This window comes from Salibacterium halotolerans (assembly GCF_900115625.1).
GTDB classification, from domain to species: Bacteria; Bacillota; Bacilli; order Bacillales; family Marinococcaceae; genus Salibacterium; species Salibacterium halotolerans.
In genome coordinates, this window is record NZ_FOXD01000024.1 from 1 (window position 1) to 47,046 (window position 47,046).

The window sequence follows — 47,046 nt, forward strand, 5'->3', positions numbered from 1 at the left end:
CTTCTGTGCCTATAGAACAAACACCAATAGTGCCGAGGCGGCGTTCATTTTTTCCATTCGGGCCCAGACCCAGCTAGGGAGCTTAGCCGCCCCCCCCCACCACATGGATACGCCGGACGAAGGAATGTATGGACCTTCAGCCAGTGATATATGGGAGGGTTAGCGACCATGTGCGATGTGGGTGATTTCCAAGAGCACGGTCATACACTAATTTACCAACAAATTCCTGTCTGGACAGATGGAAGGATTCTGTACTGGATCAAATTGTTATAGATAACAATTTGTGTTTCCGTGAGGTGGGAACGCACCTATCTGGTGATCATTGATAGGATAGAAATACGGAGAAAACAAGAGCATGTGGGAGAATAATTAATTACAAAGAGGGAGGAATAAATATGAACTGGAATACCAAAGACCGGCTTGTGTTGATAGGAGACAGTATTACGGAGAATGGAAGATTGGAGGATGCAGAGGGAATCGGTCAGGGATATGTCCGACTGATTCACGATTATCTGTTGACCCGGCATCCTTCGCTTGCGCTTAATATTCATAATAAAGGAATTGGGGGCGACCGCATTACAGATCTGGATAACAGATGGGAGGAGGATGTGCTGAAACAGCAGCCGGACTGGTTGAGTATTTCCATCGGCATCAATGACGTGTGGAGACAGTTGGACCGTCCCTGGATCGACCAGGTTTATCCGGACACTTTCCTGGAAGTCTATGAAAAACTGCTGATACGGACAAAAGAACATACCAAGGCGCGTCTGATTCTGATGGAGCCCACCCTGATTCATGAAGATGCTTCTTCTGAGGGCAATATCCTGCTGCAGCCTTATGTGGAAGCTGTACAGCGGCTGGCGGAAAAATACGAAACCGTGCTTATCCCAACCCATCAGGCATTTCAGAACTACCTGAAGGCAGACACCAAAACCCCGCTCACCACAGACGGCGTCCACATGAATACAAAAGGCGACATGCTGATGGCATCCACCTGGCTGGAACATGCATATCAGTAACAAGAAAATAAAAAGGGAGCTGTACCTTTTGATACAGCCCCCCCCCCCCTTTTTTCTTTTATCCAATAACCCCCAGGGCTCTCGGAAGCCACAGGCTGATTTGTGGGATGAAAGTGACAAGAAGCAGGGCGATGACAAGTGGAATATAGAAAATGAGAAGCGGTTTGACAATTTTTTCGATACTCACTCCGCTGACACTGCTTCCTATAAACAATACGGTACCAATCGGCGGTGTAGTCACCCCGATGGCAAGACCCATCGTCATAATCATACCGAAATGAACAGGGTCGACGCCAAGTTCCGTCGCGACAGGGAACAGAATCGGAGTAAACACGAGAAGCGCCGGTGCCACGTCCATAAAGATTCCCACAAACAACAGCAGCAGTGCAATAATCAGCATGATAATGTAGTAGTTTTCCGAGAGCCCGAGCAGCGCACTGGTCAGTGTCTGCGGAATCCGGGCATATGTCATGACCCAGGACATCGCAGTGGATGCGCCGACAAGAAGAAGAATCATACCGGAAAATGCGACCGTTTCTTTCATAATCTTCGGTATATCCTTCAGCGAAATTTCACGATAAATCATACTAAGTACCAACGCATACAATACGGCAACCGCGGAACCTTCTGTTGCGGTAAATACTCCTCCTGCAATTCCGCCGATGACGACTACAATCAAAAGAAGGCTTGGAATGGCCTGCAGGATCACTCTTACCGCTTCGCTCATGGTTGCCCCACCGCTTACCGGATAATTATTGCGTTTGGCGAGAATATAGGCCACCACCATCACGAGCAGCGCCATCAAAATCCCCGGCACGTAACCCGCTATAAACAACGCCCCAATAGACGTTCCGCCGCTCAAGAGAGAGTAGATGATAGGGATACCACTTGGAGGTATAATCTGTCCCGTTGGTGCAGACGCAATGTTCACCGCTGCGGAATAAGCAGGATCATATCCTTCTTTTTTCTGCTGCGGGCCCATCACTTTGCCCATCGTCGCAGCGGATGCGATGGCAGAACCGGAGATGGACCCAAACAGCACGTTACCAATAACGTTCGTATGGGCAAGGGATCCGGACATTCTGCCGCCGATCAGCTTGGCCAGATTAATAAGACGCTGAGCGATGCCTCCATTGTTCATAATACTTCCTGCCAGCATGAAAAATACAAGAGCCACTAAGACGAAACTGTCAATTCCCGATATAATCTGCTGGGATGCGACAAGCAGGGAGGAATCCATCGGCAGAACTATGAGACCGGCCAGAATAGTGGCGACGGTGATGCTGACCGATATCGGAACCCCTACAAACAGTAGAATAAAAAATACTCCAAATAACACAATTGTTGTCAAAATGGTTACACTCATGTCTGTTCCTCCCCTTTAACGCTGTTTCTCATCAGAACATTCATCACTTGATAAATGATGATAAATACTCCGCAAATCGGCACGATGCTGTATACGGCTCCCATGGAGAGACCCATGATCGGCGATACTTCACTCCATGTGACACTGACAAGAATGCCTCCCCCGATCACCAGCACAAACAGCGCAAACAGGAGTACTACGGCGTCTATAGCGGCGCGAATCCTCAAGTACGCTTTCCCCTGAAATTTTTCCCTGATAAAATCGAGCGATAAATGCTCATCACTGCCGAATCCATAGGCTGCGCCGAGAAGCGCTATCCATATGAGAGTAAAGCGTGCTATTTCTTCTGTCACCACACTCGGATTCCCTATAACAAAACGGGTAAATACCTGCCACAATGTTGCAAGCGTCAAAAGTACAAGCAGGATACTGGCTGTCGTCAATAAAAAGGTGTCGATGGATTTTTTCGTTTTCTGCATGGATGCATGCCCTCCTTTCAGCTTCTATGAACTGCTTTCTTCTCTAAGGCTTTCGAATTCATCAAGAATATCCGCAATTTTTTCATTTTCACGACGCTTATCAATCAGTGGCTGCACTTTTTCGCGGAACGGCTCTTTATTGATATCTTCATAAAAGGTTACATTCATCTCCTGTTTGGCTGTTTTTTTACTTACAGCCATCAGCTGTTCCCATCTTTTACTATGGGCGTCCGAGGACTGATCCGCAGCGTCCTGGATCAACTGTTTCTCCTGATCTGTGAGACTATTCCAGGTCTGTGCACTCATCGTGAGAAAGTCGGGGATCCGCGTATGCTCGTCATAAGAGAAAGCTTTGGCCACCTCGCCGTGGTTTGCATCGGTCAAAGCAATGTGACTGCTTTCCGCGCCGTCAATGACACCCTGCTGCAGGGCGGAGTATACGTTTGAAGCCGCCATCGGAGTCGGAGACGCTCCAAGCAGTTCCATCGTCCGAATCGAAGTAGAATTATTCATTACCCTGATTTTAAGGCCTTCCAGATCACTGGGTTTCTTAATCGGAGTATCTACGGTGTAAAAACTGCGCTTTCCTGCTCTGTAATGGGTGATTCCCCGCAGACCTACCGATTCCAGATCAGCATACATTTGATCTACGGTTTCTGAATGCATGACATTCTGAAAATGCTCTGTGTTCTGAAAAATGTAAGGAAGACTGAATACCGAAAACTGCTTCGAAAAACTTTCCAGCTTACCAGCATTTACTTTCGCCATATCGAGAACCCCTGTCTTTAGAAGTTCCAGCATCTCTGTCTCCCCGCCTAGTGTTGCCTGGCCGTAAATATTAATCTGTATGTTTCCGTTTGACTTGTTTTCGACAATCTTTTCAAACTGCTCGAGACTCTCGTATACAGGACTTGCCGATCCGTGAATATGCGCAAGGGTGAGTGTTCTCTGCTGAATACCATTGTTACCGCTTCCATTTTCACCCGAACCGGATGTATCCGACGTGGAACAGGCTGTGCCTATCAGCATCAGCACCATAAAAATGCTTAAAAGAGATATTTTTTTCACGTTGATTCCTCCATAAATAAATTAACCACCGTCATCGTTGAAACCCCTTACAAAATAATCGTATATTTGTTTGTTTTTAATTATATCCGTTTTTATTGGTGTAATCTTATTACTATCAGAAGTGTTTTATCATTTTCAGAAATATTTCTGTGTTTAATTGGAATAAATCTTCATATCGCGTTCATTTCAAAAGAAAGAAAAAATACCGGAGACGAAAAAATCCCTTTTCACCTATTATAGATGAAAAGGGATGCTGTTTCCTGTGATACGCTTAGACGTAATCTGTGTATCGTTCTTTCATCTGCTTCAGTGTGTCATCACCGGGTTGGTTCCAGATCGCATCGTTTATAATTTCGACTTCGATCGGACCATGATAACCGGCTGCTTCGACAGCTTGGCGCATCCGTCTCAGTTCAATGACACCATCTCCCATCATGCCGCGTGCCTTAAAAATATCAGGCAGCGGAACAACCCAGTCGGAGACGTGAAATCCGAGGATGCTGCCCTGCGCCCGCTCGATTTCCCGGTACAGATTGGGATCCCACCAGACGTGAAAAACGTCAACGACGACACCGACATGATCCGACTGCATTCTTTCATTGATGCTGTTTGCCTGGCCGAGTGTGGAAATGACAGAACGGTCCGCGGCATACATCGGATGAAGTGGTTCGATACCGAGTTTGATACCATACTCCCGCGCAAATGGAATCAATTCTTCGATTCCTTCTTCCACCCACTTCCGGGCGCTGTCGATATCTTTGTCCGGCGCCGGACCGCAGACGAGGACAAGGACATCCGTCCCGAGTTCCGCCGCCTCTTCGATGGCGCGTTTGTTGTCTTCAATCCGCTCTCTTCTCTCTTCCGGCGTAGGTGCCGGAAACATGCCGCCCCGGCAGACACTGGACACTTTCAGTCCCGCGTCGTTTATTAATTTTCTGCTTTGGGAGAGACCGATCTCGTGAATCTTGTGACGCCAGACGGAAATCCAGGGTACATCATGACGGAGACATCCCTGCACCGCTTCTTCAAGCGACCATTGTTCGGTCGTAATCTGGTTCAGGCTGAGCCGGGAAAGCGATGGTGCATTACTCATGAGTCTGACACCTCCTGTTTCACACCCGCCTGCTCAAGTACCGGGCGCATCCGCGCAACGGCCATGTCAGGATCTTCGAGAAGACCGGCTTCATCGGCCATCACAAACAGGTCGCTGAGATGGATAATGGAGCGGGAACCTTCCGCGCCCCCGATCATGCGGAAGTGGGACTGATGTCCGTTCAGATATGCCATGAAGACGACACCGGTTTTGTAGGCAAACGTCGGATGCTGGAAAATATGGCGGGCAAGCGGCACTGTTTTATCAAGAATCTCATGATAACGTTTTAAATCGTTTTCATCGAGCGCCTGCAATCCGGCCGCCGCAGCTGGTGCGATAGCATCAAAAATACCGAGAAGCGCATCGCTGTAGCCGTTATCGTCGCCTTTGATCAGCTCCGGATAATTAAAGTCGTCTCCGGTATATACCTTCACGCCTTCAGGCAGTCTGTTTCTGATATCAATCTCGCGGTCTTTGTCGAGCAGGGATATTTTCACACCGTCGATTTTTTCCGCATTGTCCTGAATGACTTTCAGGCATACGTCAGTCGCTTTGTCTAGATCTTCGTAGCCCCAGTATCCTTTCAGGTTCGGATCGAACATGTCTCCGAGCCAGTGCAGAATAACAGGCTGGGATACATTGCCGAGAATCGTGCCGTAGACCCTTTCATAATCTTCGGGGCCTTTGGCGCAGGCGGCGAGTGCACGGCTCGACATCATAATGACCTGACCGCCTTCGCCTTCTACGAATTCACACTGCTCCTGGTACGCCTGTTCCACCTGTTCCAGGGTTAGATTCGGAGACGGAGTGAGCTGGTCCGTTCCGGTTCCGCATGCGATTCTGCCGCCTACAGAGCGTGCTTCCGGAATGGAGCGGCGAATCAATTCTTTCGCGCTTTCCCAGCTCAACCCCATACCGCGCTGGGAGGTGTCCATCGCTTCCGCTACACCGAAGCCGAGAGACCACAGATAATGGCGGTACTCCATCGTCGCCTGCCAGTCAATCTGTGCATTCTTCAGTGGATCGGCATCCGCCATCGGATCGCAGACAACGTGGGCAGCCGAGAAAGCCGTCCGTTTTTCGAACGGTTTCCCTTTTTCCACTTTAAAAGCCGGCTTCTCTGACGGGGTATACGTATATAACTCTCCACCTGCTTTTGGCAGTATCAATGATTGAACCATATGATTTTCAACCTCCTACAGTTTGATTTCAGGTACGTCCACCCATTTGCGTTCTTCCCAGGACTGCAGGCCGAGATCGGAAAGCTGGGTTCCTTTCGCGCCTTCAAGTAGATCCCACGGAAACGGCTCGCCGGCATGTACGTGCTTTAGAAACATTTCCCACTGTACTTTAAAGCCGTTGTCAAAAATCTGATTGTCGGGTACTTCCTGCCACTGGTCTTCAAAGTCAAATGGATTTTCGATATCCGGATTCCATACCGGCTTCGGCGTGTTGACCCGGTGCTGCGTTTTGCATTCGCGCAGTCCTGCCACCGCACTTCCTTCGGTGCCGTCGACCTGTATGGTTAAGAGGTCATCGCGGTTGACGCGGACCGCCCAGGACGAGTTCGCCTGTACAATAACCCCGTTATCAAGTTCAAAGGTGCCGTACGCCGCATCGTCAGCGGTCGCTTTATACCGCTTGCCGTTCTCATCGACCCGTTCCGAAATATGGGTCGCGCCGATGCAGGTCAGCGATTGGACATTGCCAAACAGGTTATCAATGACATATCTCCAGTGGGCGAACATGTCGACGATGATGCCGCCGCCCTCTTCTTTTTTGTAGTTCCAGGATGGACGCTGTCCTTCCTGCCAGTCTCCTTCAAACACCCAGTAGCCAAATTCCATCCGGACGGAGAGCATTTCGCCGAAAAACCCGGAATCAATGAGACGTTTGAGTTTCATGAGACCCGGCAGAAACAGTTTGTCCTGCACGACACCGTTTTTCACACCGGCTTCTTTTGCGAGCCGCGCCAGTTCGATGGATTCTTCGACAGAAGTCGCTGTCGGTTTTTCACAGTAAATGTGTTTGCCGGCTGCAATGGCTCTTTTGATGCCTTCTGCACGGCGGACCGTCGTTTGGGAATCAAAATAGATCTGGTTGTAGGAGTCTTCGAGTACCGCATCGAGATCCGTCGTCCAGCGGTCGATGTTGTGGTCTTCGGCGAGCACCTGCAGTTTTTTCTCATTACGTCCAACAAGAATCGGGTCCGGCATGAGATATTCTCCATCACCTAGCGCCACGCCGCCTTGTTCCCGTATTGCCTTGATGGAACGGATCAAATGCTGATTCGTACCCATCCGGCCTGTTACACCATTCATGATAATGCCGATTTTCTGTACAGCCATCGAGAATCCCCTCTTTTCTATTCAATGTACCTTCATCATATAAAAACGCATACATTATGTCTTATTAGTTAGCGAACCGCCGTCTCAAAATCGGAACAAAAAAAGAAGACACAAAGAAGCGCTCAGTCTTCTCCGTATCCTGGTTCGTGGTGGGAGGTGCGGTATTGGTTGGGAGGGATACCGACATATTTTTTAAACACCCGGTAAAATGTCGACACCGATTCAAAACCGACTTCAAAACAGATCGACGCAATGTCGTTGTCGGTTTCAAGGAGCATGTCCTTGACGAGTTCAAGCCGGACTTCCGTCAGGTACTGCATAGGGGTTTTACCGTAGTGTTCTTTGAATATACTGTGTACGTACCGCGTGCTCATTCCCATTTTTTTCGAAAGATCTTCCGACGCGGTGATTTCATAATAATGGGTGTTGATGTAATTCCGGAGCCATTCGACCCTAAGTTTGTTCGTATCAGCAATCTGGTTCGACTGGTAGGATCGTTTCATGACAAAAAGCAGTTCCGCCAGAAAAATCTTCATCGCCAGCATCCGCAGGTTATCGCCATGGGACTGCTCATACAGCATTTTCCGGAGCAGCTGCCGCAGTTCACTGCTGTCAAAGAGACTCATCTTCATTACACTGGAGTCCTTAAATACGAACGGCAGCAGCTCGGTCCGGACCTCATCACTTAAAAAGGATTCATTGAATTCCAGTACGAGCACGGTCAATTTCGAAGAGGAAAGGATAGAATGCTTTGTATACGGGGCTATCAGCACCACGTTATCTGACTCCAGCGCGTAATCCGTTTGATTCAGCGTGCATTTTCCGGTACCTTCCAAAACGTAAAGAATTTGATGCGTCGTATGATGATGGGTCTGAACCAGATCTTTTTCCTTATGCTTGCTTTCGTAAAGTTTGATTTCCTGTATCTGCTGTTCTCCTGACTGCTTCGACATAGCACGACCTCCACATACCTTCCTACGTACAATCTGAGGTTTCTTCTATTATACTACAGTTCGCGAAGGTTTGAATACATAGTGCCGGCTCTCACACCCCTGAAGCTGAAAAAGGCTGCCGGCGGTTATTCACCTGCAGGCAGCCTGAGATATGCTCTATTCTCCCTTCATCGATTCTACTTTATCCTGATGATTATCTATCCATTCCTGAGCGACATCTTTTGGATCTTCGTTATTTTCTTCAATATCTACAATCATCTGTTCTACCTCTCCAATGTCAATACTCCAGTTGCTCAGAAATTCATAGGCTTCAGGTGCTTTGTCCTTAAAATCAGCATTTGTAATGACTTTCACTTTTGACGTTTCGAAGAAATTATCCGGATCCTTAAGCACTTTCAGGTCATAGTTGTTAAACATCGGATGTGGTCTCCAGCCGTAAAAGACAACCGGTTCTTCCTGCTGTATTTTGCGGGACGCCTGTGCCATCATTCCGCCTTCACTGGAAGCGACGACCTCCATGTCCAGGTTATAGTTTTCCACCATGTTACGGGATGTTTCGGTAGCTTCCGCTCCTTCTTCGATGGCATACATTTCGTTTTCAAATTGTCCTTCATTGCCTTTTAAATCTTCCAGGGAGTTAATGTCTTCCATATACGTCGGCACAACCCAGCCGACTTCCGCTTCCGGATAACTTACTGCCGTTTCATCCAGGCTGTCTCCATACTCCTCCATATACGTGTTATGCATCGGGAACCAGCCATCCATAAATACATCGAGCTCACCGGTGGACAATCCGGTAAATACGCCGCCGACATCTGCCTGCGTCTGTTCTACTTCATACCCCATGTCTTCCAGGATAATCGTTGCAATTTCAGTAGGAGGGACCGTGCTTGTCCATGGAGTGACTCCTATTTCAATAACCTCGTCTTTTGATGTCTCATTATCTGCAGCCTCCTCACTCTGGGAAGCCTCTCCTGAAGCCTCTGATGTATTTCCTTCATTGTTCCCTTCTTCCGATTCGCCGCAGGCGGCAAACACCATCATACCTGCTGCTGCCATGAAACTAAGTCCAAACTTTTTCATATTTGTTCGTCTCCTTTTCATAGGTTTAGAGTTTATCCCCAATGCCCTGGGTGATTCGGTCGATAATAATGGCCAATACAACGATGCCGAGACCGCCGGTTAATCCAAGGCCTACGTTCACATTGGAAATACCGGACAGAACCGTCGAGCCCAAGCCGGGAGCACCGATCATCGACGCAATAACCGCCATGGATAGCGCCAGCATAATCGTTTGGTTTACCCCTGCCATAATGGTCTGCAGGGACATAGGTAGCTCTACTTTCAACAACATCTGCCAGGACGTTGAACCAAAAGCTTTCGATGCTTCAGTAATATCTGTAGGCACCTGACGGATGCCTAGATTTGTCATACGGACAGATGGGGGGGTTGCAAAAATAAAAGTCGAAATAACGGCAGGTACACCACCAAGCCCAAACAACAGAATGGCTGGAATCAGGTAAACAAAGCTGGGTAATGTCTGCATAAAGTCTAAAACCGGCCTGATTATACGGTTTATTACCTCACTCTTGGATGCAAGTATGCCAAGTGGCACACCAAACACCACAGATAATAAGGTCGCAACGATGATGATAGCAACTGTCATCATTGCCTCCGGCCATAATTCAACAGATCCCAGATATATACAGCCTATTAAAGTAAACACTGCTATACCTTTACCGGCCAGCCATAAGGTTAATGCTATTAAAATGACAGTAATGAGTAATGGTGGAAGCCAAATTAAGAAATCGGTCAACCCTTCTACAACCGTTTCAATACCGTCGCTCAATCTCCCGAAAAAGCCTCCCACGGTTGGCAGCAGCCAATCATTTACAAATGTATTGGTCCATTCTTCTAATGGAAGATAGAAATTCATGCTGTGGTCTCCTCCTCTTTACCAAGTACCAGCCCGGAGAGAATAGACACTCTGGATACAATTCCTTCAAGTTTTCCTTCATTTAATACGGTAATCGGATACTTTGTGTCCACTGCACTTGCTATCAAGTCTTGTATCGGTGTGTCCGGGGTGGTTGTATGAAAATTGGAAACAAGTACCGTTTTCATTTCAACACCTTTTTTGTAGGCATCAATGGCATCATCAATGGTCAGCAGCCCCTGCAGATGTCTTTCCCGGTCCACCACAAAGATACTGGAAACCCCTTCGTCTTCCATTTTTCTGACTGCCACACGGGGACCGTCTTTTTCAGACGCGAGAACCGTTGGATGTTTCATAATGTGAGAGGCTGTAAGTACTTTGGACCGGTCTACATCTTCAACGAATCTGGATACATAATCGTTCGCAGGCGATTCCAGAATCTGTTCTGCTGTTCCAATCTGTACAATGGTTCCGTCTTTCATGATGGCAATCCGATCTCCAAGTTTTAACGCTTCGTCTAAATCATGTGTAATAAATACAACGGTTTTGTTCCATTTGCTTTGCAGCTGCAGCAGTTCATCCTGCATTTCCTGACGGATAAGCGGATCCAGTGCGCTGAATGCTTCATCCATCAACAAAATGTCCGTTTCATTGGCAAGCGCCCTTGCCAGTCCTACTCTTTGCTGCATACCGCCGCTCAGCTGGTCCGGGTAACTCTTTTCGTATCCTTTGAGTCCCACATCTTCAATCGCCTGTAATGCTTTTTCTTCCCGCTCTGACTTGTCCATTCCCTGAATCTCAAGACCATAGGCCACATTAGCGAGAACTGTACGGAAAGGAAACAAGCCAAACCGCTGAAAAACCATACCTAGTTTTTTTCGTCTGGTTTCTATCAACTGTTCGTTCGTTGCCTGTGTAATATCCTCATCATCAATCCAGACCTGACCGAACGTTGGATCAATCAATCGATTAAGAAGCCGGATCAGGGTGGATTTTCCACTTCCGGAAAGACCCATGATGACAAATATCTCTCCTTCCTCTACCGAAAAGGAGGCCTGATTCACACCTACCGTCATCCCGGTTTCTGTCAGTATTTCATCTTTTGATTTACTTTGGTTTAAGAGCTCCAGCCCTTTCTTGGGAGAAGGACCGAAAATCTTGGTTAGTTTATGAACATCGATTTTACTCATGAACAATCTCCTTTGAATGCCTGGATATTATTTCTGCTTGATCCCAATACGGCGCCCGGCTTTTTCCGGAACAGACAGTTGTAGGTGGGAAGCGGCGGTATCCTTGACCGCTTCATCTACAAGCTGTGGAAATGCATCCGGCCTGCCGGTTTTTGTATTCATGCCCATTAACATCTGCTCACTTACGGCAACCTGTTCTTCTCTGCTGTTTATCATGAAAAAGAAAACATGGAGACGTTTGGCGTCATGATCAAGGAGCTGAAAGGTCACGGTCAGGTTTTCTCCTTCCACCGCTTCCTTCAGGTAACAAAGATGAGTTTCCAGCGTAAAGATCGTGTAGAAAGATGCCTGGCGCTGCGCTTCACCAAGCCCGAGAGCTTCCATCAACGCTTCGACAGCCCGGCTGAATACAACAGCGTACGCTGCATCATTCATGTGGCCGTTATAGTCCACCCACTCTGAACGGACTTTCTCGTTTAATAAAGGATTGTAGTTATCCATCATGAGTCGGCTCCTTTTTCCGGTTGTTCATAATCGTCTGTGGTTCGGGCCAGTATTCTTCTACCAGATCTAGAAGCTTCACCAGAAATTCGTTACGCTGCTGTTCAAGTTCTGCCACCGTTTGGGGGCCGGCTCCCTTTTCACTTCCTTCAATGACCTGTTCTTTTAATTCTTCAGTCAGTTCCGGGGCTTCCAATTTGGTCCACGGCAATTTCAGAGCCGGGCCGAATTGATGCAGCATGTGGCGCATTCCCTGCTCTCCGCCGGCCAGATGAAATGTCATGAATGGTCCCATTTGGGCCCAGCGCAGTCCGGCACCGTAAATGATGGCAGCATCTACTTCTTCCGTCGTGGCAATACCGTCATTTACGATGTGCAGTGCTTCCCGCCAGAGTGCTTCCATTAAGCGGTCCGCCACATGACCTTCCACCTCTTTTTCAATGACGAGAGGTTTCATCCCGGCCTGTTTATAAATATCTTCTGCTTTATCAATGGTCTGCTGCAGGGTGGACGTACCCCCTACCAGCTCCACTAACGGCAGAAGGTAAACCGGGTGAAAAGGGTGCGCTACCAAGAATCGTTCCGGATGGCGGCAGTCCTGCTGCAGCGTGGAAGGGGTGATGCCGGACGTACTGGATGCAATCACCGCGTCCGCGCGGGCGTGCTCATCTATGTCAGCAAGTACTTTCCGCTTTATGTCTTCTCTTTCCGGTACATTTTCCTGGATCAATTCTGCCTTTGAGACAGCTTCTTTCACCGTATCTGTAAATGTGAGCCTGTCCAGGGAAGCACCTTCAGCCAAGCCCCGCTGCTGCATGTAAGGCCAGGCCTGCTCCACTCCTCTGCGCATCCGTGCTTCGGCACCTTCTGCCATATCTGTAGCAGTTACATCGTATCCTGCTGCCAGAAACCGCGCGATCCATCCCACCCCGATCACGCCGGTTCCGACAATGGCTGCAGACGGCTGTTGATTGGTTGCTCTCATCGTGTCACTCCTTCTATACATAGAACGTTCTGCTATCTCTTTTTCAACTTCAGGGTTTCTCTGGCTTCCTGCGGGGACATTACTTCGCCGCCAAGGCTTTGAATAATATCCACCGCTTTATCCGTCAATTGTTCATTGGTTGCCAAAACGCCTTTTTTCAAATACAGATTATCTTCCAGGCCGACGCGGGCACTGCCGCCCTGAAGGACAGATTCTGCTACAATCGGCATCTGGTTGGCTCCAATGCCGAATGCCGCCCAGTGGCTGTTTTCCGGGATCCGGCTTTTCATGTAACTAATCGTTTCTGCATCGGCCGCAGCTCCCCAGGGTATCCCAAGACAAAACTGAAACAGCATCTCATCTTCAACAAGACCTTCCTGATGAAGTTGGTTGGCCATCCGGATCTGTCCAGTATCGAAACATTCCAGCTCAGGCTTTACACCGCTCTCCTTAATCAGGCCGGCATGTTCGCGGAGCCAACTCCCCGGATTAAGGTATACCTGATCGCCGAAATTAATGCTGCCGCAATCGAGCGTACAGATTTCAGGAAGCAGGTCGGCAACCGGTTCATGACGTTCTGCAGGAGTCTGAATATCGGTTCCTTCTCCGCCTTTTGAAGGATCTGCCTCACTCGGCACCCAGTCGCCGCCGCCTCCGGCTGTTATGTTAATGACGACATCTGTATCGGCTTCCCTGATTCTCGTCACCGTTTCTTTAAAAAGCTCCGGATCATGGCTCAATGTTCCTGTTTCAGGATCGCGTACGTGAAGATGGACAACGGTGGCTCCGGCTTTCGCCGCTTTAATGGAGGATTCTGCAATTTCTTTTGGTGTGACAGGTACATCCGGGTTTTTCGTTGTTGTTTCTCCTGCGCCGGTGATTGCACAGGAAAGGATCGGTTTCTTATTCATTCCGGGGCGTTCCTCCTTTTTCATTAGGATTCTTCGGCACATGCTCAAATACTTCTCCGCTTTCAAAAAACTGAATCAACCGGTGAATCCAGTCGTAATATTCCATCCACTCGTATATTTCACGAAGAAGTTCGTTTATCTGCTCTTCTTCTTCCTTTGCTAATTCTCCGGCTGCCAGCACCTGTTCCAGTCTGTTTTTTAAGTTTTGCTCGAACTGCCTGCTTTTATTAATAGCCTGCCGCCAATTCGAAGTAAACAAAGAAACAAACGTCTGGTAGTAATCCTGCTCTACTTGATAGTAATCCTTTCTTCCTCCCAATTGGAAAGTACGTTCGGCAATGTCTAAATCTATCATTTCCCGAACAACTTGACTCATTCTTGTCTTACTCATTCCGGTTTCTTTTGAGAGCTCGTCCAAAGTCATAGGAGCTCTGTTCATATAGATAATCCCCAAAACTCTTCCTACTGTCGTTGATGTACCGAAGGAACGCATGTTATCAGCAATTTTTTCGATGATCTGCGTTTGAGCCTGTTCCACTTCATGGCGTATTTTATCGTCCATGTCTGCCTCCTCCTCACTGATTATGTCTGCACTTTAGCATACATTGTTTTTATCACAAATTCGCAGTTACATAAGTATTTTAAAGAAATAAGTAGATATAAAAAGATATTTCTATATGAATTGTACAAACAATAAATTTATAAATTATATACATTTTATAAATTTATATGTTTATAGATGGTATTTATTAGTTAAAAGTATTTATATATGTAATTTGAAATTTTTCAACTTCATTTGGGACAATACAAGTCTCGATATTCAGAAGGAAGGGGCTGTCGAGGCTCCCTGGATGCGGGTCAAAACCGCGTCCATCAAGATGTATGCGCGGTCTTAATTGAAGGTCCTCTAAGCAGGCGACTTTCCCCCTTTTTAGAGCTATGCCCGCGGCAAAGAAGACACGATGAGCCCCAGCGAGTCGATGTCGCCCTTGTACTCCGGAGTAAAAGCGAAGTGTTTTGACGAAGCAATAGATGATCCACAAAAAAATTCCGAACGAATTACTAAGAAATCGCTCGGAAAATTGTTATCCATTAATGGTTTTGTTCTTGTCTCTGTATTTTTAAAATGAGAGGATTTTTTGAATGAAAGGATGGTCTTCAACAAGTCCTGTATAAGCTGCCAAAGTATGTTTTTTTCCGTCAGCCTGAACTTTTTGCTGCAGCTCCACCGATTCCGGATCTTCCTTGACGTCAAACTCCAGGCATGCGGCGATGACGCCGGCGAGCGCTTCTGGCGTTATATCCCTCTCCATCAGCTCCAGCGCCGGACGGACGAGCCTGTCGTTTGGCCCCAGCTTGCGGACCGGTCCCCGTCCTACGCGTTCGACGGAGTCTGAAATGTGCGGATTACGAAAACGGACTGTGATTTTGGAACGATACCATTCCATCTCTTCGGTGGAAAATCCATGCTTTTGCTCGAGCAGCACACTCGTCTCCTGCAGCACCTTGTCCAATTTTTCTGCAACAGTTGGATGTTCCGCCGCTTCCTTGATCGTCTCGATGTCTGCGGCGAATCCGTGATAGGCAAGCGCGGCATGGCCGGTGTTCACGGTGAACAGCTTACGCTCCATGTAAGGTGTCAGGTCGTCCACGAAGGTGACCGAGGGAATATCCGGCCGTCCGCCTTTTAATGCAGGGGTTTCGACCACCCACTCAAAAAACGGCTCCACCGTAACATCCAGTTCATTTTCAGCCGGCTGCTGCGGCACAATGCGGTCGACCGCGGCATTGGCGAATCCTGTGAAGGCAGCTATCTGCTCCTGCTCCTCATCCGTAACGTGCTCGAAAATATAGTATTTCAACTGGTCTGTAGCGCCGGCCATGTTTTCGCAGGCGATAACATTAACCGGGGCAGCTCCGGCATCCAGTCGTTTCCGGAGTCCGGCGGCTAGAGCCGGGGCAATGCCCTTCAGTACATTCGGACCAACAGCGGTGGTGATGAGATCGGCCTCGGCGATGCGCTTAAGCAGTTCTTCCTCCTCCTCGGCGCTATGCACCGCGTCGACCTGATCCACCTGAACGATCTGCTGCTCTTCTCCGGCCAACTCTACCTTGTACTTCTGCTCTGCTTTCAGTTTCTGAATCAACTCGTCGTTAATATCAGCAAAACAGAGATCCCATCCTGCTTCATACAGCAGCTGTCCGATGAATCCCCGCCCGATATTACCGGCTCCGATCTGCAGAGCTTTCATTTAATTCACCTCATTCAGCTGCGCCAGAAGGGATGCTTTATCAGGTGCCTGCACCATCTTTGTGATGTTTTCCTCTTCGGAGCAGATAAGGGCAATTTTCTGCAGAATCTCAAGATGCTCGTTTTCTTTCCCGGCTATGCCGATCAGAACTTTTACCGTACTTCCGCCGAAATCGACCCCTTCCGGAACCTGCACGACAGAAAGACCGGATTCTTTAATAAGAGACTTGGCTTCTTCGGTACCGTGCGGGATGGCCACATAATTCCCCATGTAGGTTGATGTCATTTCTTCGCGTTCGAGCATGGCTTCAATATAAGCTTCTTCCACATACCCTTGGTCCACCAGAATTCGTCCCGTTTCGCGGATGGCTTCTTCTTTTCCCTTTAATGACGCGTTTATTTCAATATTTTCTTCCTGCAGAATTGGTTTTGCCATGATACTCCACTCCTGTCGTATTATAGTTTTTCTTTTAACCACGCACGAAACACCTGCTCCATGTGGTTTTTTATTTTTTCTTCATCGGCGGAAGCGAACAGATCAAGCGTCTGCTTTCCTGCAACGAGCTGTTCACTCACCGCACTCAACACGTCGTATGTTTCCGGTTTGTCTCCGCTTGGCGCAAGCAGAATCAACAGATGCTCCACCTCTGTTTCCGTGCCGTCCATGGCTTTCATGGAAACTGGATGTACGAGCGGCTGGATGTGAAAACAGGGTCCCATTACCGAATCGGTTCTGGCATGAAAAAGAGCGAGATTCGTTTGAGGAACCGCCGTTCCGCCTTTTTGATATCTGTTCCAGAGTGCATCAACGGCCGTTTCGCTGTTCTGCAGCACCCCTTCCTGTTTCACACCCGCTTCGGCTCTTGTCAGTATCTGATAAAGATCTCTGTCCTCGACGGGCGGCAGCACCTTGAATGTTTCCAGCACCTGCACCATCAGTGCGGTGTATACCTGTATACGGCGCAGTTCCTCTGACACGTTACCTGAATGTTCGTCCGGGTCTGCAGGGTCCGTTCCATTTTGACTGTCTGTTCGGCTGCCACTTGGTTCGGAGGGCGGAAGCTTTCTGATGAACAGCTTCACTTTTTCAATATCTTTTTTTGTCAGAAACGGATTGACGACAATATATGGGAACACGTCATCATGCAGCTCCATCGTGGAAATCACGATATCATAACCGGCTCCCCGGTACTCTTCAAGATCCATCATGGAGATATTTTTCAGACTCTCGATTTCCGGTAGTTCTCTTCGAAGCCTTGTCATCAGCATTTTGGAGGATCCGATACCGCTGGAGCAGACGACGAGCGCGTTTACTCTGCTGTCGTTTTGCAGTTTTTCAAGAGCTGAACCGAAATGCAGCGTGAGATACCCTACTTCTGATTCCGGCAGCGTCCGGTCCAGAGATTCGTCAACCGCTTCTGTCACAAGAAGAAACAAGTCTTCATAATCCGTTTTGATCTGATCGAGAAGCGGATTGTAGATACGCATGTTTTCGCTGATGCGGTACAGCGCGGGATCAAGATGGGCAACAAGCCCCTGGTACAGGGAATCATCTTCTTTCAGCGGCTGTCCGGTTGCGTTCTGCATATAATCCATCAACACTTTAGCATACACCGCTGCAGACAGGTGATCAAGATTCGGAAGATAATCCTGGTCCTCCCTGATTTTCGCCCCGCGCAGGTGCATCGTAATATAGCCGATTTCCGCTTTCGGGATAGAGAGCTGAAATACTTTTTCGAGCTTTTGAATGAGCAGAACGGCGGTTTCATATTCTTTCGTGTCCTGCAGGGTTCGGAGATAGGAATCGTTGATTTCTATCTTTTCCCCTTGCGAAATTCTTTCGATCGCCAGCGTCAAATGAACGACCAGTCCGACATAGGCACTGTCGGCAAAATGGTACGGAAGTTCATCTTTCATATCTGCCAGTATTTTCTCCACCGTCAGCCATTTATCCTGCTCGACCAGCCCGAGAAGTCTCTTTGAAATCTCTCCGGATTCCGGGAATCCATTTTTACCCTTAATATTTTCCCTCATGAGACGAAATAAATCATTCTCACCGAAATTTTCAGCGATCAGGCTGCTCATCGCGGCCCGTTTTGCCGATTCCGAGCCGCTTACCGTCACACCGTAGCCGCGCCTTCTGGTTAACGATAAATCGGTTGTTTCAAACCATGTCTCCAACTGATCCAAATCATAACTGATGGTCGCACTTGTTACTTTGAGCTCACGGGCGAGGGTCTGAAGTTTCAGCGGCTCCACACTCTCGAGCAGGCGGCAGAGAATCAGCGTGCGCCTTTCTTCCGCGGTGTACTCGACGACCGAAGGCTGGAGCAGCGACAACTCCAGCTCTTGTTTATCTTCGCGGGTTCCTTCTATTTTCACACCTTTTCCGGCGGATTTTATCAAGTTTAGGTTATAAAGGCGGAGGATTTTGTCCAGTCCCTTCAGATCCCGGTGAACGGTTCTGGAACTGACATCCAGCGCCGCTGCGGCGTCAGCCACCGGAATATCTTTGTCCTGCTGCAGCAGGTACCGGATCAGTTCCCGTTCGCGGGCGGTCATATAATCGACAGCCAAGGGCATACCCCCTTTTTAACCATCATATCATTGTTCCTGATCTGACTTCCAGCGCTCGACCAGCTCATCGTATTTCGGACTTCCGAGGAAATTATCCACCGAAACATGTTCGGCATCGGGACGTTTACCTCTGGCCCGGTCGGTCAGGTCTTTGTGGGTAATGATAACGTCGGCATCATCCGGAATCTGGTTGATCGCAGAGTTGGTCACTTCCATATCAAGTCCTGCTTTTTTCACTTTGTCCTTCATAACGGAAGCTCCCATCGCACTTGATCCCATGCCGGCATCACACGCAAAAATCACTTTGTTGATATCTTTTCCGGAAAGCTCTTCTGCCTCGCTTCTTTCCTGACTTTCGGCTCCTTCTTCTTTCAGTCCGGACGTAACGCTGCTTTCTTTGCCTTTCATTTCTTCCATTTTCGACGCCGCGGATCCGAGATCTTCTTCGTCAGAACGGCTTGCCTTCAAAATGATGGAAGAAATGATGAAGGAAACCGCAGCAGCAACGAGAACACCAAGCACCATAAATACGTACTTATTCGGCGGTGTCATCGCAAAGTAGGCAAGGATACTTCCCGGTGACGCTGCGGCTCGTAGTCCGACATCAAACAAAACAAATGTGAAAACACCACTCATGCCGCCTGCGATGACCGCAAGAAGCAGCTGCGGCTTCATGAGAATATACGGGAAGTAAATTTCGTGGATACCTCCCACAAACTGAATTACTGCTGCACCCGGCGCTGAACTTCTGGAAGCTCCTCTTCCGAAAACAGTGTAGGCCAGCAGCACGCCAAGACCAGGTCCCGGGTTACTTTCCAGCATAAACAGAACCGAAGTACCTGTTTCATTTGATTCCTGCACCCCAAGCGGTGTGAGAATGCCGTGGTTAATAGCATTGTTTAAAAACAGTACTTTCGCCGGTTCAATCAAAATACTGGCAAGCGGGAGCAGTCCCGCGTTCATAATGGCTTCGACGCCTGCTGCAAGCGCACTGCTGAACCCTGCCATAACAGGACCTACGGCATAAAGACCAAGAACAGCGAGGGCACCGCCGAAGATACCGGCGGAAAAGTTGTTGACAAGCATTTCAAAACCCTGCCTGATTTTCCCATCCACCGCATCGTCAAATTTCTTAATAATCCAGCCGGACAACGGTCCCATTATCATGGCACCGAGAAACATCGGATCTTCAGCTCCTACAATGACACCCATTGTTGCGATCGCACCAACGACACCGCCCCGGACATCGTGTACCATTTTACCACCGGTGTAGGCGATCAACAGCGGCAGAAGATACGTAATCATCGGCCCGTTTAATGCAGCTAATTGCTCATTCGGGAAGAAACCATCTGATATAAACAGCGCCGTGATAATCCCCCAGGCAATAAAAGCACCGATGTTCGGCATGATCATGCTGCTCAAAAAACTTCCGAATTTCTGCACTTTCGCCCGGATCGTTCCCCCTGACTTTTGATTTTCCTCTGCACTCACGTAAACCCCTCCTTATAATAAATCATGACAATATCTAAGATGAATAGCGTATAGTCTCATCCTATAGGCTGAATGACAGTGGTATCAATAAAATAAAAGATGGAATAAGGCAACAAGTATGTTGACATCATTTAAAAGAAAGCGTTCTATCATAAAGTGCCTGCTCCTATACTGTACCATCTGACCCGAAAAGAAGACTTATCCGTCAAATGTCTGCGGTTATCCGTCAACTACTGTCATTTATCCGTCGAAGGAGGGGCAGTATCCGTTCATTGTAGTGTTATCCATCAATCACGGCCTGATACGTAAGCGTCAAACAAGCAGGTTTATCCGCTAAAAGAACCCTGCCTGCGCCTTGTTCATTCCACACACCACCCTGCACAAAAAAATATCCGAACCATCATTCGAAGAAGATTACGGCAATCTTATCAAAAATGGTTCGGATATCATTTTTCACGTAGTGTGCTTTCAGGTATCACACCCTGTTTCTCACCCTATATACCGGATACGATGTCGATGATCTGCTGTTTCGTTTCCGCCTGCTTCAATGAGTGGCGAAACGATTCATCCATCATTTTCTTCGACAGCTGCTGAAGGATTTTCAGGTGATCATCACCGGCGTTTTCCTGCGGCACAGCAATCAAAAAGATAACTTCAGCCGGCTGGCCGTCCATACTCTTCCATTCAATACCTGAAGGGGACTTCCCAACGGCTATCGCAGCTTCCTTTACTCCGTTTGATTTGGCATGTGGAATGGCGAATCCAAATCCAATGCCGGTACTTCCCTCGTTCTCCCGCGCGTGCACGTCACGCAGAAACTGTTGTTTATCACTTAACACACTGCCCGGCAGTAATGCCGCCATTTCCTTAAGTGCCCCTTCTTTATCTGTGCTCTCAAGCGCTGTGTCTACAGCTTCTTTGTGCAATAGTGCTTCGATGTCCATTCAGGATCCCTCCATAGTTGGTTTTTTCAATATATTCGCAAGCAGTGCTGTCACAATCGTGCCGACGATGATAGCCACGAAGAACATAAGAACGTTGTCTATCGCTCCGAATACGGCGACAATCGGCCCGCCGTGAGGTACGTGGTCGGCGACATTCCCCATCATGGCTATCGCTCCGGCGCTCATGCCGCCGGCCATAATACTCGGGATAACACGGAATGGATCGGCTGCGGCGAGCGGAATCGCCCCTTCCGTTATACCAACAAGCCCCATCGCTACAGCGGCTTTTCCTGCTTCCTGTTCATCGCTTTTGAATTTTCTTTTAAAGATAAGAGAGGCCAGACCCATGCCAAGCGGCGGCGTACAGATGGCCGCGGCAATGGCTCCCATTACTTCCGGCTGTCCCTGGGTGATCAGCGCAGCACCGAACAGAAATGCCACTTTATTGAATGGCCCTCCCATATCGAAACTAATCATGGCACCCAGTATTAAGCCGAGTAATATCCGGCTGCCTCCTTCCATTCCTTCCAGACCGTTTGTCAGGGCTTCCATTAATCCGGCAATCGGCGCTCCCAGAACATAGATGAAAATAAGACCGACCGCAAGCGAAGCCAGAATTGGAATGATGAGAATAGGCATGATTGGCTGGATGATTTCCGGCACTTTCACTTCTTTGATCCATTTCGCGATATACCCGGCGAGAAATCCGGCAATAATGCCCCCGATAAACCCGGCGCCGGCCTCACTTCCGTAAAAACTTCCGTCGTTTGCGATAAAACCACCGATCATACCAGGGGCAAGACCCGGACGATCAGCAATACTCATCGCAATAAACCCTGCCAGAATCGGTACCATGAGGCTGAAAGCTGTATTTCCCATCTGATTAATCGAATTCCAAAAAGACCCTTCCGGTATCGCGAGGCCGTCTGCGGACGGTTCTCCTCCCAGACTGAGGGAAATGGCGATTAACAAACCACCCACCACGACAAAGGGGATCATGTAGGAAACACCGTTCATCAAGTGCCGGTACAACGGGTTCTGCTTCTTTTTCTTTTTCGATTTTTCTTCCTCTATTTTTTCATTCGCTTTTTCCCGGCCGGTCTTTGCGCCGTAGGTTTCCACCTCTCCGGCTTCAAACCGGGCAAGGAGCGCTCCTGCGTTATTAATCGCTTCGGAGGAATCAGTCTCCAGTACCGGCTTTCCCTCAAAGCGTGATTTTTCAACGGATTTGTCCGCTGCAATCACTACCCCGTCGGCTTCTTCAATATCTTCTTCGGTCAGTTCATTTTCGACCCCGATGGACCCCTGCGTTTCCACTTTGATGTCCATGCCTTTTTCCTGTGCCGCTTTGTTCAGGCCTTCCGCTGCCATATACGTATGGGCAATACCGTTGGGGCACGATGTGATGCCGACTAATTTCATCACGAAATCTCCTCGCTTTCCCTTAAAATTGTGATAAATTCCTGATATGTTTGCGCTTTTTTCAACCGGTCGGTACGTTCCTTTATTCCGGATACGTGAAAGAGTTCTTTAAACAGAGCTTCTGCTTCTCCGGGAGACTCATAGTCCACCGCAATAAAAAATACGATCGAAACAGACTGGCCGCCCCAGTCCACAGGCTCCTGCAGGAGCGCTGCAGCTATCGCCGAATGCATACTATCTTCCCTGTGCCCGTGCGGAATGGCTATCTGCGCTGAAATGGCGGTACTGCCGAGAGTCTCCCGTTTGAGAGCATGTTCTTTCAGGGCGGGAAGTGCATACCCCTGATTGATCAAAGCATCGGCGAGCTGTTCTACTGCATCGGTTCTGGAATCCGCCTGCATGCCGGGAAAAAACAAAGAAGCGCTGCTGTATTTAACCAAAACGGACCTGGTGTTGTCTTTTGTGTTCATCCAGTCGGTCAAGGCCTTCTGGTCTTCTCTCGAAAAGACCGGAGAAACCTGGAACACCCGCTCATCATCAATAGCTACAGTGGAAAGGATCAAATCCGGCTGCAGCCGGTCGTTTTTGTGTTTCCATTCATGGACAGCCGACACTTCCGTATGCCGCACCCCGGGAAACAGGTTATTGAACTTTTCCTTTATCAGGTAGGCGGTCCCCATGCCGCTTTCACATACGATAAGAACGTTGCGGATTGGCTCCGTTATCTGGCGGTGCCGTTCGATAGCCGATTGGAGATGAATCATGAGAAAGCCGATTTCATCTTCCGGTACGTCTTTCAAAAGCGGCTCCTGCACGTTCTGCACCCAATACTTCACCCAGTCAAAGGATGATTCGTATTCTTTTTTTATTTCCTGAAGCATCGGATTTTCCATACGAAGCCGGTACCGCATCCGGTGAAGCGTCGTTTGAAAATGGAGAAGCAGCGCCCGTTTAAAATCTTCATCGGACGCCATATCTTGTGAATAATCGGAGGCCACCGCTTCTATAAACGTTTCCATCATGGCTGCTGCTTTGCTGTCGAAAAGGTTCCAGCTGCTGAGTTCATCTGCCGCATGGTCAGTCACTCTCTCTCGCTTGCTGCCGAGCAGATGCAGAGCAAAGTAGTCCGCCTCGTGCGGAGGGATACGGACTTGCAGAAGACCGGATAGACGGCGGACAAAACGGCAGGCGGTTTCATACTCCGGGTGCTGGTAGAGAAGGTCATCGGTGGTTCGTTCCTGTTCTTGCATAACGTTCCCCAACCTCAGGCGTTGTATAAATATTAACGTATGATACAAAAGATTATTGCGCGCCCGGTCTGTCAGAGGAAAATGCAGTTCCTGTTCCAATTGTTTAAATTCCTGCCAAACGAGCTGCACATCATAATCCCAGTGGTGGCTTTTCTGCTCTTCCATAAAGACATCTTTCATCATCTGTCTCATTTTCCACTCTTCCCCCGAGAGGCGGAAGCCTTTCTGTCTGCGCCGCTTCAATTCCAGACCGTAGCGCCCGAGCCACATTTCCAGTTCATCAAGCAGCTGCAGCGCTTTCGACCGGCTGACATAATAACGATCCATCACATCCTGCACGTGCGTGTACGTCGTTCGGGAGGCAAATTCAAAAAGAATGTCTTTTAATGTTTGGTCCTGTGTATCCGGATAGGGCCGCAATGCCATTTTGATCATCTGGGCTGTTTTAATCGACGCCTGCAGTTGGATACCTTCACTCGGCTTTCTGGTAATATCCGCATCCAGTTCCAATTCGTTGATAAACGCTGCGATCCGGTCCACATCACTGCGGATCGTACGGGATGTGACCTCAAAACCCTGTCCGAGCGCCTGTGACGTGTGAAACCCTTCATGATTTAGCAGATAAAGCAGTAACCGCGCCTGCCGCGTATTCAGCTGTTTCATTTATTCACCTCCTTCAACTGAAAACCCTTACAATTTTATTGTATACCTTATTCAGGCTCCAAACATGTTCGTCTGTTTCCACAATTTGCGGAAAAACGTCATAACTTTCGTTTCGCCCGATCTGCACTGCTCATCAGAGAAACAAAGCCATGTGCTCTTCATCCCAGTACGTTCCCAGCCATTTCAGCGCCTTGGGTTCGGTGCCAAACGTCCGAAATCCAAACGATGCGTAAAAGGATTTCGCCTGCTCATTCGAAGAGACAACAGCCAGCTGCAGCCGTTCGATGTCCCAGCGCCGTGCCTGCTCCAGAAGTGCGCGCATCAACGCCGAACCTGCTCCTCTGCCGCGGGAGGCTGTGGTAATATACATGCCTTCGAGATCCGCTTTGTGCTTCATTTTCTGCAGCGTGTTTTTCAGAAGCATTGCTGTGCCCACCAATACGCTGTCCTCAAAAACACCGATCGTCACCGCATGCCTCCATAACAAGCGTTCCTGCACGATTCCTAAGAAATTGTCATCGGCCGCTTCTTCTTCGTACGTTACCGCAAAAGCCTCCGGGGAAAAGCGCAGTGCCTCTTCCCGGAGTGCCGCACAGGCTTCGGCATCTTCCACCGTTAATCTTCTCGTTTGTAACATGTCCATCATTCCCTTCCAATATTTTTCTCCGCCCTTTTTCCTAAAAAGAATATAACAACTATATTCCTTATCGTGTAAGTGCTATGATAGAGGTCGGAATTCTTACCAAAGGCAGGCGGTTACATATGACTCTTACTTTTTCCATCCGTATGCTTTCGCTGCTTGCCGGCCTGCTTTTGGCTGTTTCTCTTGTTTTATCCTTTGCTTTTGATAACGACAGGTTCTATTCCGGCATGGGAAGCGAAGCAGCCATCGCACCGCAGGATGAAAGCATTGTTTTTACGTATTTCGTCCAGGGTACGACCAAATTGTACCGGACCTCGATGGATGGTGGGACGGCGGAACGCGTGACCAGTAATACAGATATGACCGAAACGGCTCCGGCATTTTCTCCGGACGGCTCGAAAATGCTCTTTATTGGAAAATCAACATCAGATATTCAATCGCTGTATACAGTGACGGGCGGGGAAACCAATCGCGTCCAGCCGTCAGGGGAAAGACTCCATTTCGAAGACGCCGTCTATGCTCCGGACGGACAGTCCATCTATGCCGTTGCCATGCCGGCCGAAAAATGGATGAATGCCGGAAACGGCACATCTTCCGGGTTCGACATTTATGAGATAAACCCGGCAGATGGAAGTGTAACGCAGGTGACCGAACAGAACTATTATTTAATGAACGATCTATCGACTTCTCCCGGCGGTGATTATCTCATGTTCACAGTCAGCAGCGGAAGAGAGGAACGAGTGGAAACCGTGTCTCTCACGGAAGGAAGCCAGACTCCCGCACCGTTCCGGCAGTTACCGAATGGAATGTACGGCGCTTCGCTTTCACCGGACGGGGAACAGATAGCTTACACCGCCGTGGCAGATACAAGCAGCAATGGCAACTACCAATATGACCTTTTTCTGCTGAATCAAACAGACGGTCAGACACGACGGCTGACATCTGCTGCCACAAACGTCGAGTCACCGGTGTTTTATCACGAAACGAACAGACTGCTGTACATGGAGGATACAAATTGGCCGCAAACTACTGTAGACTATCATATCCGCTCCATGGATTTATCAAACGGCAATGTTACCACGCTTGAACCGGAAGTAACAGGGATACAGCATCACGTTCTCCTCGGAGGCGCTGCCAGCTTTTTCATGAACGACACGGTCACCGGCGTATTATTTTTGGTATTCGGTCTTACCGTTATTTTTCTGCTGCGCCGCAGAAAAACCGCGGTCTATACACCCGCTGTCATCAGTGCGCTCGGCAGTGCGGCAGGATACGGACTCGGGTACTGGGATCCGTGGACGTATCAGTACGTGAACCTGGCTGTCGGTCCTGCCGCCACAGCACTTCTTGTGTATACTGTGATCTTCTGGATCACCGGAGCCGCATCGCGGAGGATACCATACTAAAGACAAAAAGGTCATCATCCCGCTGAGGTGCGCCGTGTTTGACGGCGCCTCAGCTTCTTTTTTTACAAAAAAAGGTTCTGGATCCGGGGCCGGGATGCGGTTTTTATGGGCTGCATAGACTCTATGGACACTACATCGCAGGGCAGCACGCATAGTGTCCACAGAAGGATTGTTGGTGGACACTGGAACTCTCTGCACCGGCAGCTAGTGTCCATTGATTTCCACCGGCACCCACTAATTTTGAGATGCAGCAGCGTAGTGTCCCCCAAACGATGATCCGTGGACACTACACTTTCAATTTTCGAGTTTAGTGTCCATGGAAACGTGCTCCGGTGACATATTAGACCTGTGCGCTGCTGCCTATGGTTATTAATTGTCTTTCACACAAAAAACCCGGACGATTCTCATGCATCATCGTCCGGTTATCCTATATTCAGAGTTACTGCGTCCGGGTCTGCTGGAGATGGAGGGCGGTTTCCACCTGCGTGAGATGATCGAGCATTGCCGATCTCGCAGCAGCGGCGTCCCGTTCCTCCACGGCCTGCAGAATGCGTTCGTGTTCTTCATACAGCCGCCGCAGGCTCTTTTTTTCCGAGAACAGCCAGATGCGCCGGCTTTCAAACATTGTTTTGCGGAGCGTATCCGAGAGCTGATTCATCATATCTGTAATCAGCTGGTTGTTGGACGCTTCGGCCACTGCCATATGAAAGGCAACGTCCGCCGCTTCGCCGACATTGTTTTCCTCCGAGGCATTATCCATCTCTGCGAGCGCCTGCTTCATCTGTTCCAGCTGCTCCATCGAATGTTTTTCAGCGGCCAGTTCCGCCGCGCCCACTTCCATGATTTTACGCACCTCAAACAGTTCCAGCATCTCTTTGTTGGAAATAATACGCTCCGGTTTCATCGGATCAAGCACCCCGGAGAAATCATACTGGTTCACAAATGTGCCCTCGCCCTGTTTAATCGTCACGATGCCGACTGCACGCAGCGCACTCAGTGCTTCGCGCACCGCTGAACGGCTCACCTGAAACTGTTCCGACAGCGTGACCACGGATTCCAGTTTATCTCCCGGCTGCAGATCGCCGTTTTTTATCATATCTTCAATCTGTTCGCGGACGATTTCCGCGATTTTTTTTGTTTCAATCTGTTTATACGTCATCCCGCGTATACTCCTTCATGTCATGCTGGACTCACTATAACATGGAACAGCTCCGCCGGCGTTACCGTCGCACGGACGACACCGATTTACCGGATGGGGATAAAAAAAGAGCTTTCCTTTATGGGAAAACTCCTACGTTTATTTATTGAACGTTTGTATGCGGAAAGCGTCTTTCTGCTTCTTTCTGAAGTTCGCTTGCATCTACGATAATGCTGCCTACGGATTTAAGAAATTTTTTCATGATTCATCCCCGCTTTCTTCGTTAATGCTGTGTTTATTATGTCTCACACCGGCTGAAATCTCAAAAGCGGGTGCTCCGCATGAAAACGAAAACATCAAAAATGAAAGCGTTCGTCATCCTGAATTTTCTCTTTTTTTTTAATGATTTCTTTGAGTTTCTATGGCAAATGATTTTGTGGTGTTTTTCCTAAAGAGACGTTCGTTCGGCCGGATATGTTTATGGACACTTTTGGCAGGAAAATGTCTGTAAAAAAAGTCTCAAACATTCTCACATGCAAAATGATTCTAATCTCAACGTTACAGACATTTTGTCTGGCAGCATGTCCATAACGTCATGACAGCTGCTTGATATTGATGCCAAAGGAGGCGGTTTTGATCGATAAAACTTTAGAATCGATGCAGAAATGCTTCGAATGATAGATAAAACCGGAGAATCGATAGAGAAACAGCTTGCCCACCGCAGGATCCATGCAGAAATCAGGCAGTCCCCTATCAAAAAAACCGTACAACGGCGCATGCAGGACACTGCACCATTGTACGGTTAGTCAAAAACATATCTTTATATATCTTCAGCCAGCTCTTTTTCAAGCTCGAAATCTTTGATGAAGGCTTTCGGCTTCATAATGGCATCTTTGTCAAAGGTATCGAGCGCGAGACCCCGTTTGACGCGGATAGGGGTGTCCGGGTTGGCGAGGGCCTGGCGGGCGATGCCGATGAAATCAGCCACGTTGTTTTGAATAAGCGGTGCCGCTTTTTCCGGATCGGACAAATCGCCGCATGCTATAACAGGCTTGCCGCTGTGTTTTTGGGCAGCTTCGGTCATCGTCATCGTATTTTCTCCGAATCCCGGAGCCGTTGCATCCGTGTCGGAAATATGAATGTAATCGACGTCGGAGGCGCCGAGCGCGGTGAAGATAATACGGGCGTCTTCTTCGCCTCCGGACCAGCGGAACTGCGGATTGGTCGCTTTCAGCTGGGAAATACGAATGCCGAGTATCATGTTCGATCCGACTTCCGCCCGCACGTCGTGAATCGTCTCCAGCAGCATGCGGAGCCGGTTTTCGACGGGGCCCCCATATTCGTCCTCCCGGACATTGATCGTTTCCGATAAAAACTGATCCAGCAGATACCCGTTCGCACCGTGCAGCTCGATCCCGTCAAATCCTGCATCACGGGCAAGACGTGCCGACTGGACAAACCCCTGTTTCACCTCATCAATTCCTTCTTTGGAAAGAGGTTCTGCTGCCGGGAATTCCCCTTCGCCGCCGTATACCGGCACTTTCCCTCCGGGCGGCTGGAAGGACGAAGGGGCGACGGATGTATCTTTGTAATAATTCCCCTGGGACTGGGCGCCGGCATGCATCAGCTGCGCGATCACTTTCGCGCCGTGCTGCTGTATGTCGGAAACAATCGGCTTCCATGCTTCCATGTGCTTCGGTGTCGCAAGTCCTCCCTGGTGCTCGTAACCCTGGCTGTACTTCGTATCAGGATAAACGCCTTCGGTAATGACCGCTGCGAAACCACCGGCGGCAAACTGTTCATAATACCGGCGGACCCTTTCGTTCGGGGTGCCGTCTTCTTCCGAACTGACTCTTGTCATCGGTGCGGTGATATAACGGTTCTTCAGAATGTGATTACTGATATGTCCCTGTTCAAAAAGCGTGTCTTCATAATTGGCCACATCGCTCACCTCTTTTTTGGAATAACTGCCATGTCAGGAGGAGTGTGTCACATGAGCCGTGATATTGCCGCGAATTCGCTGATCCCTCATGCGCCGCAGGGCATCCGGTACGTCTTCCAGATTGATTTCCTCTTCAAGCATCGGCACAAGTTCCCCCGCTGCGGCGAGGTCTCCCACTTCCTTTGCCATACGGCCGAGGTCGGCAATCTGCTCATAGTCCTCCGAACGGTAGACAAACCCAAGCGCGATTTCGTGGATGCTCGGCGCGAGTGTCTTCGGCGTGTAGCGCTGCATATCCGGAAGGTCTGCGACACAGATAAGATCGGCGTTATAAGCCAGATAATCAAACGCTTCTTCCGATGTTTTGCTTCCGACCATATCCATCGCGATATCGACACCGCGGCCGTTTGTGTACTCATGTACTTTTTCCACAATGTTTTCCGTATGATAATCAATCGTCTGATGCGCGCCAAGACCTTTCACGTACTCATTGTTTTCAGGCGAGCACGTCGTCAGAATGCGCATCCCGGCGCGTGCGGCGAGCTGGATCGCAAAACCCCCGACCGCTCCGGCTCCGGCCTGAATCAGGATCGTTCCGCCCTTGTGCATCCGCACTTTCCGGTGAAGCGCCTGATACGCCGTGAACGCAGGCGTCGGCAGAGCTGCTGCTTCGGCAAAGTCCCAGCCGTCCGGCAGCGGAGCCAGTACGTCGCGGGAGGCCGTCACAAAGCGTGCGAATCCACCTTGATGGGCGAGACTGGCGTGAAAATAAACCCTGTCGCCTGGTTTCCAATCCGTCACGCCGCTTCCGGTTTTATCGACTTCGCCGGCCACATCGAGTCCGGAAACATGCGGGAACTGCCACTCCGGCAGGCCTCCGCCTTCGATTAATTTATAGTCGACCGGGTTAAGACCGACGGCGTGTACTTTCACACGTACTTCCTGCGGCCCCGGTTCCGGTGTTTCCATATCCATAAGTTCCAGGTTATCAACAGAACCCGGCTGGTCAACGGCTAGTGCTTTCATATCTATACCCTCCCTTATTTTTCACTGGGCTATACCTCACAGGAGAGTGTTTCAAACAAACGGTCCTTTTATTCTTTAACCGGAACGACGGCGTCATGCAGATGTTTCTCCAGCATCTGACGGTAATCACCGGCCTGTTCACTGCTCCAGTTCAATTCTTCTGCCATGTAAGCCTGAACCACGTCTTTCCAATCATGCACCCACTGGATATCGAAGAAGAGAGCGCCTGTGCGGCGTGTGAAAAAGTCCATCAGCGTTTCCGTCATTTCCTGTTCCAGCCCGTATCTCACCTGAGCGTACACGAACGGTGTCATGCCGTGTGGTGCCTTATTTCCGGTTTCTTTTACAATAGCGAAGAGCGCGTCAACATTCGAGCCGTACGTCCGCGCCAGATATACCGCTTCTTCTGCGGTCAGACCGAGATTTTCCCCTTCTTTCGTTTTTTCCTTAATGAAACCAGGGAATCCTTTTCCGCCGCCGACTCTGCCGCCTGAAAGCTTCCAGTATTTCGTCTGGCACGATTGGAAGGCGATATCGTATTCCTCTTTAAAGCGTTTGGCCACCCGGTCGATGACATGCTGTGCCATTTTGCGGTAACCGGTGAGCTTTCCGCCGGCAATGGAGAAAATGCCGGAATCGTGCTCCCAGATTTCGTCTTTCCGTGAAATTTCGGAAGGATCTTTGCCCTCTTCAGCAATCAGCGGACGAAGACCGGCCCAACTGGATTCCACGTCGTCTTTGGTGACAGTTACTTTCGGGAACATATCGGCAATGGCGTTTAGAAGATAATCGCGGTCACTTTCTGTCATTTTCGGATTGGCGATATCTCCTTCATAAACAGTGTCTGTCGTGCCGACATACGTCTTGCCTTCCCGCGGAATCGCAAACACCATCCGGCCATCCGGTGTGTCAAAGTAAACGGCCTGCGTAAGCGGAAATACTTCATCGTCGAACACGAGATGGATTCCTTTTGTGAGACGCAGATGCTTCTGTTTTTTCGCGTTATCTTTTTCGCGGAGCTGGTCAACCCACGGACCCGCCGCATTCACGATTTTACGGGCATGAATGGTGTACGTTTCCCCGCTCAGCTGATCTTCCACGGTGACACCGACTGCTCTTTCTTTGTCATAGACGAAATCCAGCACTTTCGTGTAGTTGATGAGTGACGCGTCGTTGGCTGCCGCTTCTTTGGCTGTTTCAATCGTCAACCTGGCGTCATCGGTTTTGTACTCGACATAATAACCGCTGCCGCGCAGGCCTTCCTGCTTTAAAAGCGGACTCCGGCGCAGGGTTTCCTCCCGGCTGAACATCTGCCGGCGCTCGCTCTTCTTGACGCCTGCGAGAAAGTCATAGACGCGGAGGCCGAGAGACGTGGAGAAAGGACCGAAGTTACCGCCCTGATGAAACGGAAGCATCATCCATTCCGGCGTCGTTACATGCGGTGCATTCTGATAAACAATCTCACGTTCTTTGCCGACTTCGGCCACCATTTTTACTTCAAACTGTTTCAGATAACGAAGACCACCGTGTACGAGCTTGGTTGAACGGCTGGATGTCCCCGCCGCAAAATCCTGCATCTCCACTAAAGCCGTGTTCATGCCTCTGGTCGCAGCGTCGAGTGCAATCCCGGAGCCGGTAATCCCCCCTCCGATGACCAATACGTCAAAATCCGTATTGCGGAGATGTGCTTTCTTCGTGATGCGCTGTTTGCTTGAAAAAGTACTCATCTTTTTCGTCCTCCTTTGATATGCTGCGGCTGGTAAGAGTTAGAATGCCGTCGGTTATGGATGAATAAACGCAGATTCTGTCCTTATTTCCCCCGGCCTTCTTTCCCAAACCGTCGATTCCCCTCTCAAAACAGCTCCATTAAAAAAACCGGAAAAGCCCTTTTCTCATCTATCGAAAAAAGGGTTTCCCGGTTTCTCATGATCTCCAACCATATATTAACTTGTGCCGTTATTTAAAAGCCTGTGCCGCTTTGACTGCTTTCTGCCAACCATTATAAAGGTTTTCGCGGCGGCTGTCATCCATTTCGGGCTCAGTTCTCTCATCTACTTTCCAGTTGCGCGCGATATCATCACGGCTGTTCCAGTAACCGACCGCAAGACCCGCAAGGTAGGCGGCACCAAGAGCAGTTGTTTCATTGACTTCCGGACGTTCTACCGGAATATCCAGAATGTCACTCAAAAACTGCATCAGGAAGTCGTTTTTCACCGCGCCGCCGTCCACACGCAGCGTGCTTACTTCTATTCCTGCGTCTTCTTCCATCGCATTCAGCACGTCTTTTGTCTGGTAGCCGAGTGACTCCAACGTCGCCCGTACGAAGTGTTCTTTTTCCGTGCCGCGGGTCAGGCCGAATACGGCACCACGGACGTCGGAATCCCAGTACGGTGTGCCGAGTCCGGCAAACGCAGGAACGACGTACGCGCCGTCTGTGGAGTCGACTTTCTGGGCGAGGCCTTCGGATTCCGAAGCGTCATTCAGCATGTGGAGTCCGTCACGGAGCCACTGAACCGCAGAACCGGCGACGAAAATGCTTCCTTCGAGCGCGTATTCCACTTTGCCGTCCAGACCCCAGGCCAGGGTGGTAAGAAGTCCGTTATCCGACTGAATCGCTTCCTCCCCGGTATTCATAAGCATAAAGCAGCCGGTGCCGTACGTATTTTTGGCCATTCCTTTTTCGAAGCAGGCCTGCCCGAACAAGGCGGCATGCTGATCCCCGGCCGCGCCCGCAATCGGCACGCTCTCGCCGAAGAAGTGATGATCGACAGTGTTGGCGTAAACTTCCGATGAAGGGTGAACTTCAGGAAGCATGGACTTCGGCACGCCAAGAATATCAAGAAGTTCATCGTCCCACTGCAGCTCATGAATATTGTACATCAACGTCCGGGATGCGTTGGAGTAATCAGTCACGTGCGCCTGACCGCCGGAGAGCTTCCAGATCAGCCATGTGTCGATGGTGCCGAACAGCAGATCACCGTTCTCCGCTCTCTCGCGGGCACCTTCCACATTATCCAGTATCCATTTCACTTTCGTACCGGAGAAATACGGATCAAGAAGCAGTCCGGTTTTGTTCCGGAACGTTTCGTTCAGATTCTGATCGCGGAGTTCGCGGCAGATATCCTCGGTCTGGCGGGACTGCCATACGACCGCATTATAAATCGGCTTTCCTGTATGTTTGTCCCAGATGACCGTTGTTTCACGCTGATTCGTGATGCCGATGCCTGCAATCTGCTGCGGCTCGATATCAGCTTCTGTGAGAGCGGTAGCAATAACAGCCAGAATGCCTCCCCAGATTTCCGACGCGTCATGCTCCACCCAGCCCGGATGCGGAAAATACTGTGTGAATTCTTTCTGCGCCGTTTTTACAATTTCTCCTGATTCATTAAAGAAAATCGCTCTTGAACTTGTTGTTCCCTGGTCCAAAGCCAGCATGTACTTTTCCATCAAAAACACCTCTTTTATTCATAGTTTCATTGTAAAACAGTTGATATGTTTCTACAGACTTATATGCCTGTTTATGCCTGATGTCCATGTCCTTCCTGTACGTAGGATTTCATATCCCGCTGCTGATTCATAAATGCATAGACTAAAATGGCGGCGGTAATAACCGTAAAAATCCAGAAAACCGGTGTTATGTTTCCCACAAACAGTGCCTGGTGAAACACACCGCCATAGATACCTCCAATGATGGGTCCGACAACGGGAATCCATGCGTACGCCCAGTCGGAAGGGCCTTTTCCCGGAATAGGCAGAAACGCGTGCGCAATTCTCGGTCCGAGATCGCGTGCGGGGTTAATGGCATAGCCTGTAGGTCCGCCGAGGGAAATACCGATAGCTGCGATCAGCAAACCTGTAATAAGCGGATTCAGCCCCTCTGTAAACTCATTCGCGCCGATAAACTGCAGTCCGAGCACAAGAATAAATGTGCCGATAACCTCACTGACGAGGTTGGCCGGGTAATTCCGTATCGCGGGGTCTGTCGCGAACACACCGAGTTTTGCTCCCTTGTCTTCGGTCTTGCTCCAGTGAGCCAGATAATGAAAATAAACAACACATGCACCCAGGATTGCGCCGACCATCTGCCCTGCAATATAGACCGGAACGTCCGCCCATGGAAATGTGCCGGCAGCGGCAAATCCAATCGTCACGGCCGGATTGATGTGGGCGCCGGTGAAACTTCCAACGGCATACACACCCATGGAAACTGCCAGTCCCCAGCCGATCGAAACGACAATCCAGTCCGCTCCCTGAGACTTGGAACTATGCAATATGACACCGGCTACAACACCGCACCCCAAAATAACGAGAATCATAGTCCCAAGCAGTTCGCCAAGAAAGGGAGACATATATATACCCTCCAGTTTTAATATGATAGCGGTTAATATAGTCATATAACAGATAACCAAGGTGACATTCAACAAAAAAAATCACACCTTGCCCTTTTAGATACGGCATACACGATTCCCTGGTATCTAAAAGCCGGTGTGAGTCTCAAAATCTCCGTCACGTTATTAACCTGTCATTACCTTACAACCAACTGAAAACGTTGTCAACGATTATATTTTTCATTTTTCTACAAAAATGAATGCAGGACCGGTTTTACGGGAAAAACGTTTTCCTGATTTTTTTAATTTCTGGAGCGCGGACCGGCTTCCATTAAAAGATCCACCAGGTGTACCGCTTCCACAGATTCTCCCTGTCCTTCCCGCTGCACTCCGAGTTTCATCTGCAGAAGACATCCCGGGTTTGTTGTAACGATGGCTTCCGGCGAGGTTTTTTTCACGTCGGCCATTTTCACATCAAGAATATCCATCGCATCATTATAGTTTACGATATTATAGATGCCTGCCGAGCCGCAGCAGAATCCCGGATTGTCCATATCTTTCAGCGTCAGCCCCGGAATGCTCTCCATCAGCTCACGCGGCGGCCGGGTGACGCGCTGCACGTTCGTCATGTGACAGGACGGCTGATACGTAATGGTTTTCGGTACGTCTTTTGAAAATGCCAGTCCGTCGAGTTCGACCAGCACTTCGGAAATATCTTTCACCTTTTCCGTAAAAGCAAGCGCGCGTTCCTGCCAATCGGTTCCTTCTTCAAACATCCGGTCATATTCGATCAGCTTTGCGCCGCAGCCGCCGGCATTGTTAACGATATAATCGACGTCCTCTTCCTCAAACACCTGAATATTGGCGGCTGCCTGCTCTTTGGCCATATCTGTTTTGCCGGCATGCGCGTGAAGTGCGCCGCAGCACGTCTGATTTTCAGGAAGAATAACCTCCGCACCTGATAAACGCAGGAGCTCTACCGTATTCTGATTGGTTTCAAAAAACACGCTGTCCATCACACAACCAGTGAAAAAAGCCACTTTGGCCGCCGGAGTGCCGTCCGGCTTTACCCGCCGGCTCCGTGCTTTTCTTTCTTTTGGAGAAGGCTGGGCCGGAACAACCTGCTCAAATTCCCCGAGGTGAAGCGGCGCCATCGACGTTAAACGAAGCGCTCGGGCCGCTTTCTGCATACCGGAAGCCTGATACAGCCAGGTCGCCTGACCGAGTGCGTTCATCCAGGACGAAGATGGAAAAAAAGAACCGAACAAAAAGCCTTCCGTCTTCTGCTGCGTTTTTGTTTTGGTCTCATGCTTTTCCAGTGTTTCTTTCGCCGCTTCCAGCAGATCCCCGTACTGCACATCCGTCGGGCACACCGTCGTACAGGCCATGCAGCCGAGACACTTCTCGATCGGCTCTTTTAAGTCATCCAGAGAAGCCTTGCCTTCCGCCGCCATTTTAATCAGATTAATACGGCCGCGCGGCGAATGGGTCTCCTTTTCCATTGTTTCATAGGTCGGACAGGCTGGCAGGCAGTAGCCGCATTGTACACAGTCGAAGGTCTTGTCATAAGCGAGTGCATCTTTCAGGGACGTTTCATTACTCATCACGCAGCACCAACCTTGTCTGTCCCTGTTCAGGGAAGATTTTTCCCGGGTTAAGGATGTTATTTGGATCCCAGGCTTCTTTAATCCGTTTCATCATATCCACGCCGGTTGCGCCGAGTTCCTGTTCCATGAACGCAGACTTCATCGTGCCAATCCCATGTTCGCCGGAGAGGGTACCGCCGAGATCAATTGCGGCTTCAAAAATTTCCGCCACGGCTCGCTCCACCCGCTCCATTTCTTCCTGGTCCCGTGTATCACACATCACGTCCGGATGGAGGTTGCCGTCTCCGGCGTGGCCGAACACGACAAGATCAACGTCATACTTTTCTTTAATAGTCCGGAGCCGTCCCATCATCGGGCCGATCTGGCTCCGCGGTACCGTCGCGTCTTCTGCGACTTTCGTCGGTTTGATGGTGGCTATCGCCGGGGATACGAGCTTTCTCGCCTGCCAGATTTCAGCTGCTTCCTCCGGCGTATCCGGAATCTGGCTGTCCGTTGCGCCAAGCTCCTGCATAATGCGCTCCACCTCTTTCGTTTCGATCGATATCGCTTCCGGGTGACCGTCGAGTTCGATGATAAGCACCGCCGCCGCTTCCACCGGCAGACCGATCGGCTTATACTGTTCTACCGCCTGGAGGCACGCCTGATCAACAAATTCCATCTTGGACGGCAGAATTCCGGAGGTCAGCGTTTGGGAGATGGCCTGTCCGGCCGTTTCTACGTCATCAAACACCGCCATCAGCGTCTGTACGGCAGGCGGTTTCGGCACCAGTTTCACGACCGCTTCCGTTATCACACCAAGCGTCCCCTCGGAGCCGATAATCAGTTTCGTCAAGTCGAAACCGGTAACATTCTTGATCGTCCTGCCGCCGGTTTTCATCACCTCTCCTTCCGGTGTCACAACCTCCAGACCGATCACGTAATCTTTTGTCACCCCATACTTCAACCCGCGCGGACCGCCGGAATTCTCCGCCAGATTGCCTCCTATGGTGCACACATGGGCACTGCTTGGATCAGGCGGATACATCAAACCGTACGGCTCCACCGTTTTGTTAATGTCGGCGGTCAGTACACTGGGCGAGACGACGGCAATCAAGTCATCAGGCGTGACTTCTATTTTTTCCGGCCACTGCACCATATCGAGCACGATCCCGCCTTTTACGGGAAGCGGCCCGCCGCTCAGACTGGTGGACTGTCCCCGCGGGGTTACCGGCACTCCGTAGGCGTTCGCCGTTTTCATCACATGCACGGTTTCTTCTGTCGTTTTCACCTGCACTACCGCTTCTGGCAGATGTTCGCCGAAAGACGCATCAAAACTGTAGCTGAACCGGTCGGCCGCCTCCGTCATAATCTGTTTCTCCGGAAGAACGTCCAACAGCTCCTCCAACCACTTCTGCATAACGGGCCCTTCTTTCTGCTTTTCTTTTTATTATAAACCTTTCCGGGCAGGCTGAAAATGAAGCGTGGGACTCGCACAGGTGGGAAAGGGTTGCGGAAAGAAGGCATTTGTATTTACAATGGACTATTGTAAGAAACCCGTATAAGCCTATACGCGTTTATATCTTGCAAATATAAAACAAATAGGTGATGAAAATGAAAAATAATTATCAGGTTCTGCTTTATTACAAGTATGTTCCGATCGACGACCCGGAGACGTTTTCGATTGAACATCTTGACTACTGTAAAGAGCTCGGTCTGCGCGGACGGATTCTCGTGGCCCATGAAGGATTGAACGGCACGGTGTCCGGCACGGTGGAACAGACCAATCAATATATGGAAGACCTACGGAAAGATCCGCGTTTCTCCAACATTGAATTCAAAGTCGACCAGGCAGACGGCCACGCCTTTAAAAAGATGCACGTGCGCCACCGCGACGAAATTGTCTCCTTCCGTCTTGAAGAAGACATTAATCCGAATGAACTCACCGGCAATTACCTGAGCCCAAAAGAGTTTTACGAAAAAATGCATCAGGAGAACACGATCATCATCGATGCCCGCAACGACTACGAATATGATCTCGGTCATTTCCGCGGTGCCATCCGCCCGGACATCGACGCGTTCCGGGAACTGCCGCAATGGATTGAAGAGCATAAAGAAGAGCTCGAAGGCAAAGAGATTCTCACGTACTGCACCGGAGGCATCCGCTGCGAGAAGTTCTCGGGCTGGCTGAAAAACAAAGGCTTTGAGAACGTGAACCAGCTTCACGGCGGCATCGTGTCGTACGGCAAAGATGAAGAAGTACAGGGAAAGCTCTGGGACGGCCAGTGTTACGTCTTCGATGAGCGGATCAGCGTACCGATCAACCAGGAAGAACACGTCGTTGTCGGCCGCGACCACTTTGACGGCGAACCGTGCGAACGCTACGTCAACTGCGCGTCGCCGGAGTGCAACGACCAGATTCTCTGTTCGGAGGAAAACGAGCACAAATACCTGCGCGGCTGCTCGCCTGAGTGCCGCGTCGATCCGGAGAACCGCTACATCGTGGAACACTCCATGAATCAGGACGAGTGGGAAGAGCGGTTGAACGAGATTGGCGAAAGTCTGAAACAGAGAGTATAGTATACTGCCGCAAAAACTGCCCGCTTTGGGGCAGTTTTTTTATGTGCGACGGTTGAGATACAGTCAGAATTCCCATGTTTACATGTGGAACACCGTCTTTTACATGCCAAATGGAGGCTGTTACCGGCGAACCGGTTCGTTACGTGCGGGATACAGGTATTTACATGCCGAATCAGTAACAATACGAGCGGAATCAAAGGTAATACATGCCGATACGTTGACAGGCAGCCACCGGTACGATTATAGTAGAAGTAGATTTGTAACCATTCTTGTTACAGGAGCGGGATGCATCATGATCAACAGCCGTCTCAGTGTTGCCATTCATATCTTGTCCCTGCTGGCGTCTCACCCCCATGACCGGCTGACGTCCGAGTACATCGCAGGCAGCGTGCAGACCAATCCCGTCGTCATCCGGCGCCTGACCGGCATGCTCCGCAAAGCCGGTATTGTCACGTCATCTCCCGGAACAGCAGGGGCCGTACTTACGAAAGCGCCGGTTGAGATTACGCTGCTCGATGTGTATGACGCCGTCTTTGCCGGGGAAGAGCTGTTTTCCATTCATGACAAACCGAATCCGGACTGCCGGGTCGGCCGCAACATACAGGACACGCTGGATACACATTTTGAGCGCGCGGAGCAGGCGATGAAAAACGAACTCGCCCGACAGACACTCGCAGACACAGTGGAGCACCTTTTTGCCTGAAAGGTGTCTTTCCATGTCGTACCTGTAACAGAATCAGTTACAAAATCATTTCATACAGGAGGAATTCCCATGAACATCGGTATTATCGGAGCAACAGGAAAATCCGGAGATCTTATTTTAAAAGAAGCACAGCAGCGCGGCCACGACGTAACAGCCATTGTACGCAACCGCTCCAAGCTTGAGCATGATGTGCCTGTTATCGAAAAAGACATCTTCAACCTGACGCAGGAAGACCTGTCCGGTTTTGACGTTGTCGTTAACGCATTCGGCACAACGCCTGATCAGGGACAACCTCATATCGACGCAGCTGATGTCCTCACCAAAGCGCTGCAGGGCATAAAAACGCGCCTATTCGTCGTCGGGGGCGCTGCGAGCCTGTATGTCGACGAAGACAAGACAACTCAGGTCATCGACACGCCGGACTTCCCGGATGCGATCAAACCAATGGCCGGCGGCATGGCCGAAGCCCTCTCCAGACTTCAGAACGCACAAAATCTGAACTGGACGTTCCTCAGCCCGGCTGTAGAATTTGACGCAGAAGGCGCGCGCACCGGCACGTACCAAGTCGGCAAAGACCACATGATCACCAACTCGGAGGGTAACAGCTACATCAGTTACGCCGATTACTCCATCGCCGTTCTCGATGAACTCGAAAACAAAGAGCACGAGAATGAGCGTTATACCGTCATCGGGGAGAAACAATAAACGAACGGATTAAAAACCCGGACGACGCGGTCTTCCAACCGATCGGTCCGGGTTTTTTAAAAGGTTATGATGTATTCTCTGTATCCCCGCCGGCGTCCACTATGCTTTCGGTATCCTTATCAAGCGGCGTTAGCGTCCAGCCGGTGTAGGCGTAAAACAAGGCGACAAACGGCGTGACCAAGCTGGTGAAGGTAAAGAAGACATACCCCATGCCGACATCGAGCGTCGTCATCACAAACGCTCCAATCACACCCCATGGAATCAACGGATGCAGCACCGATCCGGCATCTTCGAGCGTCCGCGACAGATTTTTCGGATGGAGCCCGGCGCTGCGGTAGGAATCCTCCAGCATCTGGCCCGGTAGAATGATGGATAAATACTGCTCCCCGATTACCGCGTTCACGCCGAAACAGGACAAAACGGTCGAACTGATGACGTTGCCTTTTTTACGGAGAACCTGTTTCAAACTGTTGATCAGCGCGTGGGCGATTCCGATGCCGCGGAACAACCCTCCGAACCCAAGCGCCACGATGATCAGAGATATTCCTGACAACATACTCTGAAGACCGCCGAGAGAAAGCAGGCTGTCTATCGATTCCATCCCGGTATCCGCCGTGTAGCCTTCATGGGCGGCTGTCATGATATCACCAAGGCCTGCCCCCGGAGTGGTATAAAAGGTCGTCAGCACCGCGGCAACGAGACCAATCGCAAGCGATGGGACCGGTTTGACCCGGCGTGCGGCAAGGCCGATAATGAGCAGCGGGGACAAAAGCGTCACCGGTGTAATCATAAATTCAGACTGCATCGTGCGGGCCATTTCATCCACCTGGGACGTATTGGCGCCTCCCCAGCTGTGCGTCAAACCAATAAAGACGAAAATGAGTAACCCAATAAGAAAAGCCGGAATCGACGTCCAGAGCATGTGGCGGATATGCGCAAACACATCCACCTTGGCCGTAGCCGCCGCCAGATTCGTCGTATCTGACAGCGGTGACAGTTTATCGCCAAAGATGGCCCCGGACACAATCGCCCCAGCTGTCATCTCAGGCGAGATCCCCATACCGTAGGCGACGCCCATCAGCGAAACACCAATCGTCCCCATCGCGCTCAAGGAGCTCCCGGTCATCGTGGCCACCACCGCTGTAATAATCACGGCCGTCACAAGAAAGAAACCCGGCGAAAGCACTTGGAGCCCGTAGAACGTAATCGTCGGTACCGTACCGTTCAAGGCCCATACCCCGATCAATATTCCAATCAGACTTAAAATCAGAATAGCCGGTATCCCGTAGGAAATCCCTTTTACCATAGACTGCTCCATGTCCTTCCAGCTGTACCCGAGCATCAGACCATATACCGCTGTAATGATCGTCGCCAGCACAATCGGAATGTGCGGCATAACCCCGTAGTGAAGAATACTGACACCAAGCACGGCGGTGATCAGAAGAAGCACAACCAGAGACCCAATTAACGTTGCCTGTTTTGTTTTCATGTCGTCGTTCCCCGTCTTTCTAAAAAAATAATTCAGTCCGTTATAAAAAATAAAAGAATTTAATAAAATTTCACATCATTTTTTCTTTCATTTTTTAAGATTCAAGTCTTGTATTCTTTCCATATTTAACTAAAACACAATAATGTTTTACTACACTTTTCGATTATAATGATCTTCACAAATCCTCCTTTCTAATCTACGTAAATTTAAATTAACATTACAACAATTAAATTTTAATTTAAGTTTCCATGAAATAAAAGACATTTCATTTCGTTATATTTGTCTAATCTATGCTTATATGCTGGTTAATTTTGGCGATTCCTTTTTTACATTGAATAACGTTTTAATTATTACAATCAGAATATATAAATGTAAAATTTCTATAAAAATTTTTACGCAAAATTATACTTGGCCGACTCTAAATAATTTACTATATGTGTAATACTATCTTACCATTTTATGCTGTATCTAGTTATGATAAGCTAAAATCGAATTTGAAAAGTTCATATAATTGAAAGGGAAGTGATTTATGGAAGAAATTCCAACTTATTCATTTCATCAAACAAAAGATGTGATGCTTGAGATGGTGAGTATGCATTTGAATGATGACGATCTCAAAGAAAAGGCTGACCACTTCATCATGTATAAGGTGAAAGAAGGGTTTTTGTTCTCAGAGTTAACACAGCTGCATTATCACATCGACAATGGTGAAAAGAGTTTGGGCATGTTCCATGTATCTGCGGCAGTAGAGTTTTTGATGTTGGCGTTGGACATATTGGATGACCTCCAAGATCAAGATGACACAGAAAAACCATGGTCCGTTTTTCCATCTTCTACTTCCATGAATCTATCCACAGGTTTTTTGACATTGAGTATGCTTGTATTAAAACAAGCTCCTTATGAGGAAAACTTGAAGTCCTGCGCCTTTCAATACCTTTATCAACAAGTTTTACAGGCAGTAAAGGGCCAGCATCAAGATCTCAAACACCTCTATCACACCGAGGATAACTTTTTACAAATGATAAAACACAAATCCGGATCTTTAATGGCCTGCTCTACTCTTATCGGAGCCGTATTCCGCCGAACCACGCAGGATGAACTGGCTGTAATTCAGGATTACTCGGAAAATCTTGGGGTGACAGCACAATTAGCCAATGATATGCACGGACTCCTCCGAATGGATACAAAAAATGATTTGCTGCAGAAACAATGGACACTGCCTATTATGCTGCTTTCCAAAGAAAGCGGCGAACAAGCTCGGTGGATTCAAAATTACTATGAAGGAAAAGTGGATCAGGCGTTTATGGCAGAGAGGGAAGAATCACTGTTTCAATGGATACACCAATCTCCGGTTATCCTTTATGTACAAGTGCTGAAACGCGTATATCAAAGAAAAACAATCGATAAAATGAAGGAACTTCAGGTAAGTCAAGAGTGGAAAAATCGTATGCAGAGTTATATCGAGCAGGTGTGACTCTATTAAAATATGAGGAGGATTATCATGTTAAAAAAAGTAGTAGAACAATTAGCAGAACAGCCTCAGCTTTTGGATAAATTTAAAGAGGACAAGCTGAATACAGCTGGTATGACGCAGACAGAAAAAGCTGCTGTTGTGGATGTGTTGAGCGATAAAGAATTTCAGGGATTGGATGTCAGCAGATCTTACTGGAAGTAGAATAAAGCATTCCTTTTTATAAAAAAACAGTCTCCCGTCCATCACGGCTGCCTATGTTTTTCTTGAAGAATACGCGATTCTTATCCTTTCCTGTCCGTGTAAAAAACCAGAGTCTCTCTGGTTTTTTTACACGGAATACACCTGAAAAGAAAGAAGCACTAGCGGGGGATGAATAAGTATGTACGATATGAAACGATTCCGGTTGGTTTTTTTTTAATTATTGTTGTTGTTACCGCTGCTTATCTTGTTTACATAACCATTAGTGAAACCTATGTAGGACTGGACGTACAGCAAAATAATAACGGCCGGTGGGAAATTACGAACGTAAACCCTGTTGGATGGGCCGAACAGCACAACATTCAAAAGGGAGACATTGTTCTGGAAGTAAATGGACAGGCCCCTTCTACGTTTTCTTCCGTTCAACAGTATGGGGTCATTGGCAAAATGGAACAAATGAGAGTTTTGCGTGACGGCCGTCAACTTGAATTTAACGTGCGGATTCCATTCCAATTTAGTACCTTTTTGTATCACACGCTGCTGCCACTGGGTGTGTTTTTAATACTTCTGGGATTTTCACTCTATATCTACTGGAAAAAACCCACAGAACCCATCGCGTTGTTTCTCATCGCATTCCTGTCAGCCGTTGGATTCGGTTATTTAAGTGCAGGGGCTTCAGCGAGGCTGGATACTTTTGCACGCCTGTTAAACAGTTTTTCCCTCATGATGGTCCCTGCTTTGTTTTTACATTTTCATTATCAATATTTCTTAAAGTATCGAATTCAGCTTATCCACTGGAAATTACTTGCATTCGTTTATGCTGTTAATATATCTATCGTTTTTCTGGAGGGGCTTTCTAAAGTAATATATACAGGCGGAATGTATGAATGGATTCGGGATGCACAGCTGGCCCTGTTTTCGATTGAAATGTTGTTTGGATTTTGTGTTCTTATTTATTATTATTTCAAATTTCGCAGCACGATCCATAAAACTGTATTTCAAAATACTATATTCAGCGTCATCGTTTCTTTCTTTCCATTTATTTTTCTGACGGCTCTTCCAGACACTTTGTTTGATATTAAGCTGCTGCCCGCATCAGTTACAGCTGCTTTCCTTACAGTACTGCCGGTATTCTTTCTTTATTTTGTGCTCACAAATAAAGTGTTTGATATTGATTTTATTAACAGCCGACTGCGTTATTATGCGTTTCAATCGCTTATTCTGACAGGGATTGTTTCCGCGTCCGTTGTGTTTTTTACTAATTTAACACATATTCAATGGGCGAGGTTTATTCTTTTAATCTATGGATCGTTTATTATATTTTTCTACTTAGAAGATAAACTGAATATCCGGGGTCTTTTTAAAGATCAGCATGACTATGAAATCAGCTTGGATCGTTTCTCTCAAGATGTCGCCAAAATTTTAAAAAAAGATGAGCTGAACGATAGATTGATTCAAGAGATAAAAGAGGTTCTCCCGGTTCAACATACTTCTATTATCACTTTTTCCAAACAAGATGGGGAAACCCGCTTGTCCGCCGGTGACGAGGGGTGCCCGCAGCACTTAATAAAGAAGCAATTAACGTACCACCAGTCCCAAAGAACAATCGGCTCTCAATTTAAAATCGAAGATGGTATTTGTTCTATTATAAATGAACAGCACGATTCGATTCAGGTTCTCTGGATAGAACAGAAAGTAAATCACACTCCATTCAATAAGGATGAACGGCATTGGATAAGTATACTTGTTCATTATACCAGCATTGTTTATGAAAATTTCCAGCTGCTCGAAAACGTGACAGAAGAACTGAATTATTCCCTTTATAACGGGCAAACCATGCCTCCCTGGATGTTAAGACTGCTGTTTCGATTGTCTGAAAAAGAACGGGCCCGGCTTTCTTATGATTTACATGATTCTGCTCTGCAGGAACAATTGATTTGGTATCGGAAAGTGGAGGAGATGCTTGCTCAAAAACAGCTTACCGATTCGTTAAAAGAGCAGTTATCGCAACTGCGGCAAGGTCTGCTCAGCGTGGTAGACCAGATCCGTGAAACATGTACTTTATTACGTCCTCCCTTTTTAAAAGATACTGGTATTGCAGAAGCTCTCTCCTATTTAGTGGAACACTACCAGACACGTGAAAGCTTTGATATACAATTCAGCTCTTGTGATTTCAACTCCATCCTTGGGGATGAGCAGGCTCTAGCTCTCTATCGTATTGTTCAGGAACTATTGAATAATGCAGCCAAACACTCCAAAGCCCAGTGTGTGGACATCGAAGTGAGAAATGAGGGAAATCAGTTTATTATGACTTATAGTGATGATGGAGTTGGGCTTCCCTCGAAAGGAGAGTTCCACTCGACTCAAATGATGGGGATGACTGGAATCCGGCAGCGTGTAAATAGTATTCATGGAACCATTGAGATTCTTTCTCCGGAAGGCTCGGGGTTGGAAGTTGTTATTCTTTTTCCATCGGAGCAGGAATTCACGAACCATTTTAAATAAAAGTAATGGAGGAACTATCATGATCAGCATTTTATTGGTCGATGATCACCCGGCAGTAGGAGAAGGATCGAAGCTGATGATTGAGAAAGAAGAAGATTTGGAAGTGACGATTGTCGACAGTCCAGGCAAGGCTATCGACATTCTTCATCGTGATGATTTTTCTCTCATGTTATTTGATCTACGCATGAAGGGAATGAATGGAATGGAGTTGACCAGGTATGTTCGCGAAATGGAACAGGACGCTCCTGTCTTGATTTATACCGGTCATGAGGTGGAACCCTATTTTAACAGCCTGGTGGAAGCAGGGATATCAGGTTTCATTAGTAAAACATCAACCCGGGAGGAACTTATTCAGGCCATCCGCTACGCTGTAGATGGTAAAGCCGTTGTACCAGTTTCCTTGCTCCGCCAATTGCGAAAAACGGAGGTACGGGTAGAGGAAACAGAGCACTCCTCCATCGATACCGGACATAACATATCCATCAATCCCAAAGAACAGGAGATTCTAACTGAGGTAGCAAGGGGGAAAAGTAACAAAGAAATTGCCGGCATTTTCTACAACAGTCCCCGCACCATTGAATATAATTTAACGGATATTTTTAAAAAACTTCAGGTAAAAACAAGAGCCGAAGCGGTATTAAAGTCGAAACAATGGGGAATTATTGCGGATGATGTTGACTAAGAAAAGGGGCCTGTATCAAAAGCCGTTAAACGTTAAGGCATCCGCTGCAGGCGGACGCTTCCACTCCAGAGTATAAGCGCGACATCGGTTCGCTGGGCTCACCGTGTCTTCTTTGCCCCGGGCACGGCTCGCGTCCGCAGTTCCTCCGGATCAGCTGCTTGTCGAAACCGACGGACCCCGGCCGTTCCAGGGCCCGA

41 protein-coding genes are annotated in these 47,046 nt (G+C 48.8%); 10 read left to right on the forward strand and 31 right to left on the reverse strand.

The features are described 5' to 3' along the window. Positions 1-395: 395 nt before the first annotated feature. A complete protein-coding gene (locus tag BM124_RS15560; protein WP_093338898.1) occupies positions 396-1,019 on the forward strand; it encodes an SGNH/GDSL hydrolase family protein in 624 nt (207 codons plus the stop codon). Positions 1,020-1,077: 58 nt separating this feature from the next. Here the strand turns inward: BM124_RS15560 and BM124_RS15565 are convergent, their stop codons facing one another. The 22 genes from BM124_RS15565 to BM124_RS15665 form a co-directional block, all read right to left on the reverse strand. Further along, positions 1,078-2,385, reverse strand: coding sequence for a TRAP transporter large permease (locus BM124_RS15565; RefSeq protein ID WP_093338899.1), 1,308 nt, complete (start codon positions 2,383-2,385; stop codon positions 1,078-1,080). Continuing rightward, positions 2,382-2,864, reverse strand: a complete 483-nt coding sequence (locus BM124_RS15570) for a TRAP transporter small permease (protein ID WP_093338901.1) — start codon at positions 2,862-2,864, stop codon at positions 2,382-2,384. The genes BM124_RS15565 and BM124_RS15570 overlap by 4 nt, the downstream gene beginning before the upstream one ends. Before the next feature lie 24 nt (positions 2,865-2,888). After that, entirely contained in the window at positions 2,889-3,932 is a 1,044-nt protein-coding gene (locus tag BM124_RS15575; RefSeq protein ID WP_244504368.1) for a TRAP transporter substrate-binding protein, read from the reverse strand. A 271-nt stretch (positions 3,933-4,203) separates the two neighbouring features. Then, complete coding sequence (locus tag BM124_RS15580) at positions 4,204-5,025, reverse strand: sugar phosphate isomerase/epimerase family protein (RefSeq protein ID WP_093338903.1); 822 nt, start codon at positions 5,023-5,025, stop codon at positions 4,204-4,206. Continuing rightward, complete coding sequence (locus BM124_RS15585) at positions 5,022-6,206, reverse strand: dihydrodipicolinate synthase family protein (protein WP_093338904.1); 1,185 nt, start codon at positions 6,204-6,206, stop codon at positions 5,022-5,024. Before BM124_RS15585 ends, BM124_RS15580 begins: the two co-directional genes overlap by 4 nt. Positions 6,207-6,221: 15 nt before the next feature. Next, the gene (locus BM124_RS15590; protein ID WP_093338906.1) at positions 6,222-7,373 is read right to left on the reverse strand and encodes a Gfo/Idh/MocA family protein; all 1,152 of its coding nucleotides are present in this window, start codon (positions 7,371-7,373) and stop codon (positions 6,222-6,224) included. A gap of 122 nt (positions 7,374-7,495) precedes the next feature. Further along, positions 7,496-8,326: an AraC family transcriptional regulator gene (locus BM124_RS15595; protein ID WP_093338908.1), complete on the reverse strand. Its 831-nt coding sequence runs from the start codon at positions 8,324-8,326 to the stop codon at positions 7,496-7,498. Between the two features lie 156 nt (positions 8,327-8,482). Further along, complete coding sequence (locus tag BM124_RS15600; protein WP_244504369.1) at positions 8,483-9,409, reverse strand: glycine betaine ABC transporter substrate-binding protein; 927 nt, start codon at positions 9,407-9,409, stop codon at positions 8,483-8,485. A gap of 25 nt (positions 9,410-9,434) precedes the next feature. Next, positions 9,435-10,262 (reverse strand): ABC transporter permease, encoded by an 828-nt coding sequence (locus tag BM124_RS15605; protein ID WP_093338909.1) that lies wholly within the window; start codon positions 10,260-10,262, stop codon positions 9,435-9,437. Further along, positions 10,259-11,452 (reverse strand): quaternary amine ABC transporter ATP-binding protein, encoded by a 1,194-nt coding sequence (locus BM124_RS15610; protein ID WP_093338911.1) that lies wholly within the window; start codon positions 11,450-11,452, stop codon positions 10,259-10,261. The genes BM124_RS15605 and BM124_RS15610 overlap by 4 nt, the downstream gene beginning before the upstream one ends. A 27-nt stretch (positions 11,453-11,479) precedes the next feature. Next, positions 11,480-11,956, reverse strand: coding sequence for a thioesterase family protein (locus tag BM124_RS15615; protein WP_093338913.1), 477 nt, complete (start codon positions 11,954-11,956; stop codon positions 11,480-11,482). Continuing rightward, complete coding sequence (locus BM124_RS15620; protein ID WP_093338914.1) at positions 11,946-12,938, reverse strand: 3-hydroxyacyl-CoA dehydrogenase NAD-binding domain-containing protein; 993 nt, start codon at positions 12,936-12,938, stop codon at positions 11,946-11,948. Before BM124_RS15620 ends, BM124_RS15615 begins: the two co-directional genes overlap by 11 nt. A gap of 32 nt (positions 12,939-12,970) precedes the next feature. Next, the gene (locus BM124_RS15625; RefSeq protein ID WP_093338916.1) at positions 12,971-13,849 is read right to left on the reverse strand and encodes a beta-keto acid cleavage family enzyme; all 879 of its coding nucleotides are present in this window, start codon (positions 13,847-13,849) and stop codon (positions 12,971-12,973) included. Beyond that, positions 13,842-14,411, reverse strand: coding sequence for a GbsR/MarR family transcriptional regulator (locus BM124_RS15630; protein ID WP_093338917.1), 570 nt, complete (start codon positions 14,409-14,411; stop codon positions 13,842-13,844). Before BM124_RS15630 ends, BM124_RS15625 begins: the two co-directional genes overlap by 8 nt. Positions 14,412-14,970: 559 nt before the next feature. Further along, complete coding sequence (locus tag BM124_RS15635; protein WP_093338919.1) at positions 14,971-16,101, reverse strand: mannitol-1-phosphate 5-dehydrogenase; 1,131 nt, start codon at positions 16,099-16,101, stop codon at positions 14,971-14,973. Beyond that, positions 16,102-16,536: a PTS mannitol transporter subunit IIA gene (locus tag BM124_RS15640; protein WP_093338920.1), complete on the reverse strand. Its 435-nt coding sequence runs from the start codon at positions 16,534-16,536 to the stop codon at positions 16,102-16,104. It abuts the gene before it with no gap. 20 nt (positions 16,537-16,556) lie between these two features. After that, positions 16,557-18,677 carry a BglG family transcription antiterminator gene (locus BM124_RS15645; RefSeq protein ID WP_170841172.1) on the reverse strand — a complete coding sequence of 707 codons (2,121 nt, stop codon included), beginning with the start codon at positions 18,675-18,677 and terminating at the stop codon, positions 16,557-16,559. Positions 18,678-18,704: 27 nt separating this feature from the next. Then, positions 18,705-20,090 (reverse strand): PTS mannitol transporter subunit IIBC, encoded by a 1,386-nt coding sequence (locus BM124_RS15650; RefSeq protein ID WP_093338953.1) that lies wholly within the window; start codon positions 20,088-20,090, stop codon positions 18,705-18,707. A 572-nt stretch (positions 20,091-20,662) separates the two neighbouring features. Continuing rightward, positions 20,663-21,112 carry a PTS sugar transporter subunit IIA gene (locus BM124_RS19340; RefSeq protein ID WP_244504370.1) on the reverse strand — a complete coding sequence of 150 codons (450 nt, stop codon included), beginning with the start codon at positions 21,110-21,112 and terminating at the stop codon, positions 20,663-20,665. After that, on the reverse strand, positions 21,113-22,534 hold the full coding sequence (locus tag BM124_RS15655) for a PTS fructose transporter subunit IIC (protein ID WP_244504371.1): 1,422 nt from the start codon (positions 22,532-22,534) through the stop codon (positions 21,113-21,115). Beyond that, positions 22,534-24,447 (reverse strand): BglG family transcription antiterminator, encoded by a 1,914-nt coding sequence (locus BM124_RS15660; RefSeq protein ID WP_093338923.1) that lies wholly within the window; start codon positions 24,445-24,447, stop codon positions 22,534-22,536. The genes BM124_RS15655 and BM124_RS15660 overlap by 1 nt, the downstream gene beginning before the upstream one ends. Positions 24,448-24,580: 133 nt before the next feature. Then, positions 24,581-25,090, reverse strand: coding sequence for a GNAT family N-acetyltransferase (locus tag BM124_RS15665; protein WP_170841173.1), 510 nt, complete (start codon positions 25,088-25,090; stop codon positions 24,581-24,583). 119 nt (positions 25,091-25,209) lie between these two features. Between BM124_RS15665 and BM124_RS15670 the strand changes: the two genes are divergently transcribed. Continuing rightward, positions 25,210-26,496: a TolB family protein gene (locus BM124_RS15670; RefSeq protein ID WP_170841174.1), complete on the forward strand. Its 1,287-nt coding sequence runs from the start codon at positions 25,210-25,212 to the stop codon at positions 26,494-26,496. Positions 26,497-26,935: 439 nt separating this feature from the next. Here the strand turns inward: BM124_RS15670 and BM124_RS15675 are convergent, their stop codons facing one another. Next, on the reverse strand, positions 26,936-27,655 hold the full coding sequence (locus BM124_RS15675) for a FadR/GntR family transcriptional regulator (RefSeq protein ID WP_093338928.1): 720 nt from the start codon (positions 27,653-27,655) through the stop codon (positions 26,936-26,938). A 644-nt stretch (positions 27,656-28,299) separates the two neighbouring features. Between BM124_RS15675 and BM124_RS19190 the strand changes: the two genes are divergently transcribed. Beyond that, on the forward strand, positions 28,300-28,440 hold the full coding sequence (locus BM124_RS19190; protein ID WP_212634973.1) for a hypothetical protein: 141 nt from the start codon (positions 28,300-28,302) through the stop codon (positions 28,438-28,440). Between the two features lie 14 nt (positions 28,441-28,454). Here BM124_RS19190 and BM124_RS15680 read toward each other — a convergent pair whose 3' ends face one another. The 7 genes from BM124_RS15680 to BM124_RS15710 form a co-directional block, all read right to left on the reverse strand. Continuing rightward, complete coding sequence (locus BM124_RS15680) at positions 28,455-29,576, reverse strand: oxidoreductase (RefSeq protein WP_093338929.1); 1,122 nt, start codon at positions 29,574-29,576, stop codon at positions 28,455-28,457. A gap of 33 nt (positions 29,577-29,609) precedes the next feature. Next, positions 29,610-30,602, reverse strand: coding sequence for a zinc-binding dehydrogenase (locus tag BM124_RS15685; protein ID WP_093338931.1), 993 nt, complete (start codon positions 30,600-30,602; stop codon positions 29,610-29,612). A 68-nt stretch (positions 30,603-30,670) separates the two neighbouring features. Then, on the reverse strand, positions 30,671-32,329 hold the full coding sequence (locus BM124_RS15690) for a glycerol-3-phosphate dehydrogenase/oxidase (protein ID WP_093338932.1): 1,659 nt from the start codon (positions 32,327-32,329) through the stop codon (positions 30,671-30,673). Between the two features lie 229 nt (positions 32,330-32,558). Further along, the gene (gene glpK / locus BM124_RS15695; protein WP_093338934.1) at positions 32,559-34,049 is read right to left on the reverse strand and encodes a glycerol kinase GlpK; all 1,491 of its coding nucleotides are present in this window, start codon (positions 34,047-34,049) and stop codon (positions 32,559-32,561) included. Between the two features lie 71 nt (positions 34,050-34,120). Beyond that, the gene (locus tag BM124_RS15700; protein WP_093338935.1) at positions 34,121-34,951 is read right to left on the reverse strand and encodes an MIP/aquaporin family protein; all 831 of its coding nucleotides are present in this window, start codon (positions 34,949-34,951) and stop codon (positions 34,121-34,123) included. A gap of 281 nt (positions 34,952-35,232) precedes the next feature. Further along, complete coding sequence (locus BM124_RS15705; protein WP_093338937.1) at positions 35,233-36,534, reverse strand: (Fe-S)-binding protein; 1,302 nt, start codon at positions 36,532-36,534, stop codon at positions 35,233-35,235. Further along, a complete protein-coding gene (locus BM124_RS15710) occupies positions 36,527-37,933 on the reverse strand; it encodes an FAD-binding oxidoreductase (protein ID WP_093338938.1) in 1,407 nt (468 codons plus the stop codon). Before BM124_RS15710 ends, BM124_RS15705 begins: the two co-directional genes overlap by 8 nt. A gap of 194 nt (positions 37,934-38,127) precedes the next feature. Between BM124_RS15710 and trhO the strand changes: the two genes are divergently transcribed. The 3 genes from trhO (at position 38,128) to BM124_RS15725 (ending at position 40,501) form a co-directional block, all read left to right on the forward strand. Continuing rightward, positions 38,128-39,093 carry an oxygen-dependent tRNA uridine(34) hydroxylase TrhO gene (gene trhO / locus BM124_RS15715; RefSeq protein WP_093338940.1) on the forward strand — a complete coding sequence of 322 codons (966 nt, stop codon included), beginning with the start codon at positions 38,128-38,130 and terminating at the stop codon, positions 39,091-39,093. Positions 39,094-39,385: 292 nt separating this feature from the next. Continuing rightward, positions 39,386-39,796 carry an Rrf2 family transcriptional regulator gene (locus BM124_RS15720; RefSeq protein WP_093338941.1) on the forward strand — a complete coding sequence of 137 codons (411 nt, stop codon included), beginning with the start codon at positions 39,386-39,388 and terminating at the stop codon, positions 39,794-39,796. A gap of 69 nt (positions 39,797-39,865) precedes the next feature. Then, positions 39,866-40,501, forward strand: a complete 636-nt coding sequence (locus BM124_RS15725) for an NAD(P)-dependent oxidoreductase (protein WP_093338943.1) — start codon at positions 39,866-39,868, stop codon at positions 40,499-40,501. Positions 40,502-40,565: 64 nt separating this feature from the next. Here BM124_RS15725 and nhaC read toward each other — a convergent pair whose 3' ends face one another. Next, a complete protein-coding gene (gene nhaC / locus BM124_RS15730; RefSeq protein WP_093338944.1) occupies positions 40,566-41,990 on the reverse strand; it encodes a Na+/H+ antiporter NhaC in 1,425 nt (474 codons plus the stop codon). 529 nt (positions 41,991-42,519) lie between these two features. Between nhaC and BM124_RS15735 the strand changes: the two genes are divergently transcribed. The 4 genes from BM124_RS15735 (at position 42,520) to BM124_RS15745 (ending at position 46,849) form a co-directional block, all read left to right on the forward strand. After that, a complete protein-coding gene (locus tag BM124_RS15735; protein ID WP_093338946.1) occupies positions 42,520-43,464 on the forward strand; it encodes a polyprenyl synthetase family protein in 945 nt (314 codons plus the stop codon). Between the two features lie 27 nt (positions 43,465-43,491). Then, entirely contained in the window at positions 43,492-43,665 is a 174-nt protein-coding gene (gene comX / locus BM124_RS19035) for a competence pheromone ComX (protein WP_170841176.1), read from the forward strand. Between the two features lie 168 nt (positions 43,666-43,833). Beyond that, complete coding sequence (locus BM124_RS15740) at positions 43,834-46,167, forward strand: sensor histidine kinase (RefSeq protein WP_093338947.1); 2,334 nt, start codon at positions 43,834-43,836, stop codon at positions 46,165-46,167. 19 nt (positions 46,168-46,186) lie between these two features. Further along, positions 46,187-46,849 carry a response regulator transcription factor gene (locus tag BM124_RS15745; RefSeq protein ID WP_093338948.1) on the forward strand — a complete coding sequence of 221 codons (663 nt, stop codon included), beginning with the start codon at positions 46,187-46,189 and terminating at the stop codon, positions 46,847-46,849. Positions 46,850-47,046 lie beyond the last annotated feature (197 nt).

Excerpts from the sequence above, each read along its gene's own strand:
- BM124_RS15560 (WP_093338898.1), top strand. The coding sequence starts at position 396 with ATGAACTGGAATACCAAAGACCGGCTTGTGTTGATAGGAGACAGTATT.
- BM124_RS15565 (WP_093338899.1), bottom strand. The coding sequence starts at position 2,385 with ATGAGTGTAACCATTTTGACAACAATTGTGTTATTTGGAGTATTTTTT.
- BM124_RS15570 (WP_093338901.1), bottom strand. The coding sequence starts at position 2,864 with ATGCAGAAAACGAAAAAATCCATCGACACCTTTTTATTGACGACAGCC.
- BM124_RS15580 (WP_093338903.1), bottom strand. The coding sequence starts at position 5,025 with ATGAGTAATGCACCATCGCTTTCCCGGCTCAGCCTGAACCAGATTACG.
- BM124_RS15585 (WP_093338904.1), bottom strand. The coding sequence starts at position 6,206 with ATGGTTCAATCATTGATACTGCCAAAAGCAGGTGGAGAGTTATATACG.
- BM124_RS15590 (WP_093338906.1), bottom strand. The coding sequence starts at position 7,373 with ATGGCTGTACAGAAAATCGGCATTATCATGAATGGTGTAACAGGCCGG.
- BM124_RS15595 (WP_093338908.1), bottom strand. The coding sequence starts at position 8,326 with ATGTCGAAGCAGTCAGGAGAACAGCAGATACAGGAAATCAAACTTTAC.
- BM124_RS15600 (WP_244504369.1), bottom strand. The coding sequence starts at position 9,409 with ATGAAAAAGTTTGGACTTAGTTTCATGGCAGCAGCAGGTATGATGGTG.
- BM124_RS15605 (WP_093338909.1), bottom strand. The coding sequence starts at position 10,262 with ATGAATTTCTATCTTCCATTAGAAGAATGGACCAATACATTTGTAAAT.
- BM124_RS15610 (WP_093338911.1), bottom strand. The coding sequence starts at position 11,452 with ATGAGTAAAATCGATGTTCATAAACTAACCAAGATTTTCGGTCCTTCT.
- BM124_RS15615 (WP_093338913.1), bottom strand. The coding sequence starts at position 11,956 with ATGATGGATAACTACAATCCTTTATTAAACGAGAAAGTCCGTTCAGAG.
- BM124_RS15620 (WP_093338914.1), bottom strand. The coding sequence starts at position 12,938 with ATGAGAGCAACCAATCAACAGCCGTCTGCAGCCATTGTCGGAACCGGC.
- BM124_RS15625 (WP_093338916.1), bottom strand. The coding sequence starts at position 13,849 with ATGAATAAGAAACCGATCCTTTCCTGTGCAATCACCGGCGCAGGAGAA.
- BM124_RS15630 (WP_093338917.1), bottom strand. The coding sequence starts at position 14,411 with ATGGACGATAAAATACGCCATGAAGTGGAACAGGCTCAAACGCAGATC.
- BM124_RS15635 (WP_093338919.1), bottom strand. The coding sequence starts at position 16,101 with ATGAAAGCTCTGCAGATCGGAGCCGGTAATATCGGGCGGGGATTCATC.
- BM124_RS15640 (WP_093338920.1), bottom strand. The coding sequence starts at position 16,536 with ATGGCAAAACCAATTCTGCAGGAAGAAAATATTGAAATAAACGCGTCA.
- BM124_RS15650 (WP_093338953.1), bottom strand. The coding sequence starts at position 20,090 with ATGATCATGCCGAACATCGGTGCTTTTATTGCCTGGGGGATTATCACG.
- BM124_RS19340 (WP_244504370.1), bottom strand. The coding sequence starts at position 21,112 with ATGGACATCGAAGCACTATTGCACAAAGAAGCTGTAGACACAGCGCTT.
- BM124_RS15655 (WP_244504371.1), bottom strand. The coding sequence starts at position 22,534 with ATGAAATTAGTCGGCATCACATCGTGCCCCAACGGTATTGCCCATACG.
- BM124_RS15660 (WP_093338923.1), bottom strand. The coding sequence starts at position 24,447 with ATGAAACAGCTGAATACGCGGCAGGCGCGGTTACTGCTTTATCTGCTA.
- BM124_RS15665 (WP_170841173.1), bottom strand. The coding sequence starts at position 25,090 with ATGGACATGTTACAAACGAGAAGATTAACGGTGGAAGATGCCGAAGCC.
- BM124_RS15670 (WP_170841174.1), top strand. The coding sequence starts at position 25,210 with ATGACTCTTACTTTTTCCATCCGTATGCTTTCGCTGCTTGCCGGCCTG.
- BM124_RS15675 (WP_093338928.1), bottom strand. The coding sequence starts at position 27,655 with ATGACGTATAAACAGATTGAAACAAAAAAAATCGCGGAAATCGTCCGC.
- BM124_RS19190 (WP_212634973.1), top strand. The coding sequence starts at position 28,300 with ATGCTTCGAATGATAGATAAAACCGGAGAATCGATAGAGAAACAGCTT.
- BM124_RS15685 (WP_093338931.1), bottom strand. The coding sequence starts at position 30,602 with ATGAAAGCACTAGCCGTTGACCAGCCGGGTTCTGTTGATAACCTGGAA.
- BM124_RS15690 (WP_093338932.1), bottom strand. The coding sequence starts at position 32,329 with ATGAGTACTTTTTCAAGCAAACAGCGCATCACGAAGAAAGCACATCTC.
- glpK (WP_093338934.1), bottom strand. The coding sequence starts at position 34,049 with ATGGAAAAGTACATGCTGGCTTTGGACCAGGGAACAACAAGTTCAAGA.
- BM124_RS15700 (WP_093338935.1), bottom strand. The coding sequence starts at position 34,951 with ATGTCTCCCTTTCTTGGCGAACTGCTTGGGACTATGATTCTCGTTATT.
- BM124_RS15705 (WP_093338937.1), bottom strand. The coding sequence starts at position 36,534 with ATGAGTAATGAAACGTCCCTGAAAGATGCACTCGCTTATGACAAGACC.
- BM124_RS15710 (WP_093338938.1), bottom strand. The coding sequence starts at position 37,933 with ATGCAGAAGTGGTTGGAGGAGCTGTTGGACGTTCTTCCGGAGAAACAG.
- trhO (WP_093338940.1), top strand. The coding sequence starts at position 38,128 with ATGAAAAATAATTATCAGGTTCTGCTTTATTACAAGTATGTTCCGATC.
- BM124_RS15720 (WP_093338941.1), top strand. The coding sequence starts at position 39,386 with ATGATCAACAGCCGTCTCAGTGTTGCCATTCATATCTTGTCCCTGCTG.
- BM124_RS15725 (WP_093338943.1), top strand. The coding sequence starts at position 39,866 with ATGAACATCGGTATTATCGGAGCAACAGGAAAATCCGGAGATCTTATT.
- nhaC (WP_093338944.1), bottom strand. The coding sequence starts at position 41,990 with ATGAAAACAAAACAGGCAACGTTAATTGGGTCTCTGGTTGTGCTTCTT.
- BM124_RS15735 (WP_093338946.1), top strand. The coding sequence starts at position 42,520 with ATGGAAGAAATTCCAACTTATTCATTTCATCAAACAAAAGATGTGATG.
- comX (WP_170841176.1), top strand. The coding sequence starts at position 43,492 with ATGTTAAAAAAAGTAGTAGAACAATTAGCAGAACAGCCTCAGCTTTTG.
- BM124_RS15740 (WP_093338947.1), top strand. The coding sequence starts at position 43,834 with ATGAATAAGTATGTACGATATGAAACGATTCCGGTTGGTTTTTTTTTA.
- BM124_RS15745 (WP_093338948.1), top strand. The coding sequence starts at position 46,187 with ATGATCAGCATTTTATTGGTCGATGATCACCCGGCAGTAGGAGAAGGA.